59 protein-coding genes and 3 pseudogenes (2 of these 62 only partly in view) are annotated in these 57,671 nt (G+C 52.2%); 52 read left to right on the top strand and 10 right to left on the bottom strand.

The genetic code is table 11. The features are described 5' to 3' along the window. On the top strand, positions 1-310 hold the 3' portion of the coding sequence (locus PM3016_RS17565; protein WP_013917049.1) for a VOC family protein. It extends 125 nt beyond the left edge of the window; only the last 310 of its 435 coding nucleotides appear in the window; its start codon lies off the left edge, out of view; it ends in the stop codon at positions 308-310. Between the two features lie 137 nt (positions 311-447). On the opposite strand, the gene PM3016_RS17570 is transcribed toward PM3016_RS17565, so the two are convergent. Then, positions 448-1,179 (bottom strand): AraC family transcriptional regulator, encoded by a 732-nt coding sequence (locus tag PM3016_RS17570; protein ID WP_014370344.1) that lies wholly within the window; start codon positions 1,177-1,179, stop codon positions 448-450. A 463-nt stretch (positions 1,180-1,642) separates the two neighbouring features. On the opposite strand from PM3016_RS17570, the gene PM3016_RS17575 reads away from it, so the two are divergent. From PM3016_RS17575 to PM3016_RS17595, 6 genes are all read left to right on the top strand, one after another. Then, entirely contained in the window at positions 1,643-3,484 is a 1,842-nt protein-coding gene (locus PM3016_RS17575; protein ID WP_238540608.1) for a glycoside hydrolase, read from the top strand. Next, complete coding sequence (locus PM3016_RS39770; protein WP_238540541.1) at positions 3,459-3,923, top strand: carbohydrate binding domain-containing protein; 465 nt, start codon at positions 3,459-3,461, stop codon at positions 3,921-3,923. Before PM3016_RS17575 ends, PM3016_RS39770 begins: the two co-directional genes overlap by 26 nt. 109 nt (positions 3,924-4,032) lie before the next feature. Further along, complete coding sequence (locus PM3016_RS17580) at positions 4,033-5,241, top strand: S1C family serine protease (RefSeq protein ID WP_014370345.1); 1,209 nt, start codon at positions 4,033-4,035, stop codon at positions 5,239-5,241. Positions 5,242-5,384: 143 nt separating this feature from the next. Further along, positions 5,385-5,831 carry a MarR family winged helix-turn-helix transcriptional regulator gene (locus PM3016_RS17585; RefSeq protein WP_013917054.1) on the top strand — a complete coding sequence of 149 codons (447 nt, stop codon included), beginning with the start codon at positions 5,385-5,387 and terminating at the stop codon, positions 5,829-5,831. 212 nt (positions 5,832-6,043) lie between these two features. Further along, on the top strand, positions 6,044-7,270 hold the full coding sequence (locus PM3016_RS17590) for an epoxide hydrolase family protein (RefSeq protein ID WP_014370346.1): 1,227 nt from the start codon (positions 6,044-6,046) through the stop codon (positions 7,268-7,270). Positions 7,271-7,406: 136 nt separating this feature from the next. After that, a complete protein-coding gene (locus tag PM3016_RS17595) occupies positions 7,407-8,414 on the top strand; it encodes a Rossmann-fold NAD(P)-binding domain-containing protein (RefSeq protein WP_014370347.1) in 1,008 nt (335 codons plus the stop codon). Positions 8,415-8,432: 18 nt separating this feature from the next. Here the strand turns inward: PM3016_RS17595 and PM3016_RS17600 are convergent, their stop codons facing one another. Together PM3016_RS17600 and PM3016_RS17605 are read right to left on the bottom strand one after the other, a co-directional pair. Next, positions 8,433-9,293, bottom strand: a complete 861-nt coding sequence (locus PM3016_RS17600) for a formylglycine-generating enzyme family protein (RefSeq protein ID WP_014370348.1) — start codon at positions 9,291-9,293, stop codon at positions 8,433-8,435. Between the two features lie 176 nt (positions 9,294-9,469). Beyond that, positions 9,470-10,105 carry a glycoside hydrolase family 11 protein gene (locus PM3016_RS17605; RefSeq protein ID WP_013917058.1) on the bottom strand — a complete coding sequence of 212 codons (636 nt, stop codon included), beginning with the start codon at positions 10,103-10,105 and terminating at the stop codon, positions 9,470-9,472. Between the two features lie 308 nt (positions 10,106-10,413). On the opposite strand from PM3016_RS17605, the gene PM3016_RS17610 reads away from it, so the two are divergent. The 6 genes and pseudogenes from PM3016_RS17610 to PM3016_RS39775 form a co-directional block, all read left to right on the top strand. Next, on the top strand, positions 10,414-11,370 hold the full coding sequence (locus PM3016_RS17610) for a 3'-5' exoribonuclease YhaM family protein (protein WP_014370349.1): 957 nt from the start codon (positions 10,414-10,416) through the stop codon (positions 11,368-11,370). Positions 11,371-11,497: 127 nt separating this feature from the next. Continuing rightward, positions 11,498-12,808, top strand: coding sequence for a DUF6138 family protein (locus PM3016_RS17615; RefSeq protein WP_274380008.1), 1,311 nt, complete (start codon positions 11,498-11,500; stop codon positions 12,806-12,808). Then, entirely contained in the window at positions 12,777-13,157 is a 381-nt protein-coding gene (locus PM3016_RS40815; protein WP_274380023.1) for a DUF6138 family protein, read from the top strand. Before PM3016_RS17615 ends, PM3016_RS40815 begins: the two co-directional genes overlap by 32 nt. Positions 13,158-13,192: 35 nt before the next feature. Continuing rightward, positions 13,193-13,978: an SMI1/KNR4 family protein gene (locus tag PM3016_RS17620; RefSeq protein WP_238540542.1), complete on the top strand. Its 786-nt coding sequence runs from the start codon at positions 13,193-13,195 to the stop codon at positions 13,976-13,978. Positions 13,979-14,185: 207 nt separating this feature from the next. Next, a complete protein-coding gene (locus PM3016_RS17625) occupies positions 14,186-15,541 on the top strand; it encodes a GH1 family beta-glucosidase (protein ID WP_014370351.1) in 1,356 nt (451 codons plus the stop codon). Between the two features lie 190 nt (positions 15,542-15,731). Then, positions 15,732-16,442: pseudogene (locus PM3016_RS39775) on the top strand (YebC/PmpR family DNA-binding transcriptional regulator); the annotation flags it as partial. 786 nt (positions 16,443-17,228) lie between these two features. Here the strand turns inward: PM3016_RS39775 and PM3016_RS17635 are convergent. Further along, positions 17,229-17,441: a hypothetical protein gene (locus PM3016_RS17635; protein ID WP_014370353.1), complete on the bottom strand. Its 213-nt coding sequence runs from the start codon at positions 17,439-17,441 to the stop codon at positions 17,229-17,231. Beyond that, positions 17,405-17,734 carry a stalk domain-containing protein gene (locus PM3016_RS40820; RefSeq protein ID WP_081484364.1) on the bottom strand — a complete coding sequence of 110 codons (330 nt, stop codon included), beginning with the start codon at positions 17,732-17,734 and terminating at the stop codon, positions 17,405-17,407. The genes PM3016_RS17635 and PM3016_RS40820 overlap by 37 nt, the downstream gene beginning before the upstream one ends. A gap of 467 nt (positions 17,735-18,201) precedes the next feature. On the opposite strand from PM3016_RS40820, the gene PM3016_RS17645 reads away from it, so the two are divergent. Further along, complete coding sequence (locus PM3016_RS17645; RefSeq protein ID WP_014370354.1) at positions 18,202-18,597, top strand: GNAT family N-acetyltransferase; 396 nt, start codon at positions 18,202-18,204, stop codon at positions 18,595-18,597. A 45-nt stretch (positions 18,598-18,642) separates the two neighbouring features. Here the strand turns inward: PM3016_RS17645 and PM3016_RS17650 are convergent, their stop codons facing one another. Beyond that, on the bottom strand, positions 18,643-19,230 hold the full coding sequence (locus tag PM3016_RS17650; protein WP_014370355.1) for an HD domain-containing protein: 588 nt from the start codon (positions 19,228-19,230) through the stop codon (positions 18,643-18,645). 56 nt (positions 19,231-19,286) lie between these two features. Further along, entirely contained in the window at positions 19,287-20,012 is a 726-nt protein-coding gene (locus PM3016_RS17655; protein ID WP_014370356.1) for an MBL fold metallo-hydrolase, read from the bottom strand. Positions 20,013-20,148: 136 nt separating this feature from the next. Between PM3016_RS17655 and PM3016_RS17660 the strand changes: the two genes are divergently transcribed. The 6 genes from PM3016_RS17660 (at position 20,149) to PM3016_RS17680 (ending at position 25,508) form a co-directional block, all read left to right on the top strand. Then, complete coding sequence (locus PM3016_RS17660; protein WP_014370357.1) at positions 20,149-20,754, top strand: TetR/AcrR family transcriptional regulator; 606 nt, start codon at positions 20,149-20,151, stop codon at positions 20,752-20,754. Positions 20,755-20,915: 161 nt separating this feature from the next. Continuing rightward, positions 20,916-21,338 (top strand): cell wall hydrolase, encoded by a 423-nt coding sequence (locus PM3016_RS37420; protein WP_274380025.1) that lies wholly within the window; start codon positions 20,916-20,918, stop codon positions 21,336-21,338. Beyond that, on the top strand, positions 21,338-21,826 hold the full coding sequence (gene gerQ / locus PM3016_RS17665) for a spore coat protein GerQ (RefSeq protein WP_016362648.1): 489 nt from the start codon (positions 21,338-21,340) through the stop codon (positions 21,824-21,826). The genes PM3016_RS37420 and gerQ overlap by 1 nt, the downstream gene beginning before the upstream one ends. Positions 21,827-22,044: 218 nt before the next feature. Beyond that, a complete protein-coding gene (locus PM3016_RS17670) occupies positions 22,045-22,254 on the top strand; it encodes a hypothetical protein (RefSeq protein ID WP_041619160.1) in 210 nt (69 codons plus the stop codon). A 343-nt stretch (positions 22,255-22,597) separates the two neighbouring features. After that, entirely contained in the window at positions 22,598-24,874 is a 2,277-nt protein-coding gene (gene secA2 / locus PM3016_RS17675; protein ID WP_014370359.1) for an accessory Sec system translocase SecA2, read from the top strand. A gap of 217 nt (positions 24,875-25,091) precedes the next feature. Then, positions 25,092-25,508, top strand: coding sequence for a VOC family protein (locus tag PM3016_RS17680; protein WP_013917073.1), 417 nt, complete (start codon positions 25,092-25,094; stop codon positions 25,506-25,508). Positions 25,509-25,583: 75 nt separating this feature from the next. On the opposite strand, the gene PM3016_RS41410 is transcribed toward PM3016_RS17680, so the two are convergent. Further along, positions 25,584-27,139 (bottom strand): IS3 family transposase gene (locus PM3016_RS41410; RefSeq protein WP_420798945.1). Its coding sequence is split into 2 segments (ribosomal slippage): positions 25,584-26,488 and positions 26,488-27,139, totalling 1,557 coding nucleotides; the frame shifts between segments, so codons are not numbered across the junction. Between the two features lie 163 nt (positions 27,140-27,302). Here PM3016_RS41410 and PM3016_RS17695 point away from each other — a divergent pair. From PM3016_RS17695 to PM3016_RS17725, 7 genes are all read left to right on the top strand, one after another. Beyond that, the gene (locus tag PM3016_RS17695) at positions 27,303-28,259 is read left to right on the top strand and encodes a sigma-70 family RNA polymerase sigma factor (protein ID WP_014370360.1); all 957 of its coding nucleotides are present in this window, start codon (positions 27,303-27,305) and stop codon (positions 28,257-28,259) included. 61 nt (positions 28,260-28,320) lie between these two features. Then, positions 28,321-28,746 (top strand): SRPBCC family protein, encoded by a 426-nt coding sequence (locus tag PM3016_RS17700; protein WP_014370361.1) that lies wholly within the window; start codon positions 28,321-28,323, stop codon positions 28,744-28,746. An 11-nt stretch (positions 28,747-28,757) separates the two neighbouring features. Continuing rightward, positions 28,758-29,192: a DoxX family protein gene (locus PM3016_RS17705; RefSeq protein ID WP_187298019.1), complete on the top strand. Its 435-nt coding sequence runs from the start codon at positions 28,758-28,760 to the stop codon at positions 29,190-29,192. Between the two features lie 237 nt (positions 29,193-29,429). Further along, positions 29,430-30,512 carry an alkene reductase gene (locus PM3016_RS17710; protein ID WP_014370363.1) on the top strand — a complete coding sequence of 361 codons (1,083 nt, stop codon included), beginning with the start codon at positions 29,430-29,432 and terminating at the stop codon, positions 30,510-30,512. Positions 30,513-30,559: 47 nt separating this feature from the next. Further along, the gene (locus PM3016_RS17715; protein ID WP_013917078.1) at positions 30,560-31,162 is read left to right on the top strand and encodes a TetR/AcrR family transcriptional regulator; all 603 of its coding nucleotides are present in this window, start codon (positions 30,560-30,562) and stop codon (positions 31,160-31,162) included. Beyond that, on the top strand, positions 31,159-31,767 hold the full coding sequence (locus PM3016_RS17720; RefSeq protein ID WP_013917079.1) for a DNA-3-methyladenine glycosylase I: 609 nt from the start codon (positions 31,159-31,161) through the stop codon (positions 31,765-31,767). Before PM3016_RS17715 ends, PM3016_RS17720 begins: the two co-directional genes overlap by 4 nt. Positions 31,768-31,934: 167 nt before the next feature. Beyond that, the gene (locus PM3016_RS17725) at positions 31,935-32,747 is read left to right on the top strand and encodes a DUF2262 domain-containing protein (RefSeq protein ID WP_014370364.1); all 813 of its coding nucleotides are present in this window, start codon (positions 31,935-31,937) and stop codon (positions 32,745-32,747) included. A 299-nt stretch (positions 32,748-33,046) separates the two neighbouring features. Here PM3016_RS17725 and PM3016_RS17735 read toward each other — a convergent pair whose 3' ends face one another. After that, on the bottom strand, positions 33,047-33,646 hold the full coding sequence (locus PM3016_RS17735; RefSeq protein WP_014370366.1) for a TetR/AcrR family transcriptional regulator: 600 nt from the start codon (positions 33,644-33,646) through the stop codon (positions 33,047-33,049). A gap of 191 nt (positions 33,647-33,837) precedes the next feature. On the opposite strand from PM3016_RS17735, the gene PM3016_RS17740 reads away from it, so the two are divergent. The 5 genes from PM3016_RS17740 (at position 33,838) to PM3016_RS17760 (ending at position 39,110) form a co-directional block, all read left to right on the top strand. Continuing rightward, on the top strand, positions 33,838-34,704 hold the full coding sequence (locus PM3016_RS17740) for an SDR family oxidoreductase (protein WP_014370367.1): 867 nt from the start codon (positions 33,838-33,840) through the stop codon (positions 34,702-34,704). Between the two features lie 156 nt (positions 34,705-34,860). Beyond that, complete coding sequence (locus PM3016_RS17745) at positions 34,861-35,391, top strand: dihydrofolate reductase family protein (RefSeq protein WP_014370368.1); 531 nt, start codon at positions 34,861-34,863, stop codon at positions 35,389-35,391. Positions 35,392-35,634: 243 nt separating this feature from the next. Next, positions 35,635-36,114 (top strand): hypothetical protein, encoded by a 480-nt coding sequence (locus PM3016_RS17750; RefSeq protein ID WP_238540543.1) that lies wholly within the window; start codon positions 35,635-35,637, stop codon positions 36,112-36,114. Between the two features lie 542 nt (positions 36,115-36,656). Continuing rightward, positions 36,657-37,121, top strand: a complete 465-nt coding sequence (locus PM3016_RS17755; RefSeq protein ID WP_014651156.1) for a hypothetical protein — start codon at positions 36,657-36,659, stop codon at positions 37,119-37,121. Between the two features lie 1,497 nt (positions 37,122-38,618). Continuing rightward, positions 38,619-39,110, top strand: coding sequence for an Imm6 family immunity protein (locus PM3016_RS17760; RefSeq protein WP_014370369.1), 492 nt, complete (start codon positions 38,619-38,621; stop codon positions 39,108-39,110). Positions 39,111-39,597: 487 nt separating this feature from the next. On the opposite strand, the pseudogene PM3016_RS17765 reads toward PM3016_RS17760, so the two are convergent. Then, positions 39,598-39,909: pseudogene (locus PM3016_RS17765) on the bottom strand (M24 family metallopeptidase); the annotation flags it as partial. Positions 39,910-41,287: 1,378 nt separating this feature from the next. Here PM3016_RS17765 and PM3016_RS17780 point away from each other — a divergent pair. The 20 genes and pseudogenes from PM3016_RS17780 to PM3016_RS17870 form a co-directional block, all read left to right on the top strand. After that, positions 41,288-41,743, top strand: coding sequence for a nuclear transport factor 2 family protein (locus tag PM3016_RS17780; RefSeq protein ID WP_014370373.1), 456 nt, complete (start codon positions 41,288-41,290; stop codon positions 41,741-41,743). A 107-nt stretch (positions 41,744-41,850) separates the two neighbouring features. Beyond that, a complete protein-coding gene (locus tag PM3016_RS17785) occupies positions 41,851-42,438 on the top strand; it encodes a TetR/AcrR family transcriptional regulator (RefSeq protein WP_014370374.1) in 588 nt (195 codons plus the stop codon). 105 nt (positions 42,439-42,543) lie between these two features. Next, entirely contained in the window at positions 42,544-43,974 is a 1,431-nt protein-coding gene (locus tag PM3016_RS17790) for an MFS transporter (RefSeq protein WP_014370375.1), read from the top strand. A 176-nt stretch (positions 43,975-44,150) separates the two neighbouring features. Further along, complete coding sequence (locus PM3016_RS17795; RefSeq protein ID WP_014370376.1) at positions 44,151-44,486, top strand: PadR family transcriptional regulator; 336 nt, start codon at positions 44,151-44,153, stop codon at positions 44,484-44,486. Further along, on the top strand, positions 44,483-45,562 hold the full coding sequence (locus tag PM3016_RS39780; RefSeq protein ID WP_014370377.1) for a permease prefix domain 1-containing protein: 1,080 nt from the start codon (positions 44,483-44,485) through the stop codon (positions 45,560-45,562). Before PM3016_RS17795 ends, PM3016_RS39780 begins: the two co-directional genes overlap by 4 nt. Next, the gene (locus PM3016_RS41415; protein WP_420798963.1) at positions 45,451-45,801 is read left to right on the top strand and encodes an FtsW/RodA/SpoVE family cell cycle protein; all 351 of its coding nucleotides are present in this window, start codon (positions 45,451-45,453) and stop codon (positions 45,799-45,801) included. Before PM3016_RS39780 ends, PM3016_RS41415 begins: the two co-directional genes overlap by 112 nt. Before the next feature lie 423 nt (positions 45,802-46,224). Further along, the gene (locus PM3016_RS17815; protein WP_014370378.1) at positions 46,225-46,782 is read left to right on the top strand and encodes a P-loop nucleotide/nucleoside kinase family protein; all 558 of its coding nucleotides are present in this window, start codon (positions 46,225-46,227) and stop codon (positions 46,780-46,782) included. Next, positions 46,782-47,264: a GNAT family N-acetyltransferase gene (locus PM3016_RS17820; protein WP_014370379.1), complete on the top strand. Its 483-nt coding sequence runs from the start codon at positions 46,782-46,784 to the stop codon at positions 47,262-47,264. The genes PM3016_RS17815 and PM3016_RS17820 overlap by 1 nt, the downstream gene beginning before the upstream one ends. 21 nt (positions 47,265-47,285) lie before the next feature. Then, complete coding sequence (rpiA, locus tag PM3016_RS17825; RefSeq protein WP_014370380.1) at positions 47,286-47,957, top strand: ribose-5-phosphate isomerase RpiA; 672 nt, start codon at positions 47,286-47,288, stop codon at positions 47,955-47,957. 124 nt (positions 47,958-48,081) lie between these two features. Next, positions 48,082-51,198, top strand: a complete 3,117-nt coding sequence (gene lacZ, locus PM3016_RS17830) for a beta-galactosidase, LacZ type (protein WP_014370381.1) — start codon at positions 48,082-48,084, stop codon at positions 51,196-51,198. 78 nt (positions 51,199-51,276) lie between these two features. After that, positions 51,277-51,954, top strand: a complete 678-nt coding sequence (locus PM3016_RS17835; protein WP_014370382.1) for an SOS response-associated peptidase — start codon at positions 51,277-51,279, stop codon at positions 51,952-51,954. A gap of 331 nt (positions 51,955-52,285) precedes the next feature. Then, entirely contained in the window at positions 52,286-54,091 is a 1,806-nt protein-coding gene (locus PM3016_RS17840) for a helix-turn-helix domain-containing protein (protein WP_014370383.1), read from the top strand. Between the two features lie 173 nt (positions 54,092-54,264). After that, positions 54,265-55,359: a hypothetical protein gene (locus tag PM3016_RS17845; protein WP_014370384.1), complete on the top strand. Its 1,095-nt coding sequence runs from the start codon at positions 54,265-54,267 to the stop codon at positions 55,357-55,359. Between the two features lie 171 nt (positions 55,360-55,530). Further along, positions 55,531-55,695: a hypothetical protein gene (locus PM3016_RS38725; RefSeq protein ID WP_014370385.1), complete on the top strand. Its 165-nt coding sequence runs from the start codon at positions 55,531-55,533 to the stop codon at positions 55,693-55,695. Continuing rightward, positions 55,692-55,916, top strand: a complete 225-nt coding sequence (locus PM3016_RS41150) for a DUF4937 domain-containing protein (protein WP_337999627.1) — start codon at positions 55,692-55,694, stop codon at positions 55,914-55,916. The genes PM3016_RS38725 and PM3016_RS41150 overlap by 4 nt, the downstream gene beginning before the upstream one ends. Next, positions 55,816-56,217 (top strand): DUF4937 domain-containing protein, encoded by a 402-nt coding sequence (locus PM3016_RS17850; protein ID WP_014370386.1) that lies wholly within the window; start codon positions 55,816-55,818, stop codon positions 56,215-56,217. Before PM3016_RS41150 ends, PM3016_RS17850 begins: the two co-directional genes overlap by 101 nt. Positions 56,218-56,238: 21 nt before the next feature. Continuing rightward, positions 56,239-56,430: pseudogene (locus PM3016_RS17855) on the top strand (nucleoside triphosphate pyrophosphohydrolase family protein); the annotation flags it as partial. Positions 56,431-56,483: 53 nt separating this feature from the next. Continuing rightward, a complete protein-coding gene (locus PM3016_RS17860; protein ID WP_014370388.1) occupies positions 56,484-56,810 on the top strand; it encodes a hypothetical protein in 327 nt (108 codons plus the stop codon). A 374-nt stretch (positions 56,811-57,184) separates the two neighbouring features. After that, positions 57,185-57,496 (top strand): hypothetical protein, encoded by a 312-nt coding sequence (locus PM3016_RS17865; protein WP_238540544.1) that lies wholly within the window; start codon positions 57,185-57,187, stop codon positions 57,494-57,496. Positions 57,497-57,623: 127 nt separating this feature from the next. Continuing rightward, positions 57,624-57,671: the 5' end (the start) of a low molecular weight protein tyrosine phosphatase family protein gene (locus PM3016_RS17870; protein ID WP_041619460.1), read on the top strand. Its footprint extends 282 nt past the window's final position; the window shows 48 of its 330 coding nt (coding positions 1-48); its start codon is at positions 57,624-57,626; the stop codon falls past the right edge of the window.

Below are 57,671 nucleotides of genomic sequence, written 5' to 3' on the forward strand. Positions count from 1 at the left end.
CCCTAATCATCCGATGAGCGATGAGATGAAGAAGCGCGTGATGCATGCACACCTGAAGGTCGGGGATGCGGACCTGATGTTCTCCGATACATACCCCGGAATGCCGTTTCAGCCGGGGGACACGGTTCAGATCGCCCTCCATCCTCAGGAGGAGGCCAGGGCAAGAGAAATCTTCGCTGCTCTGGAAGACGGAGGACAAGTCGTCATGGCTCTCCAGAAGACGGATTGGAGCCCTCTGTACGGAATTGTCAAAGACAAGTTCGGGGTTACGTTCCAAGTGAATGTGCCAGGGGAGCAGCCGCAGAAGTAGCACAACGACAAGACCGCTGTAGCCGATTAGAGAGAATCGTTTGCATGGATAAGAGCCGAACCAGGCGTCCCTGGCCGGCTCTTTTTCTGTTCTGCCGCGCTCCACCGACTTCATACTTCGCACCGTGCGTCATTTCATTACGTTTTGAACAGCGCAGAGGGAGGAACCCCCTTGACCGTTTTGAACAGGCTGCTGAAATACGACAGATCTTGAAACCCGCACCGCTCGGCGACCTGCGTTACGGTAAATCCACCGGTAGACAGCATCATCTCCGCATGATTGATCCGAATCCGATTCACATATTCGCGAAAGGAACAGCCGGTGTGGGTCTTGAACAGTTTTCCGAGATAGACCGGATGCAGGCCGACCATTTGGCTCATTTGGGACAGATCGAGCTCTTCGGCATAGTGCTCATTGACATATCGCAGCATCTGATTCACTCTCTTATCCACCCTCCGATGGTCTTCCCTGGTCATCGTCACCAGCCGATGAAGGAGGAGCATAAATAAGGCCCGCGACTGCATGATATAACCGGCTTGTTTGCTCATCCACACCTGCGAGAACTGTTTGATACCGCCCAATATTTCGCTGGTGATCGCGCCTTTGGTCACGAAGGGGAGCGGAAGGGCATCCGCGCTTCCTTGCGGCCACCAGTTGAAATTAAAAGCGTAGGAGTGCATGGGACAGCGAGCGGACGTAAGGGCTTCTCTTTCGTTTCCCGGCGGGATGTAGATGATGTCGCCGGCTTCCACCGGATGTGGAGTCCCGTTGATGGAATAGACGGATTTTCCCTCCACGACAAACGTAAGGTCATGAAAGCCGATCCTCTGTTTGACAATCTCCCAATGGGGATAACACCGCCTGTCCACAAAAAAAACAATGCCGGGGACGTAATGCTGCAGATCTTCGACTTCCAGAACCTTCCCTCCTTTCCCGGATCATCTGAATCCATCATAACATTGGAATTCCGACGGTTAAACAGAAAGAATGCGAGAATTCATATTTAATAAGTACAAATCTTCTTTAGTTGGTCTATAGAATGGTAAGCGCTTTATTCCTATAATGATCGTATGGGATCGGTTCGCAAGGCATAACTCAAGGTGTCACATGCGGCAAATGGTTCATTTACTTATTTAAAGGGGGTGATCTTTACGTAACAGGGATCGCTGCATGCAGGAAGGAAAACGACAAATGAAGGAAAGGTGTGTGATGACGATGTTCAAAGCGGCTCTAAATATGTTCACCTGCTTCTCTCTATGCCTTAGCCTTAGTATGGCCCCGTGGAACATGACAACCGCGTCGGCTCAAGCAGCCCCGCCACCGGTGAGTGTGATGGATTGGAACGAAGAGCGGCAAGTCGTGGACGGCTTCGGCGGGTCGGGAGCGTTCAAGAAGGCGAAAACGATCATGAATCTGCCGGAACCGGAGCGTACCCGCATTCTGGATATGATTTTCTCGCAAGAAAAAGGGATCGGGCTTTCGATCGTGCGAAACCTTGTCGGCGATGGGGTCGCCGCCGATTCGGTCGAACCGCAGCCGGGCGTCTATGTATGGGACGACCCGCAGTGGGAAACCAAGAAGGCGAGCTTCGACGCGGATCAGATCTGGTTGATGAACGAAGCCAAAAAGCGGGGCGTGACCACGTTCTTCAGCTCGGTATGGAGCCCGCCGGCCTGGATGAAGACGAACAACAGCGTGGCGGGAACAGGGAATGCCAAACTAAAGCCGGAGCATTACCAGGACTTTGCGGACTATTTGGCGGCCTATGTGCAAGGATACAAGAAACACTTTGATCTGGATATCTCCTATATCTCCATTGCCAACGAACCGAACTACGCGGCGTCCTATTCGGGCTGCGTCTGGACTCCGGAAGAGATGAACGTCTTTATTCGCGATTATTTGGGCCCCACCTTCAAGGCCGGCAGCATAGAGGCCAAAATCGTCATGCCCGAGCATGTGAACTTCACCGAGGCCTATGCGCTGCCGGCGCTGAACGATCCCGTCACCGCCAATTACATCGACGTCGTGGCTTCCCATGCCTACGGCATAGGAGCAGAGGTGCCGGCCTTCCCTGTATCCGCGGAGAAAGGAAAGCAGATCTGGCAAACGGAATACATGAATATCGGTGCGGCCAAGCAGACCTATCGGAACAATACGATCCCGGATGCGCTGCGTTATGCCAATCTCATCGGCAACATGTTTGATATCACCCGGCTCGGAGCCTACTTCTGGTGGTGGCCTGCGGCAAGCAACGGCGCTGACGGATCCGACCTGATTCGTCTTGTCACCGATGAGGCCAATCAGGAGAACGGGTTATTCCGGGTATTCAAAAGGTATTATTCGTTTGGAAATTACAGCCGGTTCATCCGCCCCGGCTATATCATGATCGGAGCGGATAAGCATCCCATGGATCAGGTCATGATCACAGCCTACAAGCATCCGGAGAACGGGAATTTTGCGATCGTCGCCGTCAACAACAGCCCTGACAACCAGCAGATCACATTCAACCTGAACGGCTTTCCTCTGCTGACCCAAGAGCTTGCTCCTTACCGCACTTCATCCAATGAAAATTTGGAAAAGCTGAAGAGCATCAAAGGAAAGGACTCCTCCTTCACGGTAGAACTGAAGGGCGCAAGCGTAACGACCTTCATTCCGAAGTCATTCGAACTGCCTGCGTTCGAAGAGATGAAGGATGTGTTCTCGACGTATGAAGCGGAAGAAAATGACGGACAAGCCGGCGGACTGGCCGTACAACGGGACGGGACAGGCAGGAAGTACCTGGCCGATGCCAAGAACGGCCATTATCTGAAGTACACCAACGTGAATTTTGCTGACGGGACGGCCAATGGCATCGCAGAGAAGCTGCACATCCTCGGGATGAGTGCCCATGTCTTTCCTCTCCATGGAGGGACCATCGAAGTGAGACTGGACGATCCGGTGAATGGAAAGCTCGTCGGCACCTTTACGGTTCCGGGTCAAAGTGATGCCCGGGAATGGATCACTCTCCCTGCGATGCTCGATACGAATCCCCAGGATGGGGCTTACGGGTTCCACGACATGTATCTAGTATTTAAAGGAGCCTACGATAAGAAGCTGTTTCACGTGGACGCTTTTACGTTTGGCGACGGCACACAGGGAGAACGTCGAAGTGAAGACACACATCTACGACTTTGAGGAGAATTCAACCGAGGGTTGGAGTGGACGCTCCGGCAGTAACGTTGTCGAAGTCACTCAGGAACAGTTTCAATCGGGCCAGTACAGCTTGAAGACCACGAACCGGACTTCTTCCTGGCATGGACCCATCACCAATGTGACGGATAAGATAAAGCTGGGGGTAGCCTATGAATTCTCCGCCTATGTCCGACTCGCTGAGGTGCCTGCATCGCCAAGCAGCATCAAATTAACCATGCAGGTGGACGGAGACCAAGGCGTGTCTTATGTCGGCATCGGCAGTGCATCGGTTTCGACGACCGATTGGGTTCAGGTGAAGGGAACCTATACGGCTCCAGCTGATGCGGCGGTGTTAAGCTTATATGTAGAAAGTTCGAATCCTACGGAATCGTTTTATATAGACAATGTCGTTCTGTCTCCCGCTGCTTCCCCTTCACTATAATCAAGGTTGTTACCGTGCCCCGAAACCGATGCGGTCCCGCTCCTGTGTTCAAGCTCCCTGGAAGAGGGTATTAGAGCAGTATAAGCTGCACACAGGAGGAGGAGGCGGGATGAAGATGGGACATGAGGATCGGGACAGTGAGCGTCCGGGCGGCAAAACCAGATATGTTCCTGCGGGTTTGGCGGGGCTAGCGGTCGGCGGTGCCCTGCTGCTGGGTCTGGTGATGGACGGGGCTCAGCCCCAGCAGACGGCCGGAAGCTTCCAACTGGTGAATGAGGCGCCGAACAGCAGCATTCAGGACGCGCTGGCTGCTCCCAAGGGAGTATTGAACGTTTCGGATACGGTGGAGAAAGTGGCATCATCCGTTGTGGGTATCACCAATATCCAGGACGGCAGCAGTGTGATCGAACAAGCGCCTTCCAGCGAAGGTCTGCCGGCCGGGGAGGGGTCGGGGGTCATCTACAAGAAGGCGGACGGCAAAGCTTATATCGTCACGAATCACCATGTCGTCGCCGGGGCAAGCCAGCTTGAGGTGACCTTGTCGGATAATACGAAGGTTCCCGCCGCCTTGGTCGGAAGCGACATCTGGACGGACTTGGCCGTGATCACGATCAGCGCGGATGCGGCCAAAACCCCGATCGGCTTCGGCGACTCCTCCAAGCTGCGCATCGGCGAGCCGGTCGTGGCCATCGGCAATCCGCTCGGACTGCGCTTCGCCGGCTCCGCAACATCCGGCATCATCTCCGGGATCGAGCGGATGATACCGATCGATGTTAACGAAGACGGAACGCCCGACTTCCAATCGGAGGCCCTCCAGACGGATGCGGCCATCAATCCGGGCAACAGCGGCGGGGCGCTGGTGAATCTGAACGGGGAGCTTGTCGGCATCAATTCGATGAAGATCAGCACGGAGGCCGTCGAGGGGATTGGTCTCGCGATCCCGGTGCACCGGGCTCTGCCGGTCATCCAGGAGCTCGAACAGAGCGGGAAGGTGCAAAGACCGACCATCGGCGTGAACCTCATCGACCTGGCGGTGATCCCCAAGGCCTACTACACCAGGGAGCTGGGTCTGCCCGCGGATGTCAAAGATGGGGTCGTGATTGAGCGCAGCATGCCGGGCTCAGCTGCCGCTGCCGCCGGGCTGCAGTCCCGCGACGTCATTACCGCACTGGACGGCCAGCCGGTCACGAGCACCAGTGAATTCCGCCAATATCTCTTCACGGAGAAGAAGGCAGGCGATACGCTTCAGGTCACCTTCTACCGCGGAGCGGAGCAGCGGATCGTCCGGCTTACGCTGACGGACAACCTGGAGATGTGAGTGCAGTGCGTGTCAACCAAGCCGGCAGATCGGAGACACAGCTTGCTTGTGGAAGCTGTGTCTCTTTGCGGCTGGGGAAGGGGAGTGCCGGGTCAGGAGGCTGGCGATAGTAACGGCTTTTGGGATTGTGATATAATCGTGGCATGACAACTCCATCCAATAACAATGAGCTGATTGCCGCCGATTTCGCCATGGTCTTTGAAGAACTCACAAGGATCATCATCCGCTTGCCGTCCGTGGAAAAACTGAATTTTACGACGCTGTCCGTCCTGCATACCTTATCCCGCAAAAGTCCTATGCGGCTGACCGAGCTGACAGCCAATGAACAAGTGACACAGTCCGCTATCACACAGCTTGTGACACGCCTTGAACGGGACGGGCTCGTGGAGCGCCGGTCCGACCCGAATGACGGCCGAGTGGTTCTCGTACATATTACCGACAAGGGGGCTCATGTGATCGATTCGCGCCGTATGGAACGCATTGCTCATCTCTCCAGATTCATGGAAGGACTCACTCCTGAGGAACGACGCGCCATTCACGATGCATTACCTGCCTTACAGCGTCTGGTCGATCTGGCGAACCAACCGTAGACCTTGGGTCTGCGCAGCTTTTGGCCGGCACCAAGCGGGGATCAACGGCCGTTTATGCCCATGGCAAGGAATGGTTTCACTGACGACCCCGTCTCCTGGTGTGCAGTGATGTGGCAAACCACGGCATTATATATTAGTAATTTATATAAATAACTGATATAATTTGCTGCAGGGGGACAGTGAATACATTCCATATGAACCAAGGAGGTCCTATGACAACACCACCATTCTTGCCCGAACCAAGTCCGATCTGCGTATCCGATGAGCTGCTTGCCGATCTTGAGCATCGGTTGAAGTCCACCAAGTGGCCGCTTGATGCCGGTAATGACGACTGGTTTTACGGGGTCAGCCGCAAGTATTTGGAGGAGCTTGTGGACTACTGGATTCACAAGTTTGATTGGCGCCGGTCCGAGCGTGCCATCAACGCCTATGAACATTACAAAGTGAATGTGGACGGAGTCCCCGTGCATTTCATGCGAAAACCGGGCAGGGGACCGAACCCTATTCCATTGATCCTGTCTCATGGCTGGCCTTGGACGTTCTGGCATTGGGCCAAAGTCATAGATCCCCTTGCCGATCCGGGCGCATATGGAGGCGATCCGTCCGACGCCTTCGACGTCATCGTACCTTCTCTGCCCGGCTTCGGATTTTCGGCGCCCCTGTCCCATCATCCCGACATGAACTTTTGGAAGATGGCCGATCTCTGGCACACCCTCATGACGGATGTTCTCGGCTACAAGAAATACGCTGCAGGCGGCTGCGACGTGGGGGCCCTTATAACGGGGCAGCTGGGGCACAAATACAGCGACGAGCTCTATGCGATTCATATCGGATCAGCGCTGAAGCTCAATTTTTTTAACGGGGACCGCGCTTGGGATTTCGCGGGAGGCCGTCCGATTTCTGAGGGTATCCCGGAGGGGATTCGGAAGGAGATGGTGAAGTTTGACCGCCGTTTTGCATCCCACCTCGCTGTACATGTACTGGACCCAGGCACACTCGCTTACGGGTTGAGCGACTCGCCCGCAGGAATGCTGGCATGGATCCTGGAACGCTGGAACCATTGGAGTGACAACAAAGGCGATATTGAACATGTATTCTCCAAAGACGACATCCTCACACACGCCACCATCTATTGGGTTACCCATACGATCGAAACCTCGATGCGCACCTATGCGAACAATAACCGTTACCCCTGGGCACCGTCCCATGATCGCTGGCCGGTCGTTGAAGCGCCGACGGGGATCACCTTCGTGGGCTACGAGAACCCGCCCGGCATCACAACGGAGCATCGCGTTCGCAGCTTTCTGGAGAGCGATCGTGCCCCTTGGTATAACCATATCCAGATCACCGTCCATGAACAGGGCGGTCATTTCATTCCTTGGGAGATTCCGGAGAAGTGGGTCGAAGATCTGCGGCGGACCATGAGGGGCTTCAGATGAGGGGGGAGTGCGGGGCACCTTTTCGTTCCTATGATACTTTACGGTATCCATAACACCAAAAAGTGCGTACTTCCCTTCATTCCGCCTGTGATGCATAATTACCCTCATAGTTCAGCTTTTCTAAGGAGGAATAGGAATGAGTTCACGAGTTCTGATCGCAGGCGGATATGGGGTGATTGGAAGCAGTATCGCTCGGCATCTCCGAAAGATCAACAAGGATATCGAGATTGTCCTCGGAGGAAGAAATCCTGAACAGGGCGAGGCGTTGGCCCGGCAATTGGGCGGAGCCCGAGCGGCTTATCTTGATGTACATGACATCGAACGTACATTAAGCGGGCTTGGCGGGGTAGACTTGATTGTGGCAGCCCTGCAGGACCCGGCGGATACGCTGCTTCATGCGGCTTATGCGCATCATATTGCGCATATCGGGATTACCAAATTGGCCGGGGACGTAGCCCCTTTGACCTTTGCCGCACTTCAATCCCCGCCCACACGCCCTATTGTTCTGCTGGGTCACTCGGATGGGGGAGTGAATATGCTTGTTGCCCAAAGGGCCTCGAAGGATTTTCGGTCGATTGCCTCCATCGCGGTGGCCTCCGTCTATGACCCCCTTGATCCCATCGGCCCCATGAATGCCAGTGATTTTGAGAATAACGAAGTGCTGTCCGATCGTGCACTGCTGCGCCGGGGCGGAAAGTGGGAATGGGTGAACGCTGACAGCCATGTACGTCAAGTCCATATCGCCGATGATCGAATCGTGGACGGCTATCCCGTATCCTTACTGGACGTACCGAGTCTGGCGGGAATCACCAATGCTTCGGATATCCGTTGGGATTATGTTCAAAGCGAATCCAATGGAACCAGAGCCGGAGGCAGGGCGTCCCACGAGGTGTACATCGATATGGAAGGGGTTCTGCATTCGGGGGAGGAAGTCAAACGCCGGATTGTTGTTTCCGACTCCAACGGTCAGGCGCATCTTACCGGGCTTGGGGTATTGGTCTCGATCGAGCGAATTCTGGGGCTGGATGGAAAGCCTCCCGCGGAGGGGGCCGTGTATCTCCCTGAAACACTGGTTTCCACTGATGCTGCAATCGAGCGGTTTACAGACTTCGGGGTCAGGATTGAACAAATGGAGAGAAGGTAAGTTCTCCCCTCCATGGGTTTACTCGCTGCGGCTCACACGAAAGCCTTGATCCGGGCCGACACCATTCGCTTCGAACTTGCCCCGATAAGTGATCTCGCTGCTGCGGACGTCGCCGAGCCAGCCGCCGCCCTTCACAATCCGGTATGAACCGCTGTTACCATCCCCGTCTCCGTACCAGTTCCAGCACCATTCCCTTACATTGCCCGACATGTCGTAAAGTCCTAACTCATTGGGTTTCTTGCTGCCGACCGGTTTTGTTCGATTCTTGTTCTTCTCGATGATCGGCCAGTTCCAGTCGCCCGTTAAATACTGGTCTCCGGCGTTTCTCCAATACCATGCCGTATCATCTGCATTCTGGCTTCCGCTGTAGGTGTAATTCTTGCTCATCTGGCCTCCTCCTGCAGCATATTCCCACTCCGCTTCGGTCGGAAGCCGGTATCCATTGGCTCCCGCATGGATCGTTACGGTCCACTTTAGAGGATCATTGTCACTCTTATTATTAGGGTCCTTTCGGGTCTTATCTATCGTGTAGTATGGCTGTAAGCCCTCTTTTAGGCTCCGTTGATTGCAGTACTCCACAGCGTCATACCAGCTTACCTTCTCAACGGGCAAATGATCGCCTTTGAATTCGGAGGGATTGCTTCCCATCACCTCCATCCACTCTTTTTGAGTGACCTCATATTTGCCGATATAAAAGCTCGATAGGGTTACACTTTTTCCATAGTAGTTGGACTTCGTATTCATAAAAGTCCCGCCTTTGACCAGCACCAAGTGATCCTTCGGATCAGACATTTTATTGCTCTGGTGCAGGTTTGGCGAACAAGCGCTGACTACAACGAGGATGGCTGCTGTGATGAGGAAATGGAATGGCTTTTTCATCGGCTGATCTCCTTTCAACGGATAGGAAAAGGATCCCTGCAGGGAAGTATCCTGTGTGGAAGGATAAAGGCCGCCGGCTTTGAGGCCGGCAGGCCTTTATTGCTTCCATGACGCTAAGTCTTATGAATGTGGCAAAGATTCAGCACCCGTCAGCGGTCCTGCTTGCAGATGGTCTGTTACCACACCGTTACGTTAGAACTTCCGCTGCTTTGATACCCCTCGGTCGCCAGCACCTGGTAAGACCAGCTGGTTCCCAGGTTCATGCCTTTACTTTTCCATGCGTTCACGTGGTTGCTGAAAGTGATCTGGACATTGCTTCCGGTCGGTCTCTTCGACTGCCGGACACTCCAGAACTGGGTGAATGTCTGTGTCCCGTCAATGGAAGGGGCGTTGTACCGTGTAGTCGTATAGATGTCATAGGTGCCTCCATCCGAGGTTACGGTGCCTTTATGCGTGCCGGTAGGCCGATAAGTGCCCCAGCTGTCAACGACGTAATATTCGATGAGTGAGTTTCTTGTCCATCCGTAGAGCGTCAAATAGCCATTGCCGGAAGGCGCCCAGACGCCGGCATTGTAGTTGATTACTCTGGTTGGTGACCCGGTGCCCCAGCCTTTACCGACCACAAAATTGCCGGTGTTCGACCATGTCACGCTGTAATTGCCGCCGGATCCATTGACGGCATTCACCGTCCCGCCGCCGTCAGTCCAATTCTGCCAATAGTCTGTCGCTGCATGGGAAGGGGCCGATAATAAACTGAAACTCATGGCCGCTGCAGCAAGTACCGTCAACATTTTCTTCTTCATTGTAAACATTAAAAAACCTCCTACAATTGGATTAGTGTGTTACTGCCAACCCGCATCCTGCCTGCCGGTTGTTCCTTCTTGCGTCATAGTCTAACCCGTACCATCCATCGGGAATGGGGGCTGTCACCTCCTTTCTAGGAAAATTATAGAAGGTAAGCGCATACATAACAACTTAACAAAATATAGTTTAACCCTAATATTTTTAATATCCTTATGCATGGGAACTCCGAGCTTCGTATCTTCTCTTCGCTTCTTGAAGGCACTGAGGCGGTTGCTGTCGAATAACTCAGTAACCCCACAGTAAGGAGCGACATACCGTGACTTTGATTCGAACATTTACCGAAGGTGACGAAATTACAGGATATTATTTGCTGAAGAAAGCCGAGATCAAGCAAACCAATGCAGCCCCTCCGAAGAATTATTTTGATTTTGTCCTGGCGGATTCGAGCGGAGAGATCCCGGCGAAGCTCTGGGATGTCTCGGCAGCCGATAAAGAGACGTACTTCCCGATGATGCTGGTGAAGGTACAGGGACTTGTCCAAATGTACCGTGAAAAACCGCAGATGAAGATTAACCGGATTCGGAAGGCCACGGAAGAGGATGGCTGCAAGCTAACGGACTTTATTAAATCAGCACCGATTCAACCGATCGATCTGGTACATATCATCAAACAAACGGCAGCCGGCATTCAGGACAGCGAATGCAGAAGCGTGGTGGAATTCTGCATCTCCAAGGTGGAAGAGAGGCTGATGCATTATCCGGCCGCCAAGGCCATGCATCATGCTTACTATGCGGGGCTGGCTTACCATATTTGCCGGATGCTTGAGCTCGGTGAATTCGTCGCCAGGCAGCGGCCTTTCCTGAATCCCGACCTGATCAAAGCGGGCATCATCCTGCACGACATAGCCAAACCGGAGGAGATGAATGCAGAGCTCGGGATCGTAACCGATTATAGTCTGAAAGGGAAATTGCTGGGGCATATCTCGCTGGCGGCAAACTGGGTTATTGAAGCTGCGATTGCACTGGGGATCGACGTCTCGAGCGAGAACATCGTGATCCTTCAGCATTTGGTTCTCTCCCATCACAATCTCGGGGAATGGGGCAGTCCGGTGCAGCCGCAAATCCCCGAGGCCATTGCCCTGCATTATATCGATACCCTGGATGCAAAGCTGCAGGCTGTTGAGGATGCGCTGGATTCGCTGCCTGATTCGGAGGAATGGACGCAGCCTCTTCGGATCATCGAGAATAAACCCATTTTCCGGATGCGCAAATAAAAAGAAGCACGAAGCCAAGCAGCGGTTTGTTCTGCCTTCGTGGACGGGCTATGATAGAAAGGAACTCACACGAGCCGTATTCCGGGAGCAGGAAGTATACGGCTGCGTAAAGGAGCATGGGATGGAAATGGATCATTTGCTGGAAACGATTCTGGACGAAATGAAACGGGAGATCGACCATTGGAAGGCCTATATCAGCGATGTGGACGCGGAAGAACTCGTGAAGCGTACCTCGCTGCAGGCCGGGATTCACAGTTCAGCTCTGCTCGAATATGCAGAGGGCAGGGTGGACGTGATGGATGAAGAGCTCGATTTTACGATGCCGGGAGGCGGGGCCGGCGCCGGCGGGCCGCTGACCGAGGAGCAGGTACGTGAGCGGATCGTCCCTGAGCTTGCTGCTTATATGCGGCATACGTTGAACGCGCTGCCGCCCTCCTTCATCGATTATCGATTTACTTTTAACGGCAGGTTTCAGACGAGGGAAGGCGGAGTTAGCGTTCGTATACTCGAACAGGTCGACGAGACCAAGAAGAAGCAGTTGCTGGAACGTATTTCCAGTTATATCGCGGATAGGCTCGAAGCGGGAACAGATCCGACCCAGCCCCTGGAGACGTTTTTCCTCTCCAGACATCTGTTGGACGATGGGCTGTTTCCGGATGCGGATCCCGGCCCGGTTCTTTCTGTTTTCGAGAAGATTCAAGGCGTGAATAAAGGGGACAAACACCTTGCAGAGCATCGGAGTTATTTGACTTCGGCTTTGCGGCATTGGGTGGAGCATCGGTGGCTGCCTCTTTATTTCGATTCTATAGGAACAGAGTGGCAGAAAGAATATAAGAAAAAAAGCGGTGCCCGGCTGGAGCATACCGAGCAGGGTCCGATCGAACTGGTCCTCTATGCCGCGAAGCTGATTCTGAGATATGGGCCTTCCTACAGCCGGAGTGAGGGGCTCGCAATGTTGAATTGGGCTATCGAGCTCGGAAGCGCCCGGGCCCAACGTTTGACGAAGGAAGGCAGCGGAACGTTCGCCAAGGAAGACGTGAGCTACCGGGATGAACTGGTGGAATGCACAGCCAACGATGTCTTTGCCGAGGCGGTCATAACGATGAAGCAGGAAACGGAAGAGAGCTACGCGAATGCCCTCCGCTTTCTGATCCGGTTGGTAAGCTCGGGCTTCCCCAAGAGCTATCAGATCAAGCTGAAATCCGGCGTCAAGCAGTGGCTGCCGATGAAAGGGCTGGCCAAGTCGGGCACGCACCGCTTCTTTGCCAATGCTCTGGAATATCCGGGCTTGCATCCCTTGCTGGAGGAGTACGCCCGGGCGGCGATGGAACCATTCGAATGGTACGCGGACGGGGAAGGGGAAGCAGGCTGCATGACCGGGCAGTTATGCGGTCTTCGGCCTGGGCCTGGCGGATACGGGCTTACTCCCCGTTGGTAGAACAGTACTATTGGAGAAGGTTGATCAAGAACACCAGTCCGTTCAGAATCACTTCACGGTCGCTTGGGCCGAGCGTCATGGCGTTAACGCGGAGACGATTCCTACGCTGGTGAAATGCATGCTGCACAGCACGGATTCAATGAAGGTGAAGATCAAAGCCGATATGGAAGACGAGAGGCATCTGAGGCTGCTGCTCGATCAAGTCCGCGGCCTTCCGGACTATGAGGTGGAGCATATCGTTTATTTGATCTGGGGCGGAACGGACAAGCTGAAGAAGACAGCCGCCAAGGCCGCAGGGGATCGGGGAGCATGGCTCTCCGAGCTGGCACTGGCCGCCGGCCGCGGGTAACCTTGGAGATACTATCCATCAAAGTGGTGATTTCAGTGGAGACGGTTTATCAGGAAATCGATGCGGTTATAGCGAAAATGCAGGCGGCTTTAGAGGAGAAGCGGGAACAACATCCCGATCATTACGCCAAATATCCCATGCAGCTGATGACCACAGCAGAGGATCAGGCGCTCCGCAGCGTTACCGGCACATGGAGTCTGCCTGAGGAATACTTGTACTTCTTGAAGCATTATGTCCCCGAATCGGTATCCTGGAGTACGGACGAATATATGAACATGGATATTTATGGTGCCAAGGATCTCCTGCAAGGGCAGTCGGGGTACAATTATAATCATGTTACGGATGAAGTCATTGCGGACTGGCCGAGGGACTATCTGGTCATTGCTTCGGATGAAGGCGATCCCTATTGTATCGATCTCTCGAGAGGGGATACGGTTATTTATACCGCGGTACATGGAGCAGGATCGTGGGATTTCTCCGTTGCTTACGACAATCTGTTAGAGTTTCTTCATAGTATGCTGCGGCCGGCAAGTACCGGGGAGTGGGAGGACGGTGCGGATGAACCATATGACTACTGCCATGTTTATATTACCGGACCAGGCACCGACAAGATCAAAACATGGGTGTTCATCAAAAAAAGGTTCTCCTGCGATTATGCACAAGCGAAAACCTATCTGGAGGCGGCTCCTCTGCTAGTCTATAAGGGCCTTGACTCGGGTGCGGTTAAACTGGTGGACGAACTGAAGAGCATCGGAGCGGACTATGAACTGCGCCAGATTAGTCAGGACGAATTCTTAGGCATCGGAAGCTATAGATCATAGTATGGACAGAAGCGTGAGACTCTGAAGAATGATCATCGGAGCTCACGTTTTTTTGATTTGAAGACTGGGGGAAAGGAGCCTATTATAAAGGGACTTTTGATCGGATTTGTTGGGTGGTATTTGAAGACAGCTGCATTATAATCAAACGTATCGTGTGGGCGTATCAGGTTCTCCGATAGGGTAAAAGTCAATAAGGAGGCGTTATTCATGACCATTTTCCAATTTCCACCGGACTTCCGCTGGGGAGTCGCTACCGCCGCATACCAAATCGAAGGCGCAACCCAAGAGGATGGGCGAGGGCTGTCCATCTGGGATACGTTCGCCAGAACGCCGGGCAAGGTACTGAATGGGGATAACGGCGACGTTGCCTGCGACAGCTACCACCGCTGGACAGAGGATATTGCGCTGATGAAGCAGCTCGGCGTGACGATGTACCGCTTCTCCATCGCTTGGCCGCGCATATATCCGAATGGAACGGGCGAGGTGAATGAGAAGGGCCTCGAATTCTACGAGACCTTCGTGGACGCGCTGCTGGAGGCGGGGATCGAGCCGCTCTGCACGCTGTACCATTGGGATCTGCCGCAGAAGCTGCAGGACAGCGGGGGCTGGACGAACCGGGAGACGATCGATGCCTTCGTCCATTATTCGGAGACGGTATTCAAGCGTCTGAACGGCAAGATCAAGAACTGGATCACGTTTAACGAACCGTGGTGCGTCTCCTTCCTCTCCCATGAACTCGGCGCGCACGCACCGGGCTGGACCGATTTTCAGGCCGCGCTGGATGTGGCGCATCACCTGCTGGTGGCCCACGGCCGCACGGTGCGCCGGTTCCGGGAGCTGGGCATGGCAGGAGCGATCGGCTACGCGCCGAACACCGAATGGTTCGTGCCTTACAGCCGGAGCGAGGCAGACCTGCAGGCCGCGAAGCGCCGTCACGACTACTTCAATACTTGGTTCTTCGAGCCGGTGTTCCGGGGCAGCTATCCGCAGGAGCAGACGGCCCACTATGAGTCCAAGGGCTTCAAGCTGAACATTCAGCCGGGCGACATGGAGGATATCTCCCAGCCGATCGACTTCGTAGGCATCAACTATTATACGGGCGGTGTGGCCAAGGATGCGCCGGGGCAGGGCATCTTGGATATTGAGGTGGTCGATACGGAGATGGAGAAGACGGACTTCGACTGGAACGTCTATCCCGAGGGCTTCTACCAGGTGCTCCGCTGGGTGAAGGATACCTATGGCGATATCCCGATCTTCATCACGGAGAACGGCGCCTGCTACGAGGCGGAGAAGAAGGACGGCAGGGTGAAGGACCGCAGGCGCACGCAGTTCCTGCGCCGTCATCTGATCGCGCTGCACCGTGCTATCGAGTCGGGCGTGAATGTGAAAGGGTACATGCAGTGGTCTCTGCTCGATAACTTTGAGTGGGCTTACGGCTACACCAAGCCGTTCGGACTCGTTCATGTGGACTTCCGCACGCTGGAGCGGACACCCAAAGAAAGCTTCTATTGGTATCGCAGCGTCGCGCGAAACAACTGGTTCTCGACGAATGACGAATACTAGAGCGGCGGCATCGCTTAAGGCGGTGGACTTGCTGTCAAACCGTAAGGGCCGGGGCGAAAATGCTGCCTCGGCCTTTTTTGTATTCGAAAGGAGCTGCGGTCATGAAGAGCTGGAGAGATTATGGTAGAATATGGACAAGGGATGATATCATCCGACCGAGTACATCCAGTTCGAAAGTGAGCGGAACAATATGGCCCATAAGTGGAATAGGATCCGAGAGAAGATTGCATCCAATGATGCCGGTGCAAGAAGCATTTATGAGAAATTCGGCCGTGAAATCTATGCCGTGGCCAAACGGGGGGAGCCTGATCCGGAACCTCACCGCTCCCTGAAGGCAGTCCTTGATCGTGCAAAGACTTATAATGTGCCGCAGGCGATGATCGACCGCGCACTGGAGAAAGCCCAAGGCGGAAGCGAGGAAATCTATGAAGAGATCCGCTTTGAAGGCTTCGGGGGTGACGGCACGAAGGTTATTGTCGAGGCACTGACCCGGAATGTGAACCGTACGGCTTCCGAAGTGCGCGATGCTTTCGAGATGAGCGGCATAAGCCTGGGTGAGAGCGGTTCCGTGGATTACATGTTCGACGCGATGGGGGTGATCGGCCAGACCGGCTTAAGCTTCGAAGAAGCGTATGAACTTCTCAGCGATTCGCCGGTAAGGGATTATTACTTCATCGAAGAGGACGATACGGTGATCATTCTCTGCCCTTTGGAGGAATTCCATGTTATGCAGGAAGTGCTCCAGAACGCCGGCGCAGCGGAATTCACCATGGTCGAGCAGACGATGGAAGCCCAGCACTGTATTACTCTGCCGGCTTACGCGAAGGCTCAGTTCGAGAGCATGATCAACGCCCTCGAGAATCTGGAAGAGGTGCAGCAGGTCTATCACAACGTGGATTTGGATGAGGAAGATCAGGAGGAGGTGATTGAACCTTCGTATATCATGTCGGATGAAGAGCAAGCAGTATTCAGTACCATCATCTCAGCGATCGAACAAGTGAAGCGTTATTCATACGAAGGCTCCATGACCCTCACCGGTCCGGATACCGATCTGATCATGTTCATGGAAGGCGATATTCACCTCAAACCTGAGTTCGCTCTGCATTCCAAATCGTCCTTTCAATCGGGTGATAAGGAAGTGGAGCAGGAAATAAGGGAGGTCCAAGGAAAAGCCTACTCGAGGGATCATATAACAGGAGAGTGGATCGTTAGCGAGGGGCTGGGTGAAAGTGCAGCACAAGAAAGCTTGACCAAGTACTTCTCCCGTGAAAATGTAGAAGCGATCCAAGATATACAACTGGAGACATCAGGGAGCGAGATCCGTATCGAGATCGAATACGACGTGCAAAAATATGATAGAATCGTACAAAAACATCGAACAGCGCCCAAAACCGTTGCAGCGAAACAGCATTTCAAGATCAATTCAACAACCATGCTGCCGACTTCTGCCCTTTTGGAGATGGAATCCGATGACGGGGATGGAATCATAAGCTTGAATACTGAAATTACTTATACATATAACGGGACATCAAGGGAAATCGTGCCACCGATCGGATAACTCACATCCCATGCTTCTTGTCATGCTGTAATCGGAGTATGCTGCTCTTGGCATAGCGGAGGATTCGAGCGCACACAGGTGCAAAAACGACGAAGCCCTGGCCGGACCGGCCAGGGTTGTTGAAGGTTGTTATTTGAGTTTATACCGGTAGAAATAATCCGCGGACATCTTCTTGATCGCGGCTTCCTTGCCTTCTTCCATCTTATATGGAAGTGAGATGGAATCGGCAAAAACGGTCGTCTTGTGGATACCCTTCTTCTTGTTCAACAGCTCGGTATCCGAAGTCAGGACGGTTTGGTCCTTGTTCAACTGCTCCAGCGTAAAGATCGGCTCCCGATCCAAATCCTCCGGGTCTGATAAACAATTTCAAGATTGATGGAACCGAGATAGCGCGAGCTGTCTAGCGCTGTCATGATCTCGTATTTGGGTTCGGCCGAGAGGAGCTCCACGCCCTCATTCTGCAGCAGAGGATAACTTGCTTTCGGAAGATTGAAATGGATTGCTTGTACGGTACCATCCCAAGTGACTTCATAGCCGAGCGCCTCACTGACCAGCCGGAGAGGGACATACGTCTTCTCATTATAGAGAATCGGAGAGTCGTTCGAGGTGTCGATCAGCCGGCCGTTATCGACCAGCTTGAAATGAGGAACGAGCTGGGCGGCTACGTTAGCCGCGGCCCCTTGTACCGTATAAAGGTGTGAGCATAAGTGCTGCCAACAGTATGGCCGCCGTTTTTTTCTTCTTCAAATTGCTGTGCCTCCTAAGATGTATGTAAGGATCCCGTGCATTCAAGGGACTATTGTCAATCTTAGAATCCATATAATGTATAGTCAAGGTTCGCAAGCATGAAGTTTCCAGGCTGTGTTTGGAGGATCATGATAATAATAATTGTGCTAAGCTGTTAGATGAACAAAGAATAATCCAAAAAGAAGAGTAGGGTGTTTGATCCCATGTGGGTTTAGCCGCGGTGACGAATCTTTCGCAGGATCGGCAGCGATCCTGTATCATTTATTATGTTTTATAGTAGTAGGGATATTATGATGATAAATTATTTTGTTTTCTTTATGAAGAATAAAAGGTAAAGCCCAAAGGAGTGGTTCCTATGGATTTTCACTATAGCAGCGGCTTGTCTAGTTGTGATGACCTGTTTGAGCTGTATGATTCCGTAGACTGGAATCGTTATCTTCAATTATCAAAGGAAGAGTTAGAAAAAGCAGTAGTCCAAAGCTGGTATGTCATTAATGCGTATAAGAAAGAGAAATTAATTGGTACTGGACGCGTTATTTCAGACGGTGTGATTAATGCCTGTATCTGCGGTATCGTCGTCCATCCAAGTTATCAAAAACAAGGAATTGGATCTGAAATCGTTCGAAGGCTAGTGGATAAGTGTCGGGAAGGGAATCTACATATCCAATTGTTTTGTAGTGAAGACAACATCGCTTACTACAAAAAGCTAGGCTTCGAAGTTTTTGCAGTGGGAATGATGGACAGAAGGTAGCATTCTATGAATGCTGCAGTATGGAAGACACGGCGCTAAAAGTAATCACTCCGAAAATCCCGCTTCTACAATCATTTTTTCAATCCCCCATTGTAACAATTGGTCAGATAGCGTTCCAGGCTTTTGACTGGCATCCTTCATCAGTACTTCGGTAAATGCTTTTTTAAATCCTAAGCGAGGATAGGCTTCCAATATTTCCTGAACTCGTTCAGACGGCAGATCTTGTATATGAAAATGTCCGATATCAAACCCCGCTCCAAAGTGGACTAATGCGATTTCAGGTCGCTTGGATTCTGCTTCAACCATCGTATGCAAAATGATAGCTTCGCGAACAATATCAAGCTTTTCCTGAGGGTAGCGGTGGGAAAGAAGAAATTCTTCCGCGGCTTTGGCTCCATCCTGTTCAAAAGAGCATCCACGATCACATGCATGCGTCAGTCCCAAGTCATGCATGATCGCTCCAATGTAGAACAATTCCAAATCGACCTTTAATTTTTCACGTTCACCTAATAATCGACCAAAGTGATAGGTACGGCCGCAATGGTTGAAGAGAAAATCAGGTGACAGCTCTTTAACAAGCTGGGTCGCCTTTTGACATAGGGCCGAATCAGGAATGATAAGTTGGTAACTCATGTGCATCCTCCTTTTCAAATACATGAATGTTGGGAGCTCTGTCCTTGCTTTATAGGTTATACAGCCGGTAACCCTTTCAGCGTTTGGGCATGGCGGTAAACCTCGTCAGCTCGCAGCGGGCCGCCGTGACCCAAATAAAAGGTGTGGTGACCGGCTGAGAGTAAGCGCAGAAGCTCTTCGGCTACCCGGTGCGGATCGTCTTCGAATGGCGGGCGTATGGCGTGGCGCTTCCTCATGATGCCGCCTATCAAAATGCCTGAGGCCAAAAGATCGCCCACGACAGCTTCTTTCGACTCCAGTTCCACCGAAATAGATCCGGAGGTATGCCCAGGAGTATGGGCGGCCTTGCCGGGTATACCATAACGAGACAAATCGATGGCCTGTTTTCCGGAAATCAGTACATCCGGCGTGAATGTTTCATAAGGCTGAAGGATGAAACCCGTTTTTAAAAACAACCGGGCAAAACGTCCCGTTGGGCAGAAGGACATCTGTTCTTCCCGGCTGTAATACTTGGCGTCGTCTTCATGGGCAAGTATGGGAGCTCCTGAGAGTTCTCGCATTCTTGCAGCACTGCCGGCATGATCAACGTGTGCGTGCGTGATGATGATGAGCTTGATATCCTTGAAGGTCAGCTTCTCTTTCGCCAGAGTTCTTCCTATTTTCTGCTCGGAACCCGGTATTCCTGCATCGATCAAGACACACCCGTCCGGACCAAGCAGCAGATGGGCGTTAACCATGTACATCGGAAGAATGGGAATGCGGACAATTTTCACTTGATCCATTAAGAATGCACCACCTCTAAAAAAATACCGAACCGTTCGGTTTTTTACAGCATACCAAATATTTCTCGAATAGGCCACAGAAATGTTAATATGAAACCAAATCATATTATTATCGTGACTACGGGGGTTGGCTTTCATGCGTAAGGGCGAGAGGACGCGTCAGCATATTATTGAAAAATCAGCCGGATTGTTTAATCAAAAAGGGTATGCCGGCTCTTCGATACAAGACATCATAGAAGTCACCGGATTGACCAAAGGCGGCGTCTATCGGACATTTTCCAGTAAAGACGAAATTGCGCAGGAAGCGTTCGATTACAGCTTGCGGATTGTGATGGAGCAATTCTTGAAGGCTGCCGAAGAAGCGGAGACGGCGATAGACAAGATTATGGCGGTATGCGCGGTATACGAAGATCCTGTCAACCATTCTCCGATCGAGGGTGGCTGTCCTTTGCTCAACACGGCGGTGGAGGCGGATGACGGATATCTCCCTCTCAGAGAGAAAGCGGCCGCCGCGCATGGTCAATTCACAGCGTTTCTTCAAAGCATATTAGACAAGGGGATCACCAATGGGGAGCTGTCGTCAGGTCTCAATACAGAAGCTGTCGCATCATTCGTGGTTTCTTCGTTGGAAGGCGGGGTCATGGCAAGCCGACTAACCCGGGATAACAAGCACGTCGGGTTCGTGTTTCAACAGATTAAACTTGTCCTTTCGACTTATCAAAACGGTGCCACCTTCAGATAAGGTGACAAGCCATTTCCTTTATCCGAAAAAAATGGGCTATAGGCAAGTTACCTAGAACAGGTTTCTGCAATATGTTATCTGTATAAGCGAAAGGGGGGGGAGTGAGCTTGGGGAGACGAATAAAACATACTTCACGTGACGTGGATGCATTAGCGAAGCTTATGTTGGCGGAAGCGATTGGTGAAGGCGCCTTAGGGATGAACATGGTGGGAACCGTTGTGGCCAATCGGGTCGAGGCTGACTGTGATCCAGACTTCAGAGCGCTGCGTGAAATTAACCATGCGATTTATCAAACCATACCTGGAACCGGAATTCCTCACTTTGAGCCAGTCTTAAATGGAACATTGTACACACAACGTCCCAGAGAAGAAGACCTCCAGAGAGCCAGGAATTTGTTGCATGGTTACAGGGATCCGCGAGCCAGGATGAGCTTATGGTTTTTTAACCCGAGCCCGGGAAAGAGATGGAGAGCGCCATGTTCTCCCACGATGCCAAGATCCCCTATGACAAGGTTCGTTTACGCACACAGGAATCATTGTTTCTATGTCGGTGTACCTGGCTATTGTCCAGAGTTTTATAGATAATGATTAAGGAGCTGAATTTTCCTATGGCTTGTGGATACTACAGTTTTTATCCGACGAATAATTATTCTGGTTTTTATCCAGAATCCATCATGCGGAACAATCTCACTCAAGGCTTCCCCGCGACTATGCATTCTGGACCCGCGTATGCCCAACCCGTGGTCCCGATGGGGACGGGGCAGCAGTTTCCGACGGGTGTAGTGGAAGAATCATTTATCGAAAATATCATTCGCTTCAATAAAGGCAAGGTCGCTACGTTCTACTTCACTTACCAAGGTAACGACCAGTGGAACGCCAGAGTGTACCGCGGTCGCATAGAAACGGCTGGTCGTGACCACATCATCATCAGCGACCCGGACAGCCTGCCATCCAGCCCCAAGGGTAAACGTCACCTGCTGCTGATGGCAAATCTGGACTGGATAGAATTTGATGAAGAAGTGATCTATCCTCTTCCGGAGCAGCCTAAAGTCCCCCTGATGACATCGGTGTGAGTAACGAAAAAATCGACTTGTCCCAAAGGATCGATCCGACTAATGGATCGATCCTTTTATTATACTTTTGTTATCTGATGCCCGTGGTGAAAAAAGGGTCCTTGTACGGAGCTGCTGCGCACAATCCGGGTTGGATAGATCTGCATATTCTGTTGTGTTGTAAGTGAGTTCACTCAAGGAAATGATCTCCTGGCATTTATGATATTTATTAGGAGGGAATGAAAATTAGCGATCAAGGCAAGAAGGGCTGGCAGAAACGTTATAAACGTGGCACGGCAAACTCCCAAAAGGGGATCATTGACCACAAGGATCAATTCACCAATGAACTTGAGGCTGAACCAACTAAGCAGGAAGTTCATCCTAAAAAAAACAAACCCCACAACCTTCGAGAATGGCTCCTGCGACATTTCAATAAGCCGGACATATAAAATAAAAGGTTGGTTATTCAGCGATGAATATGGACATGCCGAACAATGCCTGTTTTGGATGCAAAGAGTAAAGGCCCAGCCTAAGTCGTTCATCACGCTTAGGCTGGGCCTTTGTGGAATGAAGCGAAGGAATACATAACGTGTCTTCCAATATACACACGAGAGTTTTTTGTTTACGATTCCATCATGTACGGTACGAATCTTATGTCCCTCGCCGAGATCGAATGTGTTAAGGAGCAAATGGATTATCCATAGAGAGAGAATAGTGGGTAAATATGTTATTATTGGTATAACTTAGCCGCTATTGAATCGCATATTTCCACCAAGGAGGGATCAAGTTCCGATGAATTTAGCCGTCAAGTTGATGCAAAAATTCAAAGACCGCGATAGCCGGAATAGGCTGAAAGTCTATCAGGACAAAACGGAGCTCATCAGGAAACGGAATTTGAAAGCATGGGACGATCAGCAGCTTCAAGCGGAATCCCTCCGGCTGCAAAAAGAAGCAAAATCGGGTACCCCTTTGGATGAGCTGCTTGTCGATGCTTATGCGTTAGTATGCGAGGCAGCGAAGAGAAAGCTCGGATTACAGCCTTACGATGTCCAGATCATGGCTGCCGTCGCTCTGCACGAGAGATTTGTAATCGAGCAGCATACCGGTGAAGGAAAAACACTCTCTGCTGTTATGCCTGCTTATCTAAATGCGCTGACCGGCGAAGGCGTTCATGTGCTGACTTTTAACGATTATTTGGCAAAGCGAGATGCGGTGTGGATGGGTCCGATCTATCGGTTCCTCGGGTTAACGGTAAAATCGGTTCAAGCGGGTATGAGCCTGTTTGAGAAACAGGAAGCGTATGCCAAGGATATAACCTATGTTACGGCCAAAGAGGCGGGATTCGATTATTTGCGCGACACGATCGCACTAACCGAAGCCGATACCGTGCACCGTCCTTTCCACTACGTCATCGTCGACGAAGCGGATTCACTGCTGCTCGACGAAGCGCGGCTGCCGCTGGTCATCTCGGGCGAGTCGGGCTCTTCCAGCGACGATCGCATTCGTTTCGCAGAAGCGGCTCGGCAGCTTAAGCCAGATGAACATTACGACTTCGATGAGTTCCAGCGGAACGTGTACCTGAATGAAGCAGGCTCAGCGAAAGCGGAGGCACTGCTGGGATGCGGTAATTTGTACGATAGCCATAACAGTCATTTGTTAACGTCATTGAATTGCGCGCTGCATGTGGAATCGTTATTAAAAAAAGATGTCGATTACATCGTCCGGGACGGTAACATCGAGCTGATCGAAGAATATACCGGACGCGTGGCGGAGAACAGGTATTTGCCTGACGGGCTGCAAGCCGCGCTTGCGGCCAAAGAAGGACTGCAGTCGGAAGCCGGCGGGAGAATTCTCGGGATGATCACCCTTCAACACTTCATTAGCCTGTATCCGAAGATTTGCGGGATGACGGCTACCGCGCACGCTTCCGCTATGGAATTCCAAGATATTTATGCGCTGCAGGTCGTGCAGATTCCGCCGAACCGGCCCAACATACGCATCGACCATCCGCACCGGATTTATACCCATAAAGAAGCCAAGCTTAAGGCGCTTGTACATGAAATCTCGTCCGTCCATGCGACGGGACGCCCAATTCTCATTGGTACGTCAAGCGTCGAGGAGTCTGACATGCTGGCGGAGGCGCTAGCGGCTGCCGGTGTACCCAGCCATGTTCTGAATGCGAAAAACGACGCAGAAGAAGCCGATATTATCGCAAAAGCGGGAGAAATTGGCGCCGTGACGGTGTCTACCAATATGGCGGGACGCGGCGTCGACATTCGGCTTGGCGGGGGCAACCCCGCGCAAGCCGAAGTGGTCGCCAAGCTGGGCGGGTTGTACGTGATTGGTACGCATGTGAATGAAAGCGTGCGGATCGATGACCAACTGCGCGGGCGTTCCGGCCGCCAAGGAGACCCTGGAGGTTCCGTATTTTTCATAAGCTTGGAGGACGAGCTGCTGCTTCGGTTCGGCATCAATAAAGCGATTCGCGCTCCCAGGCAGGATGAGGCTCTCGAAGATCCGGTGCTCCGCAGCCAAATCGCGCATATTCAGCGTGTTGTTATGGGCCAAAACTTCCATATATGCCAAGAATTGAACCGTTATTCGGATATGGTGGAGGATCAGAGGCGAATTTTATACGAGGAACGGCTCGGAATATTGAAAGGCGAGAAGCCGATGAGCCCTTCGGAGCAGCGGGTACGGCTTTTTTATATCGACGAGTTCTGGGCTGACCATCTGGCATACGTTTCTTACACTCGCGAAGGCATCCACTTGGAGAGTCTTGCCAGCGGCAATCCGATCGACGAATTTCATGCGCGAATCACTCAAGCATACGAGCAAATTCCGTTTAAAATCAATAGCGAGTCGGAACATATGCTTGCACGGCTCGAAGGTTCGAATGATCCGGCGAAGTGGGAAGCGTTCGGTCTGAAGAGCCCTACTTCCACTCGGACATATATCATCAACGATCAATACATCCAGAATAAGCGCAGCTCATGGACCCCAATGACTGTATTTGCTTTTGGGATCCGCAAGATTTTGAGGCCGCTATTCAGGCTGTCAGAATTTTGATGCAGCGCAGCTTTGTCAGGGAGGATCGGAATGATATATCAGCTGCTTATTATATGAATAAAGACTCCGCGGCAGCCGGCTAAGAAGATGACATACCGGAAATAGATACCGGTTTGATTCCGAAATTTGCGGCGCACCGATGAATTTACGGTGACTCGAACGTCTACAGGTATGAATCGCAAAACGCACTCAATCCAAACTCTAGGAGGAACCAACGATGACGGTCAAACTTACCCCTTACATTAATTTGGAGGGGCGCGCGAAGGAAGCCATTCAGTTTTACGAGCAAACCATTGGTGCCGAGATTCTTTCCTTTGCGACTTACGGAGACATGCCGAACATGCCTGATACGTTTACCGACGATCAGAAGGGTCTTGTGGCGCATGCGAAACTGAGAGTGGGTGAATCGGAGCTGATGTTTTCGGATGCGCCCGGAGGCTCGCCGATCGAAACCGGGAAACGGGTGACGATCTGCATTACGACGAACGACGTAGAGAAGTCAAAGCGGTTCTTCGATGCTTTGCGGCAAGACGGACATGTCAATATGCCGTTTCAGGAGGAATCTTTCAGCCCCGGATTCGGCGACGTCACGGACAAGTTCGGCGTGACCTTCCAGATCTACACGGAGATGTAAACCAAACCTTGCGAAGAAAGAGCTGCCCACCATGAACAGCCCCCCGTCAAGTAGACAGTACAAAAAATAAAAATCTTAAGCGGCCTTGGTCCTGTATTCCATTGGACTGAGGCCGTTTAGTTTTGCTTGTAATCGTTCGTTATTGTAAAAATCGATGTAAGCCAGAATGTCTCTCTCAAGCTCCTCAAAGGTTTGGTAAGTGTGTAGATAATACTTCTCGCATTTTAAGGTCCCCCAGAAGGATTCCATCGGCCCGTTATCGATACACCGCCCAACCCGGGACATACTTTGAGTCAGTTCGTTATCGTCCAAAAGCTTTTTGAAGTCAAGTGAAGTGTATTGAAATCCTCTGTCACTATGAAGCATTGGTTTGCTTCCTGGAGCTGCTTGCAAGGCTTGCTTCAACGTCTCGAAAACAAGTGGGTTGTTGTTGGAATGCCCCACTACTCTGGAGACGATGGATTTATCATGAAGATCGAGAATCGCGCTTAAATACGCTTTCTGACCGTTGCCGTATTTAAATTCTGTTACATCCGTTACCCATTTCTCATTGGGTTCAGCTGCTTGGAAATTACGATTCAGCACATTCTCGGCCACGTGCTGGGGAGTAGAATGAGGGTATTTCTTTCTCTTCCTGCGGATGACCGACTGGATTCCCTTGACTTTCATCAGCCGGTACACGCGTTTATGGTTAATCGTCTGTCCGGTTTCCTTGCGCATGTGGAGTGTTAATTGGCGGTACCCAAAGGTTTTCTCTACTTTTTCATATATGGACATCATCATCTTTGTCAGCCGCTCATTCTCCTGCTCACGAGAGCTGGGTTTGCGGTTTAACCATTTGTAATAGCTTGAGCGTGCAACTCCTGCGACTTCACACAGAAGTTGAATGCTGATCGACTCCTCTTCCTGAAGCGCTTGGATGGCAAGGTAGACGTTCTCTTGGCGATATTGGCTTAGCTTCGCCTCCTTTGGATTTCCCGTAACTTTTTTAGAAATGCATTCTCCGCCCGAAGCCTCTCCATTTCGTATTCCATCTTCTTCATCTCGAGCTTCTGGCGATCTGCCTCCGTCATCTCTTCCGGCGCCTTCTTTCGCCCCCGGCCATCCTTTAAAGCATCCGCACCGCCGGCTTCGAATTTCTTCACCCATTGATATACTTGCTGGTAGGAGACCTGAAACTGGCCAGCTGTCTTATGATAGTCATGCTGATGTGCCAGGCAATAGTGGACGATATCGATCCTCTCATCCCACGTAGTAGAGCGACCCTTTGTCATAGCTTGTGCTTCCCCTTTGTAGGCTTTTAAGCTGCTATGACCATTATACTTCTTAATCCAGTTAGAAAGCTGCGTTGTACTTGAGATCCTGTATTTGTCGATGATCCGGTATTTTGACAATCCACCCTCTACATAATCTTTCACCGCTTGAAGCTTCAGCTCAGCGCTGTAACTTCGATTGCGAGTACTTCTTTCCAGTCCTTCATACCCATATAGCTTATAACGACGCTGCCATTTCATTAAAGTTGTTTTATTCATACCGTATCTTTTGGTTGCAGCGATAAAACCAATTTTTCCACTTGAAACTTCTTCAAGGATAGCAAGTTTCTCCGTAGCACAGTATTTTTCTTTAGACATGAAAAAGCTCCCCTTACAGTAACAGGTTTTTTATTATTTCACCTGTCTACCGTATGGGGAGCGTATCACCATCCGGTGGCGCTGCTCTTTTTTTATATACAAACGAATTCTTCAATAGGTATTATAGTATTGAAGAATTCTTCCATAAAAGGTGGGCACCGCAATGAACGTAACCGCACCAGAACTTCAGTTATTTGACGACTTGAAGCCCGAGTTAACCTCGTTTTGCTATAGGATGCTAGGGTCTATCGATGACGCAGACGATGCCGTGCAGGAAACCTTCATTCGCGTCTGGCAAAGCTGGAATTCCTTCCGACAGGAATCCTCATTTAAAACATGGGTCTATCGGATCGCATCCAATATATGCCTGGACAAGCTAAGACAAAAAAAACGCCGCATTCGCCCCGTAGACTTCTCCGGCCCTGCGGAATCCATTGTCGAACCTCGCGAGACATTCCCTGACTCGTCTTGGATCTGGCCGGCCCCTGACTTTTCGAATAATCCGGAAGATATTTTCATCCGTAAAGATACACTGCATATCTGTTTTATTACACTCTTACAGATCCTGCCACCCCGTCAACGTGCGGTGATGATTTTGAAGGATGTATTCGAGTGGCCCTCCAAGCAGATCGCAGAGACGTTAGGCATGTCGCCGGCAGCGGTAAACAGCGCTCTGCAGAGAGCCAGAGATACGCTTACGCGGGAACAGCTCCGATCCGATGAATTGAACAGGAGCGAAGAGGCACCGGATCAGGAATTGCTGTCGCGTTATGTGGAAGCCTTCGAGCAATTCGATATCAACGCCTTGGTCGCCTTGTTCCATGAAGAGGGCCGGATGTCGATGCCGCCTTTCCCCATGTGGGTGCGCGGCAAGGACGATTTGTTCAAGTTCTTCACGCTTACGCGCAGTCATTGCGAGGGATCCCGGTTTGTGCCGGTTACGGCGAATGGCGGTTTCCCTGCGTTAGCGCAATATATGCCGAGCAGGGATGAGGAAGGCTTGGTCCCTTGGGGGATTCACATCTTAGAAGTGAAAGACAACAAAGTATTCCACGTCCAAAATTTCATTAATCGAAAATTATTTGCCCGATTCGGGCTTCCGGATCGATTGGACCGATGAATATCGCCGGTTGGCTTCGTCTACAGAAGTGAAAACAAAAACAAGAGAGGGTGTTTTTACAATGAAAACGAATCAACCGACGAAAGTTACCGTGCAGGCCGTCGTTCAAGCGCCGGTAGAGAAGGCATGGAGGTACTGGACCGATCCGGAACACATCACGAAGTGGAATCAAGCTTCAGAGACGTGGCATGCACCGAAGGCGGAAAATGATCTGCGGGTTGGAGGCAGGTTTCTTACCCGGATGGAAGCGAAAGACGGCAGCATGGGGTTTGACTTCTTTGGAATCTACGACGTCGTGAAGCTGCATGAGCAGATTTCATACACAATGGAAGACGGGAGAAAGGTGGAGATCACCTTCATGGATCAAGGGAACGAAACCAAGGTGATTGAAACTTTTGACGCGGAAAGCACCCATTCCATTGAGATGCAGCAGGCGGGATGGCAGGCGATTTTGGATAATTTCAAGAAATATACGGAGGAATCCTAGAATAGGGGGTGATGGTCTTGAAGATCGAGATGAAGACAAATATGGGGATTACGATTGCAAACGACATCTCTAAGGCGCGGCTTTGGACGGCGCGTGCCATGAGCGGAATCGTCGTCCTGTTCATGCTGTTTGATGGGATAGGGAAAATCGCCAAGCCCGCGCCAGTGGTAGAAGGTACGCTTGCACTCGGATTCACCGAGAACCACCTTGCAGCGATGGGAGTTCTAGGTTTGCTCTGCACCCTCCTGTATGCCTTACCGCGAACGCGGTTCTTGGGGGCGCTGCTGCTCACGGGCTACTTGGGAGGCGCGGTGGCTGCACATCTCAGGGTGGATCACCCGTTGTGGTCGCATATGATGTTTCCCGTCTATATCGCCATATTTGCTTGGGGGGCGCTGTGGCTGATCGATCGAAGATTGCGCACTCTTCTCTGGGAACGCGAATAACATTTATACTGCCGCCGAGGAAAAAACGGCGGCTTTTTTTGTTGCGCCGCTGCGGGATTGGCCGCCGTTATATATTGCAATTAGACAGATGATCGGATCCTGCGTAACAGGCGACGTCTCATCGGGAGGACAGGGCGGCCCTTTTTAATTGACGAATTAGGACGATCGTGCTAAAATCCAAATGAATTGGACGATCGTCCTAATATGTTGTAAAATTATGAAGGAGATGTGATCGTGATGTCAAATGACGTATTTGAGCCTGTTCAATTGGGTGACCTGACACTGGCCAATCGGATGGTCATGGCACCGATGACTCGTAATCGTGCCGATGTAAACGGTGTGGTGACGCCCATGATGGTGACCTACTATCAACAACGCGCCACTGCTGGTCTCATCATCACGGAGTCTGTCCCCGTTTCTCCGGAAGCGGTCGGCTACCCGTTCACCCCGGGGATCTACACGGATACTCAAGCGGTTAGCTGGCTCTGCGTGACCGATGCGGTGCACTCGGCCGGCGGCCGAATCTTTCTTCAGCTGCAGCATTGCGGGCGAATCTCCCACCCGAGCTTACAGCCGGACAACGCGACGCCAGTAGCTCCATCGGCGCTGCGGCCGGAGGGGCAAGTTTATACATATAGCGGTAAGCACGATTTTGTAACGCCACGAGCACTTGAGACATCTGAAATTCCGAAGATTGTTGCGCAGTTCAAACGCGCTGCCGAGTTGGCCAAACACGCGGGCTTTGATGGCGTGGAGGTGCACGGCGCTAACGGTTATGTGATCGATCAGTTCCTTCGTGACGGCAGCAACCTCCGCACCGATGCGTATGGAGGCAGCGTGCAGAATCGTATGCGCTTGTTGAACGAAGTCCTCGATGCGGTTTGCACGGTGTGGCAAGCGCAGCGCGTAGGCGTACGCTTGACCCCCGAGAATCGGTTCAACTCCATGTCGGATTCCTCCCCACAGATGCACTTCTCTTATTTCATCAAGCAGTTAAGCAAGCGCGGTTTGGCGTATGTGCATGTACTCGAAGGTGATATGATGGCGAAGAACAGTGAGCTGGACTACCGCGCCTTGCGTTCGAAGTTTTCTGGTCTGTATATCGCGAACAATGGCTATGACTTGGTACGTGCCCAAACGGCAGTACGCAGTGGTGACGCGGACTTGGTTGCTTTTGGAACCCCGTTCTTGGCCAATCCGGATCTGGTAAGGCGCTATCGGGAGAACCTGCCATTAAATGAGGCTGATCAGGCAACATTCTACCAAGGCGGCGAAGCAGGTTACATCGATTATCCCTTTTACCGCGATGAGGAAGAATAAGCAAGCCGACTGACTTTGGAGGTGTGGTCGGCTACGGAGGTTTAGACATGAAGGGTAAAATAACTCGCAAGCACATCGTCGAAATGGCCGACCGGTTGTTCTATCAACGAGGTTATGAACATACCTCCTTAGCGGATATTGCCGATTTCGTTCAAATTTCCAAAGGGAACTTCTATTATCACTTCAAATCGAAGGATGAAATACTGGCTGCCGTGATCCAATTGCGACTTGAGAACACACGGAACATGCTCATGCAATGGGAAGATGAAGGAGAGAAGCCTGAGGATCGTATAAAGAGCTTTATCCACATTCTGATTACGAACCAAGTTGATATTAAAATGTACGGTTGCCCGGTAGGCACGCTGTGCACAGAACTGACGAAGCTGAATCATGCCTCAAAGGCGGAGGCCAACGAGCTGTTAACCTTGTTTCGGACCTGGCTGAGCCGGCAGTTCGTGCTGCTCGGCCTCGAAGCAGACGCCGACGAGCTGGCGCTGCATCTCCTGGCCCGAAGCCAAGGGGTCGCCACATTGGCGCAAGCGTTTCAGGATGAGGAGTTCATCAAGCATGAGGTAGAGCAGATGTGTGACTGGTTGAGCTGTAAGGCGAGCGCCAGACAGCCTGCACACGAAACAGGAGTGGGTCCATGAACGCGACGACAGTGGGACATGATGGTAAACTGCGCTGCCGCTGGTGCGAAGCCGCGCCGGAGTTTCTCCATTATCATGATACCGAATGGGGATTTCCGGTCAGCGACGATCGACGGTTGTTCGAGAAATTAAGTCTGGAGGGCTTCCAATCCGGACTGAGCTGGCGCACCATACTTGTGAAACGTGAGAACTTCCGAGCAGCCTTCCATCATTTTGACATCGATCAAATCGCACGCTATACGGAGCATGACCTCGACCGACTGCTCGAGGATAAAGGCATCGTCCGACATCGTGGCAAAATCGAAGCCGTTATTCACAATGCGCAGAGGGCGCAGGAGCTCATCAAACGGGAAGGCTCGCTGGCCGCCTTCATCTGGCGGTACGAGCCGGACCGAAGTCAGCTGGCAAAGCCGCAGACCGCATCGACCTCGGCACAATCGATCGCGCTCTCGAAGGAGCTCAAAAAACAGGGCTGGAAATTCGTCGGTCCTACTACGGTATATGCATTCATGCAAGCGATGGGGTTGATCAACGATCATGTCGAGGATTGTTCGATCCGGATAAAGGTTGAAACTGCGCGCCAACATTTCCAGCCTCCCGGATAAGGGATGGCATCGTTCGCTAACGTCAACGTCAGGTAGTCAAGCCAGGTCGAACCGAATTCAAAATCGTCCAACAGTGATATTATATGACGATCTCATATACATTTACGTTTGTCTTCATGTAGGTAAGAGAATAAGATATATTAAGATAAGAAGAACGGAGGAATGAAATGGGAAAAGGAAAAGAAAAAGAAATACAGGAATTCAATGCACGTTTTGATGAAGAGATTGTTGAGATTGCAGGCGTGACAGAAGCTTGCGGAGTCGGAGCTGGTAAGGGAATGGGTCAAGTCATGTGGAACCCGTCCATTAATTTAATTGCGTGGAAACGGATAGGGGAAGATGAACCACTTATACGTGATAGAACACGCTTGGAATGGCTTGTAAGCAATAGTGAACTGTCAAAAGCAAAAGATGTCCTTCAAGCCAACAGTCTGGTAAGGCTGAGAGTCCGAATTGGAGAAAAATCTCTTATGTTTATCGAAGTTCTTGATCCGTCATACCAAGATAAAGAACTGAATGTGGTATTAGAGGAATCCTTCAAACCCGTTTTCTATCATGATGAGATGTTAGGTCAATTTGAATTGGACAAGTCGATTGATTTATTTGAAAAAGAAGTTCAATTCGATGGAGAAAGAGTAGAACTCCACTTTGAGTGGCAATCGGATGAGAACCAAATGAAGTTGGCACTTCAAACAGCCTATTCGTTGTTTGGTGATCAGGAAGGGTGGAACAAGAGATTAAAAGCCTATGCGGCAGATGAATTGCTCGATTTGGCAAATGATTGGTTAGAGCAAGAAGATGAGCCTCAGTACGAAGAAATAACGGAAGAGATATTCATCAACTCGATTAAAATCTGGACAATCTCTGTCTATCCAGAGGGCAGGTTCACTGTTTATTATTCAGACGGAGACTTGTTCTGGGGGCATTCGATTTGTGTTAATGGGAACATCAGTGGCGAGTTTGAATCAGCCCACATTTGAAACAGAAACGTAGAATTGGGGTCGAGCTTCGGGTCGGCTCTTTTTGCAGAAGGCCGCCAATCCATAGAGATCATGTTTGAATTTGAAGATCTTCCCATGAGGTATCCCCCGGTCTAAAAAAAGCTTGAACATGACGTTCCCCTTTAGAAACGTCCAAACCATAACCGGATTCATTACACCACTCCTAATGATAATCTCACCGGTAACCCCTGACCTTCTTGTCTTCCACATTATCGCATGTGATACGGGATCCCCGGCAACCGCTATCTTACGACCACAGAAAAATGAGGTCGACCAGGTCAAGCTCCCGAGTTTTCTTGCTCCCCAAAGGGGCCCATATTAACGGTTACCACCTCCATAACGTCTTCCACTATCGATTCCAACGAGCGGACTTTAGTGTCCCTGCTCCATTGTAAAGCCGATCCAAATACGCCCCAACTGACGACAAGAGCCAAAACCTCTAGCTTTTCTTGCGGGAGGCACTGGTTGGGCTTCGAATTAAGCCATTGCAGCAGGAGACGATACAATTCCTTTTGCATGGCTTTTTCAAGCAGCGGTTCGAATTGTCTGTCTCCCGGCGTGATGTACTGTCGAAACCGTACTTGAAATTGAAAGATGGTTTGAACAAGGATGCGCAGACTCCCCTGACTGAAAGGTGAATCATCCGGCAATTTTTTCCTGATGATGATTTTAAATTTCTCTGTCATCCAATACTCGAGAAAAGCAAACTTATCTTCAAAATGAGCATAGAAGGTTGCGCGGTTGACAGACGCTCGAGCCGCAATGTCATGAACGGAAATGGAATAGAGGTTCCTCTTTTCGTCGAGCAGATCGTTAAAGGCTTGTATAAACAACTGACGGGTTCGTTTGACACGAGGGTCGTTGGGGTTTACCGGCATACAAAACCACGCTTTCTTGGGATCTCAATAGTAGACAAAACGACGATTGTGTCGGGAACCTAACAAAACTGCCTCTTTGCTGGTTGTTCACAAGGCTCAATCCTTATATCTTTTGTCTATACCCTATATCGTTGCACAGAACCGCATTGTATGCAAAGCAAATCTTATGTAATGGAAAGGATGAAGGTAACATGCTTATCGTAACTGGAGCAAATGGAAATTTGGGCAGAGGCGTGGTTGAGCAATTGCTTAAGCGGGTACCTGCTGAGCAGATTGGTGTCAGTGTCCGAGATGTGAATAAGGCAAAGGAGTTAATGGCTCAGGGGGTTCGTGTTCGTCACGGCGATTTTGATGATGCGGAGAGCTTGCTTTATGCTTTTGAAGGAGCGTCGCAGATTCTTCTAGTTTCGTCTGGTATTTTGGGAGAGGCAGGTATCCGCCAGCACCAGACCGCGATTCACGCGGCAAAGAAGTCCGGCGCGGGTAGGGTGCTGTACACGAGTCATGTGGGCTCTTCATCGACGTCGTATTTTCCGCCTATGATTCACCACGCGGCGACGGAAGCCTTACTTCAAGAATCGGGCATGCCCTACACGTCTCTTCGCAACGGATTTTATGCCTCCTCATTGATTAGCTTAATCGGTGAAGCCATCAAAACGGGAGAGTTGATTGTTCCCGTGGACGGTCCGATTGCCTGGACAACGCACGCGGATTTGGCTCAAGCCACGGCCGTTATGCTAACCGAGCAGCACTGGGACGGCTCATCCCCCAATCTAACGGCGTCTGAAGCAATGGACATGGAGGGGGTTGCGGCGATGGTTTCGGATATAGTCGGCCGACCTATCTACCGCAAAGTCGTACCGGACGAAGCGTATCGGGAGTATCTGACCGCTCAAGGTTTTCCGGAAGCGCGCATTGCGATAACCATGGGATTATTTCGTGCTAGCCGCAACGGGGATTTCGCGCGAACGAGTAATGCATTGGCCGAGCTGATCGGTCGCCCCCCGATGAAGCTAAGGGATTTTTTGAAAGCATCTATAGCTCATATGAATCAATAAATTCAGTCAGGCCAGACCTGTTCACATTAGCAATCCATGAGAAGCCGGGCACGCTGTTGGAAGATAAAATGTAGATATAAAAGAGACTGCAAATGGAACGTTTAATCCTGATGAAGTAATGATGTGCGAGGAAAACCAGGGAGGAGAGTCAGTCGCATGGCAAAGATCGTTTACGCATTGAACATGTCTCTGGACGGGTTCGTCGACAACATGGCATTTCAGCCCGACCCCGTGCTATTCCGTCATTTCATCGACGACGTGCGCGGCCTGGCCGGAAGCCTGTACGGGCGCCTTATGTACGAGACCATGCGGTATTGGGACGGAGACCGTTTGGAATGGGATGCACCGGAACGAGAATACGCAGCGGCTTGGCAAAGCAAACCGAAGTGGGTGGTGTCGAGGACGTTAAAGTCCGTCGGTCCGAACGCTTCTCTGATCGAGGGCGACCTCGCAGCGGCCATACGTGAGTTGAAGGCTCAGCATGAAGGAGAGATTGAAGTTGCCGGGCCGGAGTTGGCGCACAGTTTAACGGAGCTCGGTCTCGTTGATGAGTATCGACTTTATCTCCATCCCGTCGTGCTGGGTCATGGCAAGCCGTTCTTCGCCGGTCCGCGGCCGCCGCTGCGCCTCGTGGCAAGCGATCGAATTGGCGAGCAGGTGATCAGATTGACCTACGTACCAGTTTAGTTATCGAGGAACGATAGCTTAATAACAACCAGGATGAAGCTGCCGGTGCACGATCGGCAGCTTCAGTATTTCAACGGCAGTTTACTGCAACAAAATCACCTTGTTTTCATCCACCTTAGAGAAAGTGACAAAGGGGGGGGGCTGAGCTTGAGACGATAACTGTTTTTGATGATTTCACTCTTGCTCGTAAGCACTTTTTTTGCACCAGGAGCTATACATGCCGACTAGGCATATAATTTTGTTGTGAATAAGGGAAAAACTTATATCATAACGGACGATCGAGTAGAAGAAGAGCAGATCGATTTACGGATTGGTAAAGTGACGGAATATTCGGACCAAGAAGGCACATATTGGGGTAACTTTTCGAATTACTTTCCTAAGGGTACTGAACTATATAACATCAAAGGTGTTAACATCGATGAGGCAATTGCCATAAAAATCAATGAGGAATCCTTTATAAAAGCGGACTATAAAGGTGAATATGCTGGTTCCTGGTTCGATATTTATTGGAAAAATGTATACTGCCGGTGGATTCTTACTAATCATTGGTATTTTTATTGTGAAAGTAAATCGGAAATAAAGAGTGGATTCATTGAAGTAACGGAGAATGATAGCTTTAGAAGGAAATCAAGGCGGATCTGTCGCCACCCCACTGCTTTACCTGCAATGTGTCTTACACCTCTCAGTTGTAATCAGCCTCCTGCTTTCTATATTCTCAAATAAACTGCGGCTGATTAATTTACTAAGAAACAGATCGTAGCACGAACTAAATGAAGTAGGGAGTTAGTGAAAATTTGAGCAAATTAATAGCCCTGACGATATAGAAATTTTTCAAGGAGCAATAAAGCAAGCAACCGAAGTGGAGGAAATAATTGATTATCTTAGCTTGTTTCATATGAAAGTAACATTTGAGGATGGTACAGAAAAGAAATATATATTGAACATCGTGGACGAAGATGGGTAAAAAGGCTTACTTGTTGATACAGCAACCAGTGAGCAGTCTTACATCATACCTGAGAGTATAAGCGAGGCGTTAAGGAAGATGATCTTCACTAAATAATCGATAGCACAACAACCAGGGAGTAGTTCGCCGCGCGGCAGCTGCTCCCTTCTTCGTGAAAGTAACGAGCAGAATAGTTCCAATATGTGGTAATATAAACATGAATAAAAGGCTGGAGTATTAGTTAAATGCAACCACAATTCTACAGTTGGCCCAGATAATCGAGCACTTACTATAAGTTTAAGCCTATAAAAGGAGGTGCGTTGTGCAAAAGTTGATAAAGCATTCTCTTTCAGTCGGGATCACAATGAATATTTTAGCTTCCCTCTATAAGTTAAATGTTTTTGATTTTTCCTTTTTAGGAATGGAACAAGGTTCGGAAGATGGTTATGTTAGGCTCTGGGCTAACGTAAGTTTTTTATTAGGGATACCCATATCCATTTTGACTATACCTCTTCTTTACAGAAATGTGATGTTAAAGAAAATAATAGCTGTGATCTTACTGTTATTTGGGTTAGCATCAATCATAATACAGGGACCACCTATATTTTGGTGGACACTTACGGGGCTCGGAAGACCTGGATATCTACTTGTTGATTTGCTTCATATAATCTTGCTTGTGATGTCTGTTACATTAATAGTTCATATTTGTTACGTATTCAAATATAACAAATGGAGAAGAGCAAATGGAGATCTTCATGTTACGAAGTGGAAAAACCAATATAAATAAGTGGAATGATGTAGAGGTAATGAAATGGTAAAGTATGTAAATAAGTTTCTTTTTCTGCTATTTCTCTTTACTTCTACGATCCTTATAAGCTGTGGGAAAGAACCTGTTCCCATTCCCACAGCTACTGCAATGACAGACATTGGCATTTCATTAACACCGCATCAAATGGGATCGAACTGGGAAGGAAACCTAGGGTACAGTACCCGATTGGCTTTAAAAGATAAAGGAAGCCGATGTCGTTACACCCAACTCCAAAATTACAATCACCTATGATACTCCACCAAAAGAAAACACTGTGGAGCTTATTTTTATGTCGACATTTGAAGTAGATGACCGCGGCAGTATAATGAAAAGTAAAAAACGGTCTCGAAAATACTAAAAGGACCCGAATCAGCAACTTTAGCGCGAGTTTCCAGATGTGGGAGTGAAGAATTGCTATGCTTCAAAATCCAACATTAAGAAGTCTTAGATTAAGTACTATAATAAGCTTGTTTTTATTTGTTGTTTATTTAATAAACAGCATGTATCCATTTCTCTCTCTAGGACCCGAACAATATAAGGTGGATAATTCAATCCTAACATGGATGCTATTTTCCGCTGTACTCCTTTGTTTTCATTGGTTCCTCTACTTGTACGGTAGAAAACAGAAAAATGCAATGTATCAATTTCTTTTGCAGAACGCATTTAATATCACTTGTTTACTTTATCTGTCTTTGCAGGCCCCGCCAATATATTGGTGGTACACCACCCATGATAGTTTTCCTATGCCGATCCCTATATTGATGATCCCAGTTCATGGCGTGCTAGCCATCGTTTCTTCAAGTGCAATCTATAGAGTAATAAAGAATGGGTTATAGAACTATATTTACCAGGCCATCGGTACTCAGCTCATTAAAGTAACTGGAGACGATAGCACAACAACCAGGGAGTAATTCGCCGTGCGGCAGCTGCTTCCTGGTCGTGTTGAAGTAACGGACAGGATAACACGGCTGATCTTTAAGAAATGATCTGCTTCGTTTGCCTCCGGTATGGTGGTTCGGTTGCTTTTTCCTCGTTATCCGAAAGGAACAAGAAACAAATAGTTAATAAGTTGCGTCTTGGAGTTACCCTTGAACCTGTAATGAGTAGAAAGGCCGTGCTCTTGGGATTGGCTTGTGTTTGATTCGAAAATGAAACAGCAATCGTGAGGTTATGGAAAATGATTGAATACAAAAATGGAAAAGAATATTGGAACGGGGAAGAATGCACATCAAATTTTGTTTATCGAACGTTAGCTGATATGTACCCTTATGATTATGAGCAGTATTGTAAAGAGTCATTTGAATTTAAACGAAAGCATACTGTTTTGCAATGCGCTGATTGTTATTATCAATGGGTGCATGATCGTGGCAGTGCGATAGCTGCTAAGAATTGTCCCTCCTGTAAATCAACACAGCTTCGGAGACTATAGAAGCAGGTAGCCGTGAACGCGAATAAGAGAGGAGGATCACGGAAAGCATGGAGCAAATTAGCATCAACAGCAAAGTTGCGATCAGTTTAGCATATGCCGAGCGGACGCTTGACTACCTCGAGAATGAAATTCGAGACAGAAAGTATGATCAAGCATTTGAGAAATTCCGTATGATCATTCGCAAGGGCCATGAATGGCTTGCGGGAAACCATGTCGATTGGGATGAGGTTTACCGCATGTGCAACGATGATGAAGAAGAGTATGGATGCTTTGACTTTATTGCGAATGCGGAGGTGACAGAACGCTACGAAACGGCTTCGATCGTTTTGATCTGGAGCATCTATTACTTCATGTATCAATGCGCTCATCGGTCTAACGAGCGGTATTTCCCCCAGGATTTATGGGATGGACATCTGCCCGAGGAGGAAGAAACCAAGATGTTGAACTCGCTGCATTGCGATGTCAGCAAGTATCTGTTACCTGAAGCTTGCGAGGAGCTTCGTACAATTGAAACGAAGTACAGACATTCAATATCTTAACACCTAATCTGCAAGAGATCATATGAAAACCCCGGCAGAGCAGTTTTATTCTTTTGCTCAAAGAGACGGTCGTCCTGGCTGGTATTGGAAATGCAAGGCCATGATTGATTATGATTTGTCGGAGGATAAGAACATATATTCATTAAGGGCTGCATAAGTTGCGGTTTTTTCTTTTTAAGGATATATGTTCTTGTCCAAAGTGCATGACAAGAACATATATCCTTAGCTGTAAATGACAAGAACATGTATTCATTGCCGTATAGCTCAAAATTCTCGGTGATCGTTCAACTAGAGGGAGTATAACGCAATGGACCATATATTTACTCGAATACAATACCCAATGGCCAACATGCGGGAGATCTTGCATTGCGTCTGTGCCAGCCATTCTCGGGAAGATGAGCAAAGGGCTCTATGAGAGATCGGTAGAAGACATGTATCGGATGAAGAAAAAGAAGTCGACCTTCTCGTTGGTCTACTTCTACTTATACTATTGTGCGGTCAGGATCTGTGGACCTTCAACTGTGATGGAGATCGTATGCTCGTATTGGGCAGCGAGCTTGTGGTCGAGGGTCCGGGCAGTCCAGCCGTCTGCATCGATTGTCATGTGGTAGGTTCCTTCGGTGACCATAGGCTCGATCGTGAACACCATACCTTCTTTGGTGCGGGGGCCTTTGCCCGGTTTGCCGACATGCATATAGTTCGGATCCTCGTGCAGGTCCCGTCCGATGCCATGCGCGAGAAGGTCGCTTACGACGCCGAAGCCGTTCGATTCGGCATGCCGCTGGATCGCGCTCGTCACGCATGGACATCGTTAATCCTTATAGAATAAGACCTGGTTGAAAAAAAGGGGCAGCTTTATGAAATATAAAAAAAGTCAGAGGAGAATTGGGGCAATCATTTTAATAGCCATAGTTATTACTCCGTTCCTCTATGTTCAAATTAATAAGGTGATATATGATCAAAGAGTCACGAATTACCTCATTGATGTAAAAGGATACAAGACGGATGATATTAAGTCAGTAAAGGGTGTTTGGGGAGTAGCACTACCTCCTTTTTTACGCAGTTGTGATCTTCGCTGATGAACCGTTAGTGGAGTATATTTACTTCGCCCACAATAATGTTGTGCAGTTTAGTTATAACATTACTGATGAGGGAAAGCAGAAAGGAATTACCGAAGCGGATTTAAAGCATCTTGTTCCTTTAAGATGAGATTATACATCTTAAATTAAAGGAGGATCGTGGATATTTTTTAGGGAGGGAATATGAAGAAAATAGTCTTTCCGGGTTGATTTTGTTCCCTGTATTAGGCAATCTGGTCTTGAGAAAAAGGCAAAAAAAGAGAAAAATTATTATTGACCAAACGTTCTGGAAATGCTATGATGATTTCAGATCAAATAGTCAAAAATAAAGGAGGCAGCAACCAAAGAGGAGGCATGAAGCAGGTCAGATGCAGGGGAGTATCCGGAAAGGAGCGCAGGATATATTCCGGAACCATCTGAAGCATGTAGCTGACGGCTTTATTAAGGCGTGGGTAGAGTTGTGGCAGGAAGAGGAATTTCCATACGATCCGGCAGGCTCCCAGGGAAAGAAGATCGGCAAGCTCGAGTTGTACGACTACATGAAGGATGTACCGAAACGTTTCGACAGAATTTTAAGGAGCTGGTATTTCATTCAATGGCGGGTCCGGAGCTCGTCAAGGCAATAGGGCTGTATCGGGAGACGGGCAATCCGCACAACCAGACGTACATTAGTGTCGTGGAGAAGAGAGACGGCCTCATAAAACAGTACCGTGATTTCTGGTTAAACTTCAGCTCATCGCTAGTACAGCCTGCGACTTGGCATTAAAAGTTAAAGAAAAATAATTATTCACCAATTGTTCCGGAATAGGCATGAAGAGTGTATAAACAATAGGAGGTGCTAAGAGTACGGTAAGAACGAATATTTTTTTGAGGTTTTCGGACTGAATGGTCTGAATAAAACAACCAGTTCAAGTCGCTCCTAATCACACGCTACCGTGATTTCTGGAATCCACTTGTGGCGATTGAATCGGTAGGCAGCGTGAACGATGCGGTTCGTTTCTCGGAGTAGTGCCGCTGACGGAAGTGTAATCTTTTCTTTCAACAAATCAGACCGTTTAGTCAAAATAAAAATAAACCGATTAACTGGAGGAACTAACCATGACAAACCAAATGATGACGCAAGAAGCAGTACGTGAGAGAGCGCAGCAAGCCTTCCGCAACCACCTGAAGCATCTGTCCGGTGGAGACATTAAGGCGTGGGTAGAGCTCTGGGAAGAGAACGGCGTGCTTGAGTTCCCTTACGGCCCAGCAGGATTCCCGGATCGCAAAGAGGGCAAGGCCGAGCTGTACGATTACATGCAGAACTTCCCGAAACACTTTGAAGTCCAGTTCACCGATCTGGAGTTCCATCTGACAGTGGACCCTGAGCTAGTGGTCGCAGAGTTCAAGTCGCTCGGCAAGCACCGGGAGACGGGCAATCCGTATAACCAGACGTATATCAGCGTTGTGGAGACAAAGGATGGCCTGATCACACGCTACCGTGATTTCTGGAATCCACTTGTGGCGATCGAGTCGGTCGGCAGCGTGAACGATGCGGTTCGTTTCTCGGATTAAGCCGAGGGAGAACGACTGGAACTCCTTCCTGTCTACCATTATTTACCCCTTCTTGACTGAACGTTCTAATATGGGTAGCATAGAAGAGGAGAAAGGGGGTTATCCATTTGGCTAGAAGCAAGGAGTTCGATACGAGTCTCGTGCTGCATAAGGCGATGGAGGTGTTCGGGCACTATGGTTATGAAGGCACCTCCATGCAGCTGCTGCTCGACGGCCTGGGCATTGCCCGTCAAAGCATGTATGATACGTACGGAACGAAACGGGATCTGTTCCTGAAGGCGGTCAAGCACTACGTGAACGAGAAGTCCTCGGCAGTTGTTGCCTATTTGGCGGAGACGACGCCAGTGAAGAAAGCCATCACCGATATATTCCTTGTCATCGGAGACACGCTAAGGGATGAACAGCGCCGCAAGGAGTGCTTCATTCTCTATAGCGCAATTGACCAGGTCCCACATGATCCGGAGATCGCCGAACTGTTCGAACAGGACAAAATCCGCTTGGAAGAGGCGCTCTACGAGGCGTTGATACGCGGTCAGCAGCATGGCGAATTCAGCGCAAACCGAGATATGCGGGCGCTGGCGCGGTATCTGTACCATGCGCGTTATGGGCTGACGCAAGTGGCCAAATTGACGGATGATCCGCTCGTCATCGAACAAATCACGGCAGTCACGCTGTCCGTACTGGAACATGAATGAAGCGTCGCAAGGTGCTTCATTCCTTTTTTCTCATATTAGAACGAATGGTCAAAATATAAAATCGGAACGCAGACACGTTAGTCTGCATGAAAAGAGGGATTGATCATGAATGCAACAAAATATAAAGGCTTAGCGCTATTCATCCTAGCGGTCTCGCAGTTGGTCATGGCGCTGGATTACACGATTGTCTTCGTGGCTATGCCGTCACTGGGCAATGAGCTCGGATTTTCGGCGAATCACTTGCAGTGGGTTGTCAGCGCTTATTCTCTTGCCTTCGGAGGCTTCCTCCTCATTGGCGGACGCTTATCCGATCTGATGGGAAGAAGACGCATGTTTATGATCGCGATAGGGCTCTTCGGACTCGGATCGCTGCTAGGGGGTCTGGCAGAATCACAATTGATGCTAATCGCAGCTAGAGCGCTGCAAGGTCTAGGCGGGTCATTGCTGTCGCCGGCAACCTTGTCGCTGATCATGTCGAACTTTAATGAAGGACCGGAGCGTAACCGGGCGATGGGCATATGGGCATCTATGGGCGGCGTAGGTATGTCGCTTGGCCTGCTGCTCGGCGGGGTGCTGACAAGCTACATCGGATGGGAGTCGACCTTCTTGGTCAACGTGCCCATCGCGCTTGCTGTCGTTATTCTCGCACCATTCGTATTGACGGAAAGCAAGGCGCCGACAGGCGCCAAGCATTATGATGTGGCTGGAACAATATCGGTAACAGCAGGTCTGCTGCTTGTGGTTTATTATCTGATTCAAGCCCCTGTCGAAGGCTGGGCTAATGCATCGACACTTCCTTTCGCCTTGATCGGGTTGCTTCTGCTGGTTGCTTTCGTAGGGATTGAGATACGATCGAAAGAGCCGCTGATTTCCTTCCGCATGTTCCGCAATCGGAATCTGACGGGAGCCGCATTGACAGCATTCTTGTTCTCAGCATCGTTTGGCTCGCTGTATTACTTCTTGACGCTTTATACGCAAGGCGTGCTGCATTATTCAGCCGTTCAATCGGGATTTAGTTTCCTGCCGCTGACACTAAGTGCATTCGTCGGCGCCAAATTGATCAATATGATGCTAGCCAAGGTAGGCGTAGCAGGTACGATTGCGACAGGCATGGGGCTAGGGGGTATTGGATTCCTGATACTGACAGGATTATCTGAGACCGGATCGGCTTGGGGAATGATCCCGGGTACCGTAATTATTGGGATCGGTCAGGCACTAGTCTTCACGACGATGTTTATTGCGGGGAGCGCCGGCATTGAACCGAAGGAGCAAGGTGTCGCCTCCGCACTAATCTCGACGGGTCAGCAGATTGGCGGGGCTATCGGTTTAGCCGTTATTATGGCGATTATCTCAGCAAGCCTGGGTATGACTTCCACGCTCGAGCATATGCAACCAGGGGATTTGAACTCCTCGATCCATACCGCATTCCTGATCTCGGCTGCAACAACACTGCTTGGCATTCTAGTTGCGTTCCTTGCCTTGAAGCAGCCGAAGCCGTCGAATCTCGATAATATTAAGGTTACGACATCTCATTGATAGGCGGGATTGCAAATCAACCGAAGTAAAAATTTATATTTGCGCTTGACCTAGAGTTTACTCTAGGTCTTTTGCTTTTACTTATGTGCATAAATGGAAAATGGTGGTATAGTCTTATACATAGATTTGCGATGCATAGTAATCAAAGGTAGTCATAAGAGAGAGGAGGCATTCCCGTGACACCGGTGAATAAAGAACTGCTGAAAGGAAGCACAGCCACCTTGATCTTGTCTCTGCTCGCAGAGCAGGATCTGTACGGCTATGAGCTGATCAAAGAGCTGGAGCACCGGTCCGGCGGCACGTTCGCACTCAAGGAAGGCACCTTGTACCCGATCCTGCACCAAATGGAGAGCCAGATGTGGGTGGAGGCGTACTGGCGGGAAGTAGGGGGGCGCAGGCGCAAGTACTACGGGATTACGGATCAAGGGCGGGGGCAGCTCAAGGAGAAGAAGGCCGAATGGAGCCTGTTCCGCCGTTCGGTCGACCAGGTGCTGGGGGAGGGGCCTGCATGATCCGGGATCAGGAGGAAGTGCGCAGCTACCTGACCCAGGTCATCTCGAAGGTTCGCGCCAAGGAGATTCATCATGAGATCCGCCAGGAGCTGGAGGGACACATCGAGGAACTGGCTTTGGAGAAGGAGTCGGAAGGCTGTACTAGGGAGGAGGCGGTCCGCTGGGCCGTCGGGCAGATGGGGGACCCCTTCGAAGTGGGACGGGATCTCCACAGAATTCATCGGCCGCGCATGAACTGGGGGCTGCTGGCAGGTGTGCTGCTTTTTGTCCTTTGCGGCGCCATGGCCATGCATGCGGTGGATGCAGGCAGTGGTACCGGTTCGACCGGTCTCCTGCAGCTCAAAGTGATTGGGGCGGCGATCGGTATTGGCGTCATGCTGCTGATCTGCCGGTGGGATTACCGTAAGTTGGAGAACGGGTCCAAGGGATTGTATCTGCTGGGCTTGCTGGCAGGGGCAGCTTGCTGGAACAACACGGTCATCTACCACGGGAGCTCCAATATCGTCCTCCTTGGTCCATTCCTGCTGGATGGGATGCTTGTCGGCGGTCTGCTCGTCTGCTCCGCTGCGGGAGGTTTGCGTTCCTGGTGGGAGAACAAGCGGTGGTTCTGGTTGAAATCATGGACCGCTTACGTGCTGCTTCCATCGCTGTTGTTTATTAAGCTGCACTGGTATCTGGGTCTCACCGTTTACCTCACAGGGTATACGGTGATGTTGTTGTTAATCACGAGGGCTCCCGCAAAGTCGATCCTTCCAACCTGCGGCCCCCTGCTCGGTTTCGGTATCTTCGCATTGACGGCTGCGGACCAGGCAAATCGTTATTATACCCGCCTCCAAGCCTTTTGGAGTCCCGGGAGCGTCTCACAAGATGCCTCTTATCAAATGATGAAAATGGAGGAGGGCATCCGTTCCGCAGGCTGGTGGGGCAGGGCTTGGGCCCGCAGCAGCATGATCTCCCTGGCTATATGCAGGAATCGGTCCTGGCCTATCTTATTTACACGTACGGCTGGGGCTTTGGGATTCTTGTTGTCTTCCTGGGTTGTTTGCTCGTCATCCGGCTGTGGTCGGCGGCCTTAAGCGTACATGATCGGTTCGGCAAGCTGCTCTCATCCGGCCTGGCGGGGATGCTCAGCTTTCAGTTCGGCTACAGCATCCTGATGACGTTCGGCTGGCTCCCGATCGTTTCGATTTCGGTTCCATTCCTCAGCGCCAGCAACGATTACATGATCATCCAGTGTGCATTCATCGGGCTCATTCTTGGAGTTTACAGGCGCAAGGATCTGGTTCGGGCACCATCTGGGCCGGTTAGGCGGTAGAAGAATGAACATAGAGCAGGTTGCCGCGGCAGGCAATCTGCTTCTTGTTTTTTGGATGAAGACGAGGGCCGCGCAGGGCAGGATATTTCAACAAGACAGCGAATACCATGTGGTATGATTTGGAAATCGGATACGAGGACAGGCAAGCAGTTAGCCGATGCCGGTATCCTTGGTCCTCTCATGAGTAAGCTGAATTCCGCCGATCAAACGAATCTGGAACAGAAGCAAGTGCAGTCGCATATGTATCAGCCCCAGCCGCAGGATCGACTCGATCAGCCCGCTTATTCGTATAATGCTATATTACCGTCCTGCTCAAAGGAAAGGGTCAGGGAAGCAGTCGTTTCCCAAAGGTGGAGCAATTCCGCCTGCTGAATATGCTGCATGATCCAAATCTGCAGTGAGGTTCAAAGGAGGTTGGTTGAATTGCGAGAGGAGCCTGCGAAGCGGGTCATCTATCTTATTTCCGGTCCGCTTGGCGCTGGAAAATCGACGGTCTCCAAAGCGCTGGCCGGTCAAATGGAGCCATGCGTTCTTCTTGAAGGGGACCATCTGCTTCATATGTTTCGGGGATCGGAGCCTTCGTGGGAGGAACGGTTAAGCTTGACATGGAAGAACATCGTCACGATCACCAGGAACTACATAGACCACGGCTTGAATGTCATTATTGATTTTGTAGTGGAGGATGAGCTGGAGTGGGTTTACACCGAATTAACAGATGGGAGCACAGAAATCAGGTATGTTGTACTCAGGGCCCATCCGGACCAGCTGGCCGAACGGCTCAAGCAGCGGGGAGACCCGGATTCCCTGACCCGCTCGCTATTCTTATTGAATGTACTGGAAAACTCACCGGCGAATCAAGGCTATCTCTATGATACGACCGGTAAACCACCCGAAGGGATTGCCGAGGTAATCCGGCAAGATCCTCGATTCTTGGTTCGCATGCAGCCCGGAACTCCAGACTTAGGAGGGAGTAAAGCTTAATGCCGGACATAATGGCCATGGACGGGCCTATGAGAGAAGCGCTGGCCGAACGGCTCGGAGGCGTTGTGGTCTCCCGCGGAAGGCTGCACATGCTCCAAGAGCTGCCGGGTCTGGCTGCGGTCGGCGGTACGGGAGAGATCGCGGGGTGCTTGTTCTACGCTGTGTCAGAGGAAGCGTGCGAGATCGTCTCCCTGGAGAGCTTCCGGGAGAACGAGGGCGTCGGCAGCGGGCTGATCGGGCAGGTGAGGCGCATCGCGGAGGAGGCCGGATGCTCACGCCTGTGGCTGATTACCACGAACGAGAATATCCGCGCGATCCGCTTTTACCAAAGGCGGGGCTTCGACATGAAGGCGCTGCACGTGGATGCGGTGGCCGAGGCCCGTAAGCTGAAGCCATCCATCCCGCTTCAGAGCGGGGAAGGGATCCCGATCCGGCATGAGATCGAGTTCGAGATGCGGCTGAACATTGAACAAGCAGTCTAACAGATGAGGGAGGAACAGAACATGAACACCAAACAGCTTGCGGCGGAGAAAGCCGTGGAATCGATCGAAGAAGGGATGATCGTCGGGCTGGGTACCGGCTCGACCGCGTATTTTGCCATCCGGCGCATTGCGGAGCGGGTGAAGGAAGGGCTGAGCATCCGCGCGGTGGCGTCATCGCAGCACTCCGAGGATCTGGCGCGGGAGTGGGGCATCCCCTTGGTGGCCTTCGACGAGATTGAGGCGATCGATGTGACGATCGACGGGGCCGACGAAGCGGACGGCGAAGCCAATCTGATCAAGGGGGGCGGGGGCGCGCTTCTCCGGGAGAAAATTCTTGCGCATCACAGCCGCCGGATGATCGTCATTGTCGACGAGTCGAAGCGGGTGGAGCGGCTGGGGGCTTTTCCGCTGCCGGTGGAGATTGTGCCGTTCGCCGAGAATCTGACGCTGCGCAGCCTGAAGGAGCTTGGGGTAGAGCCGCAGCTGCGCATGAAGGAAGGCGTGCTCTTCCGCACGGATAACGGCAACCTGATCGCGGACTGCCGGTTCGGATCGATCGACGATGCGGCTCAGCTCGAACGCCGTCTGAATCTCATTCCCGGCGTGGTGGAGAATGGATTGTTCGTCCGGATGGCGCATACGGTGGTGACCGGCTATGGGGACGGCAGGGTGACCATGCAAGACTACATGTGAATATTCTTCTATCAGGGTTCATATCTTCTCATTTAATTCCACGGGCGAATCCGCTACAATAGACTCCATAAGGGGTCTGTGCATCACCCAAGGCCCGTCATGCCATATTAGTGAGGTGTCCATCTTGTTAAAAAAATTGGATTATACCCCGCCGGTGAACGGCTTCCCGGAGTGGAACAACAATCCGGACGTATATGAAGTGAATCGGATGAAAGCGCATGCTTCCCTGATGCCTTTCGATACGGTGGAGGAAGCGCTAGCCGGCCGGAAGGCGGAAGCGAGAAGATACCGTTCCCTGAACGGAGACTGGAAGTTCAGCTTCGCCGAGAATCCGGAGAAGCGGATTCAGGAGTTCTATCGTACGGATTACGATGTCAGCGGATGGGACACGATCCCCGTACCGTCCCACTGGCAACTGCAGGGCTACGATTACCCGCAGTACACGAACATCCGCTATCCATGGGAGAAGACGGAGGATATCAAGGCGCCTTTCGCTCCGACGAAGTACAATCCGGTCGGTTCGTACGTGCGGTCCTTCGAGGTGCCGGAGGAGTGGAAGGGCGAGCCGGTCTACCTGAGCTTCCAAGGGGTCGAGTCGGCCTTCTACGTCTGGGTGAACGGGGATCTCGTCGGCTACAGCGAAGATACCTTCACGCCGGCGGAGTTCGATGTGACGCCGTACCTTGTACCGGGCGAAAACCGCCTGGCGGTTGAGGTGTACCGCTGGTGCGACGCCAGCTGGCTCGAGGACCAGGACTTCTGGCGGATGAGCGGGATTTTCCGCGACGTGTACCTGTATTCGACGCCTGCGGTGCATATCTATGACTTCTTCGCCCGTCCGGAGCTCGAAGCGGACTATGGGTCCGCCCGGCTGGTCATCGATGCCGAGCTCGTGAACTACGCTTCGGCTTACAACGGCCAGGCTTCGCTGGAAGCCCAGCTGTACGACGCGGCACAGCAGCCGCTCTGGAACGAGCCGCTGCGTTGGCAGGAAGCCGTGGACGGTACGGCTTCGAAGACGCTGCAGCTCACCGGCAGCGTGAACGCGCCGCTGCTGTGGAGCGCGGAGCAGCCGAACCTGTACACGCTCGTGCTGAGCCTGCGCGGTGACAATGGCGGCCTGCTCGAGACGGTCTCGTGCCGCGTCGGCTTCCGGAAGTTCGAGCTCGAAGACGGCCTGATGAAGATCAACGGGAAGCGGATCGTGTTCAAAGGTGTGAACCGTCACGAGTTCTCCTGCGACCGCGGGCGTTCGGTGACGGCCGAGGACATGCTGGCGGATATTCTGCTCATGAAGCGGCACAACATCAACGCCGTGCGCACTTCGCACTATCCGAACCATCCGCTGTGGTATGACCTCTGCGACGAATACGGCTTGTACGTCATTGACGAGACGAACATGGAAACCCACGGCTCCTGGGAGTACGGGCAGAGGGAAGAAGGCGACACCGTGCCGGGCAGCAAGCCGGAGTGGACCGGAGCGGTGCTGGACCGGGCGAATTCCATGCTCCAGCGGGACAAGAACCACCCGTCGATCATCATCTGGTCGCTCGGGAACGAATCGTTCGGCGGGGATAACTTCATCAAGATGCACGACTTCCTCAAAAAGGCGGATCCATCGCGTCTCGTGCACTACGAGGGCGTCTTCCACTGGCGGGCTTCCGATGCGGCTTCCGACATGGAAAGCCACATGTATACGAAGCCGGACCGGGTCGAGGAGTACGCGCTGCAGTGGCCGAAGAAGCCGTTCATCCTGTGCGAATACAGCCATGCCATGGGCAACTCCTGCGGCAATCTGAAGAAGTACACGGACCTCACCGACAAGTACCCGGTGCTGCAGGGCGGGTTCATCTGGGATTGGATCGATCAGTCGATCCGGACGAAGACCGAAGACGGCACGGAGTATTTCGCTTACGGCGGGGACTTCGGCGAACCGCTGCATGACGGCAACTTCTGCGGCAACGGTCTGATCTTCGCCGACCGGACTGTCTCTCCGAAAATTCACGAGGTCAAAGCCTGCTACCAGAACGTGCGCTTTGAGTCCGTGAACCTGCAGGAGGGCCGGGTGAAGGTGCACAATGCGTTCCTGTTCACGGATCTCGGCGAGTTCCGCTGCGTGTATCAGGTGCAGAAGAACGGCCGTACGGTCCAGGAAGGCGAGCTCTCCCTGCAGCTGGCACCGCTGGATTCGGCCGAGCTGACGGTACCCCTCGAGCTGCCGAAGGAAGCGTCCCGCGGGGAGGAGTACCTGCTGAACATCTCGCTCGTGCTTCGCGAGTCTGCGAAGTGGGCGGACGCCGGTCATGAGGTGGCCTTCGGTCAGTTCGTGCTGCCGGTGGCGGCATCCGGTGCCGCTTCGAAGTCGGACGCCAAGCCGGCGCCTCTGGCACTGGACGAGACCGGCGAGGAGATTGCGGTGTCCGGCGGCGGCTTCCGGGCGGCCTTCGACAAGCGGACCGGCAGCCTGATCTCTTACAGCTTCCAGGGGACCGAGCTGCTGCAGGAAGGACTCGCGCCGAACTTCTGGCGTGCGTACACGGACAATGACAAGGGCAGCAAGCTGCACGAGCGCAGTGCGGTATGGCGCTCCGCCGGAGCCGAGCGGACGCTGACGGGTCTTGCGGCGGAGCTGCAGGGCGCAAGTGCCGTGATCCGGGCGGAGTACTCGCTGCCTGCAGGAGTCGGCACCACATGCACCGTGCTCTACACCGTGAAGCCGGACGGCGAGGTCGAAGTCGCCCTGGAGCTGGTACCGGGAGAGGGACTGCCGGAGATTCCGGAGATCGGGACGATGCTCGTTCTGGGCGGCAGCTTCGGCCAGCTGGCCTGGTACGGCCGCGGACCGCATGAGAACTACTGGGACCGCAGCAACGGTGCAAGGATCGGCCTCTACGAGGGCCATGTAGCCGACCAGTTCGTGCCGTACCTGCGTCCGCAGGAGTGCGGCAACAAGACCGGCGTCCGCTTTGCAACGGTGACGAACGGCACAGGCCTCGGCCTGCGCATCACCGGCGAGCCGGAGTTCGAGCTGAACGCCCTGCCGTATACACCGGCGGAGCTGGAGGAGCATGACCACGTCTACAAGCTGCCGCAGAGCGGCAAGACCGTGCTGCGCATCAACTACAAGCAGATGGGCGTAGGCGGCGACGACAGCTGGGGGGCGAAGACGCATCCGGAGTACACGCTGTTCGCGAACCGGACGTACGCCTACCGCTTCACGCTACAGGGGACGCAGCTCTAAGACGGCACGCGCAAACTTGGGCGCATAAAATCTTCGCACATGAAGATACTGGAAGTAAAACAAGTGAGGTGCTTCTTCATGTGCGAACGATTCAGTCTTTCCTCTCCGCTGCAGGAGGTGTCGGAGCGGTTCGGCATCCGTCAGGTCCGCTTTGCCTACACTCCGCGCTACAACATCTCGCCGACCCAGCCCGTCTCCGTCATCGTGCCCCATAAGGGCGAACGGATGCTGGAGGAGCACCGCTGGGGACTCGTCCCGTTCTGGGGCAAGGATGCGGTGAACGCGGACAGCTCGGCGGTCCATGAGAAGCCGGCCTACCGCAAGCTGTTCGCGCAGCAGCGCTGCATTATCCCTTCTAACGGCTTCTACGTCTGGAAGACGGTGAAGAAGAAGCGCGAGCCCCTGCGCGTGGTGCTGAAGGAGGGCGGACCGTTCGGCATGGCGGGACTGTACGAGATCTGGAAGGACACGCGCGGCAAGGAGTACCGCACCTGCACCGTCATGATGACCCGCGCCAACCGGTTCGTGTTCGAGTACGACGAGCGCATGCCTGTCATACTCGACGACGCCGCGATGGACGACTGGCTCGACCCGCTGCGCAACGGGCAGACGGACTTCCTGCAGAGCCTGCTGCAGCCCTATGCCCCGGAGCGGATGCGCGCATATGCCGTCTCCCCGGAGGTGGCCGGGCGGGAAGAGCTCGGAGCCGAGGATGTCGAGCCGGTACCGGGACGGATGGCCTGGATGAAACGATAGCTTGAATGGTTGGGCTGAAACGAAGTGCTGGAACGGATGGAAGAAATCAAAAGGCCGAAATTAATAGGCTGACATCAAAAGGCTGAATCGAAACCGGCAGAGAAGCGATACCCGTTAGGGTGTCGCTTTTTTCTTATGAACAGATGGAATTAAATCTTACAAGGGCTCACTTCTGGCGCTTCATGAAACCGTTACACCTCGTTAATATTCTTCGAATAGTGGAATGGCACAATGAGAGGTGCTGCACAATCGGGCCCTTATCCTGCGAATCGGCGGGAGGGGGCGGCGGAGGACGGAGGAGAGGCGCATGGAGATCAGGAGGGGAATGGACATGACGGCTCCAGCGGCAGACGGGGACCGGGGGGGAGAGAGGGAGCCGGCACGGAGCGGGAGCTCGAAACCCGTGCGGCTGCCCGCCGGGATCCGGTACGCAGGACTCTGCTGGTTGGCATACGCCTCAGGGCGGGCAGTGCGACTGCACTGGGTTCTGCTGCTGGCGGCTGCCCTGCTCGGGGGAGGCTGTGCCGTACTCTTTGCCGGAAGCGGTACGGCACACGTGGCCGCGTCAGCGCCTGCGGCAGACGAAGCGGCCGGGGCTGTCGAAGCAGTGGCGAAGCAGATGGAATCCGGCATACTCCGGGAGCTCGCGGGAAGCCGTGCCCTGCAGGAATTCTGGACGGCTGAGCCGGGCAATCCCGGTGACATCGCGGAGTTCAACCTGTCCAGGGATCTGAATGGACTCCTGAGCGCCTACCCTGCTCTGGATTCCATCCACGTCTACCGCAGCCGGGACGGCAGGGTGCTGACTCCGAAGCATGCGGTGAACTGGGACGAGGTCCCGGGGCGGGATGCTCTGGCTGAGGAGCTGACAAGGGATCCGAAGGGAGGCTGGCTGCCTGTCCGTACAGAGGAGGCGGCCTTCGGGAATGGAGCCGCTCAAGCCCCGGTCCTCTCGCTGACCCTGCGGTCACCGCTCCCGGCCGGGAAGGAGGGAGTCGTGATCCTGCGTGCAAGCGCCGGTGAGCTGCTTCAGGCGGCGGGTCTCCCGGATCCAGCGGATCATCCGGGGAACCCGCGGCTGACCATTCGGGACAGCCGCGGCGTTGAGATCTATCCGTACCCGTCGGGCGGACCGGCGGTTGTCCACAAGACCGAAAGGTTGAATTCCTCGTCCGATGTTATGCATGAATCGACCTATCTCGGCTGGACCTTCACATCGGCACATTCGGGGGATAATCCGGCAGGGTTCCCGCTTCTGCAGCAAGCATCAGCTTGGGGTGCTTTCAGCATTCTTGTCTTCCTGTTCATTTGGCTGACCGCCTGGAAGCTGAACGCCGGCGGAGGAAGCATGGTGATGCAGCCGGGGGCAGGGCGCATTCGCGGGCGTTCGCTTGACGCAGCATCAGATCATGCGGACGCTAAGGGTGACAGCGGCGGAACTGCTCCGTCAGCCGGGGAGTCATTGGGAAAAAGGCAGGCATCATCACCGGGAGAAGCGGGGTCAGACGAGGAAGAGCGGCAGAAGAGAAAGGATCCGCGGGGAGAGATCGGTATGCCCGGCGTACCGCCGGGTGAAACCGCTGTCTACCCGGCCGCCGTTGGGCCCGAACCGGCCTGCCCAGACAAGGGCAGTCAAGAGCACGGCCGCCTGCCGGGTGCTTCACAAGCGGAGTTCCGATACGGCCCGGAAGATCGGCAGGGGCATCCCGTTTTGACATCCTATCATTATTTGTACAAGGGGACTAGCCGTATGAATGAGATACGGAACTATATGGAGCAGCATTATGCGGATTCCGATTTCTCGCTGACCCGGCTCAGCGAGCTGCTCGGACTGAAGCCCAAATATGCCAGTCAGCTCTTCAAAGAAACGTTCGGCGTGACCTTCCTGGAGTATACGGCGGGCCTGCGCGTGGAAGAGGCCAAACGGCGGCTGCGCCAAACGGATGAGACGGTGCATGAGATCGCGCTGGCTGTGGGGTATTTGACCCCCATTTCCTTCGGGCGCATGTTCAAGCGCTGCACCGGTATCACCCCGGGCGAATACCGGCGGGCCTGCCGTATGGACGGGAAGTCGGCCGGGGCAGACCCCATCATCATATCAACAGAATGTCAAAATGGTGATATCCTCCCTCTCTGATGTTCGTCTTCTGCGCTTCAGGGAGAGTGACGAATCATCTGGAATCGGGTTGGCCGGGTGGAAAATGGACTCTATCCTCTGCGGAGGCCCGCAGGGTATAACCGGGATAGACGGAAGCATTGCTGCACCGTCGGCATATACCCCATCGGGGAACCAAGAGGAGATGAACATTCATGTTGAAGAAGTTCCGCAAACCCATGATGAGAAGCGCGCTGCTGTGCAGCTGCGTCTTCCTGGCCGCCGCCGGAGTGCTGCAGCCGGCAGGCACCGCCTTCGCCGCGATGAGCGCGGACAGCCAGGCGAAGCTCGCCGGGTACTGGTCGCCGATCCTGTACCAGGATGTCGGCGGCAAGCCGGAAGGGGACATCCCGACGACCGTCAATTTTGACGGCGACTGGTCCGGTACGAACAACTGGGAGAACATCGGCCAATACGGCCGCGGCCTCAAGGCCCTCTACCCGAACACGTACTGGTCCCTGGTGGAGTCGGAGACGCACTATTTTATCGGGTACAACTTCTTCTATGCGACCCACGATCCGCAGACCTCCTTCGGCGACCATGAGAATGATATGGAAGGCATCATGCTCGTGGTGCGCAAGCCGGGCGTGAAGCGCAAGGACGGCACGACGGTCACCCAGCCGTCCGGCGAGCTGGAGCTGGCCCTGATGCCGCGTCATGCCAAGCTCGGGATGTTCGCGCCGACGAATACGGCCATCCAGTACAAGCCGGGCATGAGCTCCGTCTACTACGACGGCACGTTCACTACGGAGGCGAATACGACGGGGACGCATATCCGTGTCTACAGCGCGCAGAACGACGCGCCGCTGACGGATTCCGAAGGTGACTTCGGCCACGCGCTCAAGGCGTACAACAGTGCCGGGGCGGAGGGCGATACGGGCTTTATTTTCCACTGGGGCGGCTCCGGCAGCTCGGCGATCAACATGAATGCCTCGGGCACGGCCAACTGGGACAATTACATGAGCGACTTCGTGGAGTCGAAGCGGATGAACTTCGGCCTGATCCCGATGGAGAGCTCGATCTGGACGCTGCGCAATAACATGACGCTGAATCTGTGGGCGAGCTACGGGACATTCAAGGGCGATACGGGCCGCGCCGATGCCGCCAATGCGCCTTGGGGCTGGAGCTTCGAAGGCTACCGGGACCTCGGGGGCGGTACGATGCTCATCGATCCGGCGGCTTTCGTCGACGCCTTGTTCGACGACCTGGGGCCGTTCTCCAAGGTATATCTGACGAATGCGTACAAGTAAGAAGCGGGAAACATAGGAAGGCTTAGGGGCAGCGCTGCTGTCCCTTTTTGCTGCTTTCAGGTCGGCACCGGTTTAACACTATTTTACAATTATGGCATGATAGAGTGATAGAGGCGCAGTACAATCACGCGGCTGATTCAAGCCTAAGGGCTGACAGGCAGGAGGGATAGCATGTTTTATCAGAATATCTTGTACGGATTGTTCGTGATCGTGCTAGCCGTGGTGTCCATCTTCACCGGAGAGCCGGTCACCTTCATTATGCTGGGCTTTATTCTGATGAGCCTGATCACGATTACGTCTTATTTGAAGAAAATCTATGAGGCGGTCAAAAAATGAGGCTGCCTGCGGAGGCAGAGGGGGATTCGTGCATGCTGGTGAAGCTGATTGCCTGCCGGGTGCCGGAGCGGAGCCGGACGCAGTTTGCAGAGGCCCAGATGAGATGGTCGGAGCTGAAGGATGTGGAGGGCTTTATCCTACAGCTCGGGGGGATGGGCACAGGAGAGCCCGGAGACCGCCCTGATCCTGGCCCTGTGGCAGGAAAAGCGGGGGTACTTTGACTTCATGAGGGAGCGGCACGACGATCTCTTCGAGAGGACGGGCCAGCGGGGCACGTATGAAGCCATCCGGATCAGTGTGGGAGTGACCGGGGACGACTGGCTGGGGGCTGAGGCGGTGCAGGGGCCCGTGAAGCTAATCGACCCGGGGGCTTCAAAGGCAGGGGATGCGGTGACCTGGAGCCGCTCGGGGGATGGGGTGGAGCTCCGTTGGCCGGGGGTGTTCTCCGGGATGCTGAATCCGCCGTTCGGGTTCGCGGGTGAAGCTTCATTTTCAATCAACCGCGATTGGACGATTGGGTAAAATAAGTTTGAGGAAACAGGTGAGCTGACGCAAATGATCCGCCGGGAGAAGAGAGTGGGAGAGAGCGGAGGGCAGGGGACAATCGAAGAGGAGCCGTACGATGTGCTCTACGATGGGGCTGCGTTAGCCAACGTCTATGACATCGATCTGGAAACCTGCTTCGAACGGAAGGAAGAGATCAACCGGGTCAAGTGGAACACGCTGCAGGACTGACAGGAAGTGACAAGGAAGTGACAATGAAGTTACTCAGAGGAGGGGAAGGCATCGTGGCCATCAGCAAAAAAGGGTCCAGAACGATTACCATCCACGGGGAGGTGTACCGCTGGATACTCTCTCCCCGCAGCGGCTCCGTTCTGCTCATCGTAGAGAGCGGCACCGGGCAGGGGCAGCGGATGGAGGTTCTGATTCCGACGGAGGCCTCCGGCCGGAGCGCCGGTACGGCATTCGGTGTGCAGCCGGAGATGCGGATTGTCACGCCCAAGGACGTCGAGGGCTGCATCCGTCAAGCGCTTTCGTCCGGCTGGAAGCCGACTGCCCAGGGGGCGCCGCTGACGTTTGACCTGAGGGGGGATCTATTGGTACCCCGGGGCTAGGGGGAGCGGTGCGCTGCCTTGCGCTGCATCTTGGCGGGGCATTTTAGAGGGAGAGCAGGACATAACGGCTGATACCGATTCTCTCCCTTGTCCGCTGAGGTTCGTTGAGGAATAATGGGATAGGCCTGCAGTGAAGAGACAAGGCAGAAGCGCTCCGGACGGGAGGAGTCAGCATCGATCTTTTAACCTATCTGCCAAAGCATGCCCAAAGGGCATACAACGAAATCATGGAACTCCTCCTGAGGCCGAATCTGTTGTTCTCGAACGATCCCTCAATGACGCAGCAGGAGTATGCCTGCAACATACGGTATATTCATGGATTTAACCGTCTCTTAAAGCGGGACAAGATTCCGCATTCTTACGTGGTAGAAAGCTTGAGATATATAGAGAGAGGGCTGGAGTCGTATCTTCAGGAATATTACAGGGACAAAAGCTTTGTGTTCACGGTCCGGGCGGACATCCTAATTCCCGCTTTCACCGTCAGCGTGGTTTCTTATCATGGAGGGGAGCCGCTGCTGCTGCCGGAATCCGTGGAGTTCCATGAGCTGGTGCAGGGGTACAGGGAGAAGGCTTGCTTTCAAGGGATTCCTCTGCCTGGAAGGGACACTGGCGAATGGGCCCGGGAAGGCCCGGAAGTAGAGAAGCCCTTGCCTATGGCCGGGTATATTAGACTGCTTCATACCTGATTCAGATCGGGATACCTCTAGTAAGGAGGGGAGGGCACTACTGCAGAGGAGCTATTGGGAGCTTCGGCCGCCTATTGGCAGTGTTTTGCAAGAAAGTCATCCGAGACATGAAAGGGAGTTGTACGCGATTCACATCTTGTTTGTTTGCAGCCGCAACCGCTGGAGAAGCCTTACG

The organism is Paenibacillus mucilaginosus 3016 (assembly GCF_000250655.1).
Taxonomy (GTDB): Bacteria; Bacillota; Bacilli; order Paenibacillales; family NBRC-103111; genus Paenibacillus_G; species Paenibacillus_G mucilaginosus.

What these genes read in the sequence shown, in the direction of transcription:
- PM3016_RS17575 (WP_238540608.1), top strand. Translation starts at nt 1,643, where the DNA reads ATGGATTGGAACGAAGAGCGGCAAGTCGTGGACGGCTTCGGCGGGTCG.
- PM3016_RS17580 (WP_014370345.1), top strand. Translation starts at nt 4,033, where the DNA reads ATGAAGATGGGACATGAGGATCGGGACAGTGAGCGTCCGGGCGGCAAA.
- PM3016_RS17585 (WP_013917054.1), top strand. Translation starts at nt 5,385, where the DNA reads ATGACAACTCCATCCAATAACAATGAGCTGATTGCCGCCGATTTCGCC.
- PM3016_RS17590 (WP_014370346.1), top strand. Translation starts at nt 6,044, where the DNA reads ATGACAACACCACCATTCTTGCCCGAACCAAGTCCGATCTGCGTATCC.
- PM3016_RS17595 (WP_014370347.1), top strand. Translation starts at nt 7,407, where the DNA reads ATGAGTTCACGAGTTCTGATCGCAGGCGGATATGGGGTGATTGGAAGC.
- PM3016_RS17600 (WP_014370348.1), bottom strand. Translation starts at nt 9,293, where the DNA reads ATGAAAAAGCCATTCCATTTCCTCATCACAGCAGCCATCCTCGTTGTA.
- PM3016_RS17605 (WP_013917058.1), bottom strand. Translation starts at nt 10,105, where the DNA reads ATGTTTACAATGAAGAAGAAAATGTTGACGGTACTTGCTGCAGCGGCC.
- PM3016_RS17615 (WP_274380008.1), top strand. Translation starts at nt 11,498, where the DNA reads ATGGATCATTTGCTGGAAACGATTCTGGACGAAATGAAACGGGAGATC.
- PM3016_RS17625 (WP_014370351.1), top strand. Translation starts at nt 14,186, where the DNA reads ATGACCATTTTCCAATTTCCACCGGACTTCCGCTGGGGAGTCGCTACC.
- PM3016_RS17645 (WP_014370354.1), top strand. Translation starts at nt 18,202, where the DNA reads ATGGATTTTCACTATAGCAGCGGCTTGTCTAGTTGTGATGACCTGTTT.
- PM3016_RS17650 (WP_014370355.1), bottom strand. Translation starts at nt 19,230, where the DNA reads ATGAGTTACCAACTTATCATTCCTGATTCGGCCCTATGTCAAAAGGCG.
- PM3016_RS17655 (WP_014370356.1), bottom strand. Translation starts at nt 20,012, where the DNA reads ATGGATCAAGTGAAAATTGTCCGCATTCCCATTCTTCCGATGTACATG.
- PM3016_RS17660 (WP_014370357.1), top strand. Translation starts at nt 20,149, where the DNA reads ATGCGTAAGGGCGAGAGGACGCGTCAGCATATTATTGAAAAATCAGCC.
- PM3016_RS37420 (WP_274380025.1), top strand. Translation starts at nt 20,916, where the DNA reads ATGTTGGCGGAAGCGATTGGTGAAGGCGCCTTAGGGATGAACATGGTG.
- gerQ (WP_016362648.1), top strand. Translation starts at nt 21,338, where the DNA reads ATGATTAAGGAGCTGAATTTTCCTATGGCTTGTGGATACTACAGTTTT.
- PM3016_RS17670 (WP_041619160.1), top strand. Translation starts at nt 22,045, where the DNA reads ATGAAAATTAGCGATCAAGGCAAGAAGGGCTGGCAGAAACGTTATAAA.
- secA2 (WP_014370359.1), top strand. Translation starts at nt 22,598, where the DNA reads ATGAATTTAGCCGTCAAGTTGATGCAAAAATTCAAAGACCGCGATAGC.
- PM3016_RS17680 (WP_013917073.1), top strand. Translation starts at nt 25,092, where the DNA reads ATGACGGTCAAACTTACCCCTTACATTAATTTGGAGGGGCGCGCGAAG.
- PM3016_RS17695 (WP_014370360.1), top strand. Translation starts at nt 27,303, where the DNA reads ATGAACGTAACCGCACCAGAACTTCAGTTATTTGACGACTTGAAGCCC.
- PM3016_RS17700 (WP_014370361.1), top strand. Translation starts at nt 28,321, where the DNA reads ATGAAAACGAATCAACCGACGAAAGTTACCGTGCAGGCCGTCGTTCAA.
- PM3016_RS17705 (WP_187298019.1), top strand. Translation starts at nt 28,758, where the DNA reads ATGGTCTTGAAGATCGAGATGAAGACAAATATGGGGATTACGATTGCA.
- PM3016_RS17710 (WP_014370363.1), top strand. Translation starts at nt 29,430, where the DNA reads ATGTCAAATGACGTATTTGAGCCTGTTCAATTGGGTGACCTGACACTG.
- PM3016_RS17715 (WP_013917078.1), top strand. Translation starts at nt 30,560, where the DNA reads ATGAAGGGTAAAATAACTCGCAAGCACATCGTCGAAATGGCCGACCGG.
- PM3016_RS17720 (WP_013917079.1), top strand. Translation starts at nt 31,159, where the DNA reads ATGAACGCGACGACAGTGGGACATGATGGTAAACTGCGCTGCCGCTGG.
- PM3016_RS17725 (WP_014370364.1), top strand. Translation starts at nt 31,935, where the DNA reads ATGGGAAAAGGAAAAGAAAAAGAAATACAGGAATTCAATGCACGTTTT.
- PM3016_RS17735 (WP_014370366.1), bottom strand. Translation starts at nt 33,646, where the DNA reads ATGCCGGTAAACCCCAACGACCCTCGTGTCAAACGAACCCGTCAGTTG.
- PM3016_RS17740 (WP_014370367.1), top strand. Translation starts at nt 33,838, where the DNA reads ATGCTTATCGTAACTGGAGCAAATGGAAATTTGGGCAGAGGCGTGGTT.
- PM3016_RS17745 (WP_014370368.1), top strand. Translation starts at nt 34,861, where the DNA reads ATGGCAAAGATCGTTTACGCATTGAACATGTCTCTGGACGGGTTCGTC.
- PM3016_RS17760 (WP_014370369.1), top strand. Translation starts at nt 38,619, where the DNA reads ATGGAGCAAATTAGCATCAACAGCAAAGTTGCGATCAGTTTAGCATAT.
- PM3016_RS17780 (WP_014370373.1), top strand. Translation starts at nt 41,288, where the DNA reads ATGACAAACCAAATGATGACGCAAGAAGCAGTACGTGAGAGAGCGCAG.
- PM3016_RS17790 (WP_014370375.1), top strand. Translation starts at nt 42,544, where the DNA reads ATGAATGCAACAAAATATAAAGGCTTAGCGCTATTCATCCTAGCGGTC.
- PM3016_RS39780 (WP_014370377.1), top strand. Translation starts at nt 44,483, where the DNA reads ATGATCCGGGATCAGGAGGAAGTGCGCAGCTACCTGACCCAGGTCATC.
- PM3016_RS41415 (WP_420798963.1), top strand. Translation starts at nt 45,451, where the DNA reads ATGCAGGAATCGGTCCTGGCCTATCTTATTTACACGTACGGCTGGGGC.
- PM3016_RS17820 (WP_014370379.1), top strand. Translation starts at nt 46,782, where the DNA reads ATGCCGGACATAATGGCCATGGACGGGCCTATGAGAGAAGCGCTGGCC.
- rpiA (WP_014370380.1), top strand. Translation starts at nt 47,286, where the DNA reads ATGAACACCAAACAGCTTGCGGCGGAGAAAGCCGTGGAATCGATCGAA.
- PM3016_RS17835 (WP_014370382.1), top strand. Translation starts at nt 51,277, where the DNA reads ATGTGCGAACGATTCAGTCTTTCCTCTCCGCTGCAGGAGGTGTCGGAG.
- PM3016_RS17840 (WP_014370383.1), top strand. Translation starts at nt 52,286, where the DNA reads ATGACGGCTCCAGCGGCAGACGGGGACCGGGGGGGAGAGAGGGAGCCG.
- PM3016_RS17845 (WP_014370384.1), top strand. Translation starts at nt 54,265, where the DNA reads ATGTTGAAGAAGTTCCGCAAACCCATGATGAGAAGCGCGCTGCTGTGC.
- PM3016_RS38725 (WP_014370385.1), top strand. Translation starts at nt 55,531, where the DNA reads ATGTTTTATCAGAATATCTTGTACGGATTGTTCGTGATCGTGCTAGCC.
- PM3016_RS41150 (WP_337999627.1), top strand. Translation starts at nt 55,692, where the DNA reads ATGAGGCTGCCTGCGGAGGCAGAGGGGGATTCGTGCATGCTGGTGAAG.
- PM3016_RS17850 (WP_014370386.1), top strand. Translation starts at nt 55,816, where the DNA reads ATGTGGAGGGCTTTATCCTACAGCTCGGGGGGATGGGCACAGGAGAGC.